The sequence below is a fragment of the Streptomyces sp. NPDC044063 genome, assembly GCF_056434285.1.
Genome location: NZ_JBWKFM010000001.1, coordinates 1 through 57,041, shown reverse-complemented (window position 1 = coordinate 57,041; position 57,041 = coordinate 1). Strand labels below are relative to the sequence as shown.

The 57,041-nt window shown below is 71.5% G+C and carries 49 protein-coding genes (1 of these 49 running past the window's edge); 21 read left to right on the top strand and 28 right to left on the bottom strand.

The window, feature by feature from the left end; all coding sequences use genetic code 11:
- Together AC07BS_RS00245 and AC07BS_RS00240 are read right to left on the bottom strand one after the other, a co-directional pair.
- Positions 1-291, bottom strand: partial view of a TrpB-like pyridoxal phosphate-dependent enzyme gene (locus tag AC07BS_RS00245; protein WP_478639170.1) — the beginning only. The gene continues 1,074 nt to the left of window position 1, outside the view; 291 of the gene's 1,365 nt are visible here — the first part of the coding sequence; its start codon is at positions 289-291; its stop codon lies beyond the left edge, outside the window.
- 48 nt (positions 292-339) lie between these two features.
- Positions 340-798, bottom strand: coding sequence for a YiiD C-terminal domain-containing protein (locus tag AC07BS_RS00240; RefSeq protein ID WP_478639172.1), 459 nt, complete (start codon positions 796-798; stop codon positions 340-342).
- Between the two features lie 376 nt (positions 799-1,174).
- Here AC07BS_RS00240 and AC07BS_RS00235 point away from each other — a divergent pair, with 376 nt between their 5' ends.
- Positions 1,175-2,833 (top strand): MFS transporter, encoded by a 1,659-nt coding sequence (locus tag AC07BS_RS00235; RefSeq protein WP_478928955.1) that lies wholly within the window; start codon positions 1,175-1,177, stop codon positions 2,831-2,833.
- A gap of 38 nt (positions 2,834-2,871) precedes the next feature.
- Here AC07BS_RS00235 and AC07BS_RS00230 read toward each other — a convergent pair whose 3' ends face one another.
- The gene (locus AC07BS_RS00230) at positions 2,872-3,270 is read right to left on the bottom strand and encodes a winged helix-turn-helix transcriptional regulator (protein ID WP_478639176.1); all 399 of its coding nucleotides are present in this window, start codon (positions 3,268-3,270) and stop codon (positions 2,872-2,874) included.
- 77 nt (positions 3,271-3,347) lie between these two features.
- On the opposite strand from AC07BS_RS00230, the gene AC07BS_RS00225 reads away from it, so the two are divergent.
- From AC07BS_RS00225 to AC07BS_RS00210, 4 genes are all read left to right on the top strand, one after another.
- On the top strand, positions 3,348-4,310 hold the full coding sequence (locus AC07BS_RS00225; protein ID WP_478928953.1) for an NADP-dependent oxidoreductase: 963 nt from the start codon (positions 3,348-3,350) through the stop codon (positions 4,308-4,310).
- A gap of 410 nt (positions 4,311-4,720) precedes the next feature.
- Positions 4,721-5,185: an NUDIX domain-containing protein gene (locus AC07BS_RS00220; protein ID WP_478639178.1), complete on the top strand. Its 465-nt coding sequence runs from the start codon at positions 4,721-4,723 to the stop codon at positions 5,183-5,185.
- Positions 5,182-5,523, top strand: a complete 342-nt coding sequence (locus tag AC07BS_RS00215; protein ID WP_478928951.1) for a hypothetical protein — start codon at positions 5,182-5,184, stop codon at positions 5,521-5,523. Before AC07BS_RS00220 ends, AC07BS_RS00215 begins: the two co-directional genes overlap by 4 nt.
- A complete protein-coding gene (locus AC07BS_RS00210) occupies positions 5,520-6,794 on the top strand; it encodes an MFS transporter (protein ID WP_478639182.1) in 1,275 nt (424 codons plus the stop codon). Before AC07BS_RS00215 ends, AC07BS_RS00210 begins: the two co-directional genes overlap by 4 nt.
- A gap of 26 nt (positions 6,795-6,820) precedes the next feature.
- Here AC07BS_RS00210 and AC07BS_RS00205 read toward each other — a convergent pair whose 3' ends face one another.
- Positions 6,821-7,351, bottom strand: coding sequence for a MepB family protein (locus AC07BS_RS00205; RefSeq protein WP_478639183.1), 531 nt, complete (start codon positions 7,349-7,351; stop codon positions 6,821-6,823).
- A 119-nt stretch (positions 7,352-7,470) separates the two neighbouring features.
- On the opposite strand from AC07BS_RS00205, the gene AC07BS_RS00200 reads away from it, so the two are divergent.
- Positions 7,471-8,259 (top strand): alpha/beta fold hydrolase, encoded by a 789-nt coding sequence (locus AC07BS_RS00200; protein ID WP_478639185.1) that lies wholly within the window; start codon positions 7,471-7,473, stop codon positions 8,257-8,259.
- 155 nt (positions 8,260-8,414) lie between these two features.
- Positions 8,415-10,466 carry a dynamin family protein gene (locus AC07BS_RS00195; protein ID WP_478639186.1) on the top strand — a complete coding sequence of 684 codons (2,052 nt, stop codon included), beginning with the start codon at positions 8,415-8,417 and terminating at the stop codon, positions 10,464-10,466.
- A gap of 61 nt (positions 10,467-10,527) precedes the next feature.
- Here the strand turns inward: AC07BS_RS00195 and rox are convergent, their stop codons facing one another.
- From rox to AC07BS_RS00170, 5 genes are all read right to left on the bottom strand, one after another.
- A complete protein-coding gene (gene rox, locus AC07BS_RS00190; RefSeq protein WP_478928948.1) occupies positions 10,528-11,958 on the bottom strand; it encodes a rifampin monooxygenase in 1,431 nt (476 codons plus the stop codon).
- A gap of 157 nt (positions 11,959-12,115) precedes the next feature.
- Positions 12,116-13,888 (bottom strand): glycoside hydrolase family 15 protein, encoded by a 1,773-nt coding sequence (locus tag AC07BS_RS00185; protein ID WP_478928946.1) that lies wholly within the window; start codon positions 13,886-13,888, stop codon positions 12,116-12,118.
- A 79-nt stretch (positions 13,889-13,967) separates the two neighbouring features.
- Positions 13,968-15,143, bottom strand: coding sequence for a macrolide family glycosyltransferase (locus AC07BS_RS00180; RefSeq protein WP_478928944.1), 1,176 nt, complete (start codon positions 15,141-15,143; stop codon positions 13,968-13,970).
- A gap of 219 nt (positions 15,144-15,362) precedes the next feature.
- Complete coding sequence (locus AC07BS_RS00175; protein WP_478639195.1) at positions 15,363-16,016, bottom strand: CatB-related O-acetyltransferase; 654 nt, start codon at positions 16,014-16,016, stop codon at positions 15,363-15,365.
- Positions 16,017-16,178: 162 nt separating this feature from the next.
- Positions 16,179-17,525: a YhgE/Pip domain-containing protein gene (locus AC07BS_RS00170; protein ID WP_478639197.1), complete on the bottom strand. Its 1,347-nt coding sequence runs from the start codon at positions 17,523-17,525 to the stop codon at positions 16,179-16,181.
- A gap of 139 nt (positions 17,526-17,664) precedes the next feature.
- On the opposite strand from AC07BS_RS00170, the gene AC07BS_RS00165 reads away from it, so the two are divergent.
- Positions 17,665-18,372, top strand: coding sequence for a MerR family transcriptional regulator (locus AC07BS_RS00165; protein WP_478639199.1), 708 nt, complete (start codon positions 17,665-17,667; stop codon positions 18,370-18,372).
- Positions 18,373-18,381: 9 nt separating this feature from the next.
- Here AC07BS_RS00165 and AC07BS_RS00160 read toward each other — a convergent pair whose 3' ends face one another.
- The 6 genes from AC07BS_RS00160 to AC07BS_RS00135 form a co-directional block, all read right to left on the bottom strand.
- Positions 18,382-19,665 carry a hypothetical protein gene (locus tag AC07BS_RS00160; RefSeq protein ID WP_478928941.1) on the bottom strand — a complete coding sequence of 428 codons (1,284 nt, stop codon included), beginning with the start codon at positions 19,663-19,665 and terminating at the stop codon, positions 18,382-18,384.
- 47 nt (positions 19,666-19,712) lie between these two features.
- Positions 19,713-23,336 carry a hypothetical protein gene (locus AC07BS_RS00155; RefSeq protein ID WP_478928939.1) on the bottom strand — a complete coding sequence of 1,208 codons (3,624 nt, stop codon included), beginning with the start codon at positions 23,334-23,336 and terminating at the stop codon, positions 19,713-19,715.
- Positions 23,329-25,683 (bottom strand): hypothetical protein, encoded by a 2,355-nt coding sequence (locus AC07BS_RS00150; protein ID WP_478928938.1) that lies wholly within the window; start codon positions 25,681-25,683, stop codon positions 23,329-23,331. Before AC07BS_RS00150 ends, AC07BS_RS00155 begins: the two co-directional genes overlap by 8 nt.
- Complete coding sequence (locus AC07BS_RS00145; RefSeq protein ID WP_478928936.1) at positions 25,680-31,055, bottom strand: DUF6603 domain-containing protein; 5,376 nt, start codon at positions 31,053-31,055, stop codon at positions 25,680-25,682. The genes AC07BS_RS00150 and AC07BS_RS00145 overlap by 4 nt, the downstream gene beginning before the upstream one ends.
- 13 nt (positions 31,056-31,068) lie before the next feature.
- Positions 31,069-32,250, bottom strand: a complete 1,182-nt coding sequence (locus tag AC07BS_RS00140; RefSeq protein WP_478928935.1) for a ComEC/Rec2 family competence protein — start codon at positions 32,248-32,250, stop codon at positions 31,069-31,071.
- A gap of 288 nt (positions 32,251-32,538) precedes the next feature.
- Entirely contained in the window at positions 32,539-33,276 is a 738-nt protein-coding gene (locus AC07BS_RS00135; RefSeq protein ID WP_478928933.1) for an SDR family oxidoreductase, read from the bottom strand.
- A gap of 409 nt (positions 33,277-33,685) precedes the next feature.
- On the opposite strand from AC07BS_RS00135, the gene AC07BS_RS00130 reads away from it, so the two are divergent.
- Complete coding sequence (locus AC07BS_RS00130; protein WP_478928931.1) at positions 33,686-34,369, top strand: hypothetical protein; 684 nt, start codon at positions 33,686-33,688, stop codon at positions 34,367-34,369.
- A gap of 28 nt (positions 34,370-34,397) precedes the next feature.
- Here AC07BS_RS00130 and AC07BS_RS00125 read toward each other — a convergent pair whose 3' ends face one another.
- On the bottom strand, positions 34,398-34,892 hold the full coding sequence (locus tag AC07BS_RS00125) for an N-acetyltransferase family protein (RefSeq protein ID WP_478928930.1): 495 nt from the start codon (positions 34,890-34,892) through the stop codon (positions 34,398-34,400).
- 149 nt (positions 34,893-35,041) lie between these two features.
- Here AC07BS_RS00125 and AC07BS_RS00120 point away from each other — a divergent pair, with 149 nt between their 5' ends.
- The gene (locus tag AC07BS_RS00120) at positions 35,042-35,500 is read left to right on the top strand and encodes a contact-dependent growth inhibition system immunity protein (protein WP_478928928.1); all 459 of its coding nucleotides are present in this window, start codon (positions 35,042-35,044) and stop codon (positions 35,498-35,500) included.
- 30 nt (positions 35,501-35,530) lie between these two features.
- Here the strand turns inward: AC07BS_RS00120 and AC07BS_RS00115 are convergent, their stop codons facing one another.
- From AC07BS_RS00115 to AC07BS_RS00095, 5 genes are all read right to left on the bottom strand, one after another.
- Positions 35,531-36,055 (bottom strand): hypothetical protein, encoded by a 525-nt coding sequence (locus AC07BS_RS00115; protein WP_478639218.1) that lies wholly within the window; start codon positions 36,053-36,055, stop codon positions 35,531-35,533.
- 112 nt (positions 36,056-36,167) lie between these two features.
- On the bottom strand, positions 36,168-36,467 hold the full coding sequence (locus AC07BS_RS00110) for a cupin domain-containing protein (protein ID WP_478639220.1): 300 nt from the start codon (positions 36,465-36,467) through the stop codon (positions 36,168-36,170).
- Between the two features lie 151 nt (positions 36,468-36,618).
- Complete coding sequence (locus tag AC07BS_RS00105) at positions 36,619-37,197, bottom strand: peptidase inhibitor family I36 protein (RefSeq protein ID WP_478928926.1); 579 nt, start codon at positions 37,195-37,197, stop codon at positions 36,619-36,621.
- Between the two features lie 198 nt (positions 37,198-37,395).
- On the bottom strand, positions 37,396-39,036 hold the full coding sequence (locus tag AC07BS_RS00100; protein ID WP_478928924.1) for a hemopexin repeat-containing protein: 1,641 nt from the start codon (positions 39,034-39,036) through the stop codon (positions 37,396-37,398).
- Positions 39,037-39,203: 167 nt separating this feature from the next.
- Positions 39,204-39,521, bottom strand: coding sequence for an ArsR/SmtB family transcription factor (locus AC07BS_RS00095; protein ID WP_478639226.1), 318 nt, complete (start codon positions 39,519-39,521; stop codon positions 39,204-39,206).
- Positions 39,522-39,650: 129 nt separating this feature from the next.
- On the opposite strand from AC07BS_RS00095, the gene AC07BS_RS00090 reads away from it, so the two are divergent.
- The 5 genes from AC07BS_RS00090 to AC07BS_RS00070 all read left to right on the top strand — a co-directional run bounded on the left by AC07BS_RS00090 (position 39,651) and on the right by AC07BS_RS00070 (position 45,098).
- Entirely contained in the window at positions 39,651-40,379 is a 729-nt protein-coding gene (locus tag AC07BS_RS00090; RefSeq protein ID WP_478928922.1) for an SDR family oxidoreductase, read from the top strand.
- A gap of 108 nt (positions 40,380-40,487) precedes the next feature.
- Positions 40,488-41,783, top strand: a complete 1,296-nt coding sequence (locus tag AC07BS_RS00085) for a wax ester/triacylglycerol synthase domain-containing protein (RefSeq protein ID WP_478928920.1) — start codon at positions 40,488-40,490, stop codon at positions 41,781-41,783.
- A 106-nt stretch (positions 41,784-41,889) separates the two neighbouring features.
- Entirely contained in the window at positions 41,890-42,888 is a 999-nt protein-coding gene (locus AC07BS_RS00080) for a GlxA family transcriptional regulator (RefSeq protein ID WP_478928918.1), read from the top strand.
- Between the two features lie 114 nt (positions 42,889-43,002).
- Positions 43,003-43,605 carry an isochorismatase family protein gene (locus AC07BS_RS00075; RefSeq protein WP_478928917.1) on the top strand — a complete coding sequence of 201 codons (603 nt, stop codon included), beginning with the start codon at positions 43,003-43,005 and terminating at the stop codon, positions 43,603-43,605.
- A gap of 140 nt (positions 43,606-43,745) precedes the next feature.
- Positions 43,746-45,098, top strand: a complete 1,353-nt coding sequence (locus tag AC07BS_RS00070) for a PP2C family protein-serine/threonine phosphatase (RefSeq protein ID WP_478639430.1) — start codon at positions 43,746-43,748, stop codon at positions 45,096-45,098.
- Between the two features lie 51 nt (positions 45,099-45,149).
- Here the strand turns inward: AC07BS_RS00070 and AC07BS_RS00065 are convergent, their stop codons facing one another.
- Positions 45,150-45,734: an HXXEE domain-containing protein gene (locus AC07BS_RS00065; protein ID WP_478639237.1), complete on the bottom strand. Its 585-nt coding sequence runs from the start codon at positions 45,732-45,734 to the stop codon at positions 45,150-45,152.
- Positions 45,735-45,805: 71 nt separating this feature from the next.
- Here AC07BS_RS00065 and AC07BS_RS00060 point away from each other — a divergent pair, with 71 nt between their 5' ends.
- A complete protein-coding gene (locus AC07BS_RS00060) occupies positions 45,806-46,387 on the top strand; it encodes a TetR/AcrR family transcriptional regulator (protein WP_478639238.1) in 582 nt (193 codons plus the stop codon).
- A gap of 421 nt (positions 46,388-46,808) precedes the next feature.
- Positions 46,809-47,798 carry a PI-PLC domain-containing protein gene (locus AC07BS_RS00055; RefSeq protein ID WP_478639240.1) on the top strand — a complete coding sequence of 330 codons (990 nt, stop codon included), beginning with the start codon at positions 46,809-46,811 and terminating at the stop codon, positions 47,796-47,798.
- Positions 47,799-47,876: 78 nt separating this feature from the next.
- Here the strand turns inward: AC07BS_RS00055 and AC07BS_RS00050 are convergent, their stop codons facing one another.
- Entirely contained in the window at positions 47,877-48,584 is a 708-nt protein-coding gene (locus tag AC07BS_RS00050; RefSeq protein WP_478639243.1) for a M24 family metallopeptidase, read from the bottom strand.
- 192 nt (positions 48,585-48,776) lie between these two features.
- Positions 48,777-48,959, bottom strand: coding sequence for a hypothetical protein (locus AC07BS_RS00045; protein WP_478639244.1), 183 nt, complete (start codon positions 48,957-48,959; stop codon positions 48,777-48,779).
- A 197-nt stretch (positions 48,960-49,156) separates the two neighbouring features.
- On the opposite strand from AC07BS_RS00045, the gene AC07BS_RS00040 reads away from it, so the two are divergent.
- Both AC07BS_RS00040 and AC07BS_RS00035 read left to right on the top strand, forming a co-directional pair.
- Positions 49,157-51,562, top strand: a complete 2,406-nt coding sequence (locus AC07BS_RS00040; protein ID WP_478928915.1) for an NACHT domain-containing protein — start codon at positions 49,157-49,159, stop codon at positions 51,560-51,562.
- Positions 51,563-51,747: 185 nt separating this feature from the next.
- Positions 51,748-52,239 (top strand): hypothetical protein, encoded by a 492-nt coding sequence (locus tag AC07BS_RS00035; RefSeq protein WP_478928913.1) that lies wholly within the window; start codon positions 51,748-51,750, stop codon positions 52,237-52,239.
- On the opposite strand, the gene AC07BS_RS00030 is transcribed toward AC07BS_RS00035, so the two are convergent.
- Entirely contained in the window at positions 52,172-52,741 is a 570-nt protein-coding gene (locus AC07BS_RS00030; RefSeq protein WP_478928911.1) for an NADPH-dependent FMN reductase, read from the bottom strand. The genes AC07BS_RS00035 and AC07BS_RS00030 overlap by 68 nt on opposite strands.
- A 20-nt stretch (positions 52,742-52,761) precedes the next feature.
- Entirely contained in the window at positions 52,762-53,625 is an 864-nt protein-coding gene (locus AC07BS_RS00025; protein ID WP_478930027.1) for an NmrA family NAD(P)-binding protein, read from the bottom strand.
- Between the two features lie 119 nt (positions 53,626-53,744).
- Here AC07BS_RS00025 and AC07BS_RS00020 point away from each other — a divergent pair, with 119 nt between their 5' ends.
- The gene (locus AC07BS_RS00020) at positions 53,745-54,377 is read left to right on the top strand and encodes a TetR/AcrR family transcriptional regulator (RefSeq protein WP_478639252.1); all 633 of its coding nucleotides are present in this window, start codon (positions 53,745-53,747) and stop codon (positions 54,375-54,377) included.
- Positions 54,378-54,399: 22 nt separating this feature from the next.
- Here the strand turns inward: AC07BS_RS00020 and AC07BS_RS00015 are convergent, their stop codons facing one another.
- The gene (locus AC07BS_RS00015) at positions 54,400-55,311 is read right to left on the bottom strand and encodes an MBL fold metallo-hydrolase (protein ID WP_478928909.1); all 912 of its coding nucleotides are present in this window, start codon (positions 55,309-55,311) and stop codon (positions 54,400-54,402) included.
- Positions 55,312-55,393: 82 nt separating this feature from the next.
- On the opposite strand from AC07BS_RS00015, the gene AC07BS_RS00010 reads away from it, so the two are divergent.
- Positions 55,394-56,242, top strand: coding sequence for a LysR family transcriptional regulator (locus tag AC07BS_RS00010; RefSeq protein ID WP_478639254.1), 849 nt, complete (start codon positions 55,394-55,396; stop codon positions 56,240-56,242).
- Positions 56,243-56,277: 35 nt separating this feature from the next.
- On the opposite strand, the gene AC07BS_RS00005 is transcribed toward AC07BS_RS00010, so the two are convergent.
- Positions 56,278-56,844: a hypothetical protein gene (locus AC07BS_RS00005; RefSeq protein WP_478639256.1), complete on the bottom strand. Its 567-nt coding sequence runs from the start codon at positions 56,842-56,844 to the stop codon at positions 56,278-56,280.
- Positions 56,845-57,041: the final 197 nt, after the last annotated feature.

Sequence of the window (57,041 nt, the reverse complement as noted above, 5' to 3'; positions counted from 1 at the left end):
CGCCGGGGTGTCCAGATGGCGTTCGAGGCCGTGCGCCCTGAACAGCGGGGTCGGGCGCCACAGTCCGTACGCCGAGCGGACCTCCTCGGGGATGGTGACCCACCGGTCGGGGGACATCTCCTGGGCGATCAGGGCCTTGGGCAGCAGCCGTTCCATGAACTCCTGGCCGACCGGTTCCCCGCTCGCCGGGTCGAGGTAGTCGTCCGGGGCCCGGGGGAGATCGGGGAGTACGTTGTACCAGCGCTTCGGGATCCTCGAGAGCGGAAGATCGTGGCGCTCCAGGGAATTCAAGGGGCTGTTTTTCCTCTCGCACGTCGTCATGGGTCGCATCCGACCGTGTCAGTCGGCGGGCTTCAGCCGGCAGTGGTAGGTGAATTCGGCCTCGGCGACTCCCTCTCCCCCACCGTCGTGGAGAAGGGACGTCACGGTGACCTCGAACCGTCCTCCCGCCGGGAGATTCCCGACCTCCGAGCGCAGCTTCCGCCAGGGGAATTCCGCCACCGCGCGGATTTCTCCACGGGCTTTCCTGCGATAGGAGATCCGCGAGTCCCGGAGCACGAAGACCGATGTGGCGATCCATTCCGCGAGCGCTCCCGCCAGGGAGGCTCCCGCGGCCGCCTCGGCGACGAGGAAGAGCGCGCCGGCGTGCAGGGTCCCGACGTGGTTGAGCACGTCGGTCGACTCCGTCAGAACGGCCACGGCACGGTCCTCGCCGATGTCGACGACCTCCGCCCCCACATATCTCTGGAACGGCACCAGCTCATTGACGAAGGACCGGATCTCCTCCAGGGAGAGCACAGGGGGCCGGGGGGACTCTAAAGGTGGCTGGGAGCTCAGAACCGTCTCCGATCGACACGCGGAACCGGACGGACATGCCGGGGGACCGGTGATCTCCCGGCGGGCTGAGTGGCGGTCACCACCGTCCCGAACCACGGTGATCCGAGTCAAGATCCCCCATCAAAATATGCTTGTATGATTTATTGCCTTCCTTTCCGCGATTTTACGCCGATTTTCTGATCACCCCATCGAGGGTGCGGCACGTCATGCATCATGGGACGGGCGCGCTCCTCGGCCCCGCTCACCGAAGTCGCGCGCGGCGCCACACGCGATGTCACGCGATGTCACGCGATGTCACGCGCAGAACCTTTGCCGCACGAGGAGAGCGAGAATTGCCATGCCGGCGAAGCCGTACCAGCGGCAGGAACGCACGGAAGCACCGGACCGGGACGGCACGGCCGTCCCCGAGGCGGACGGGGCGGGCGGGGCGGTCGGGGCGGACCCCCGGCGCTGGCGGATCCTGGCGGCCCTGGTCGTCAGCCTCGTGCTCGTCGTCCTCGACACGTCCATCGTCAGCGTCGCGCTGCGCACCCTGGCCCTGCCCGCCCCCGACGGCCTCGGCGCCTCCCAGAGCGCTCTGCAATGGACCGTCGACTCCTACACCCTGGTCTTCGCCACCCTGCTGATCACCGCGGGCCTCATCGCCGACCGCGTGGGGCGCAAGCGCGTACTGCTGGCCGGTCTCCTGCTCTTCGGCGTGTTCTCCGCCGCCTCCGCGTACTCCCACACAGCGGCCCAACTCATCGCCGCCCGGGGCGGCATGGGCGTCGGCGCGGCCCTCGTCGTCCCCGCCACCCTCGCCATCATCACCAACGTCTTCCCGCCGCGCGAACGACCGAAGGCGATAGGCCTGTGGGCCGCCTCGGCGGGGCTGGCCGTGGCCATCGGGCCCGTCACAGGCGGCCTGCTGCTGGAGCACTGCTGGTGGGGCTCGCTCTTCCTGATCAACGTGCCCATCGTCCTCGTGGGCGTCGTCGCCATCGCGCTGGTCGTCCCCGAGTCCGCCGACCCGGCCCGCAGGCCCTTCGACCCGGTCGGCATCCTGTTGTGCGTGGCCGGACTCGGGCTGCTCGTCCTCGGCATCATCAAGGGCGGCGAGACCGGCGACTGGGCCGCACCGCCCGTCTGGGCGAACGCGCTGGCCGGTCTCCTGCTGCTGGCCTGCTTCGTCGCCTGGGAGCGGCGCAGCGCGCACCCGGCCCTGGATCTGCGGTGCTTCCGTGACGCCCGATTCTCGGCCGCGGTCGCCGCCACGGCCGTGGTCTTCTTCGGCCTGCTGGGCTCCTCGTTCTACATGATCTTCTACCTCCAGAGTGTGCGCGGCTACACCGCCCTCCAGGCCGGATGCTGCCTCCTCCCCCTGGCCGTCGGGCAGATCGCCCTCTCCCCGCACAGCACGGTCCTGGCCCGCGGTCTGGGAACCCGAGCCGTGTGCACGGCGGGGCTCGTCCTGACCACGCTCACGTTCCTCGGCGTGAGCGTCCTCGACCAGGACTCCCCGCTGTGGGTGTGCGAGGCCCTCTTCTTCCTGATGGGCGGCGCCATGGGCTACGTGATGCCCGCCGCCACCGCCTCGGCCATGGCCACGCTTCCCCCGCAGCGGGCGGGAGCGGGCTCGGCCGTGCTCAACTCCCTCCGGCAGGTGGGCGGCGCCCTGGGGGTCGCCGTCCTGGGCTCCCTGCTCGCGTCCCACTACCACGACCGGATCGGCGACCACCTCGCCCCCGTACCCGCCGCGCTGCACCCCCTCGCCCAGGAATCCGTGGCCGGAGCCCTCACGGTCGCCGACCACCTCGGCCCCGCCGGCCCCGCCCTCGCGGGGCACGCGGTGGACTCCTTCATCGCGGCGATGCGCCTGACATCGTTGGTGGCGGCGGGGGTCATGCTCCTGGGGGCGGTAACCGTCTTCGTCGCCCTCCGCGGCCCACGCCCCCGCACGACGCCCGACACCACCACCGACATGGCGCGGAGCCCCGTGGATCACAGCCAGGTGTAGCGCGGGCCGGCGACGGCCCGGCAGCGCCCACGTTGTCGTCAGTCCGGGGTGTCGTACGTGACGCGGGCGGCCCGGACCTCGTCCATGTGGTCCTCCGCCCAGCTCTTGATCGCGGACATGACCGGCAGCAGCGAGCGGCCGAGCGGGGTCAGTTCGTAGTCGACGCGGACCGGGACGGCGGGGGTCACGGTCCGCGTCACCAGCCCGTCGCGTTCCAGATGGCGCAGGGTCTGCGTGAGCATCTTCTGGCTCACGCTGGCCAGCCTGCGGTGGAGGTCGCTGTAGCGCTGCGGCCCGTCGGCGAGCGCGTTGACGGCCAGGCTGACCCACTTGTCCGCGATGCGGTCCAGCAGTTGCCGGGCGGGGCATTCGGCGAGGTAGGCGTCGTAGGCGGCGCTCGCCTCCGCCCGGCGCTCGGCGGCGGTACGGGTGGGCATGGCTCTCCTTCCGGTGCCGTACGCACCTCGAAGTGCGCACTTCCCGGCGGAGAGTAGCAGTCCATACGGTGTGCGACATGATCTCCGGAGAGAAGACGATGCGGGCGGTGGTCGCCCGCGGTTACGGCGGACCCGAGGTGCTCGAACTGGTGACGGTCCCGCTGCCGGAGCCCGCCCCCGGACAGGTACGGATCCGCGTCGAGGCCGCGACCGTCAACCCCGTCGATCTGGTCACCCGTTCCGGCGTGCTCGTCGAAGCCGGGCTGATGACCGCCCGCGAGCACACGGGCATCGGATGGGATGTCGCGGGCGTGGTCGACCGGATCGGAGCGGGTGTGACGGCGTTCGCGCCGGGACAGCGCGTGATCGGACTGCGCGACCTGCTCGACGCGTCGCTGGGCGCCTACGCCGACCACCTGGTCCTGGACGCCACGGCGGTCGCGCCCGCACCGCCGGGCACCACCGCGGCGGCCGCGGCGACGCTGCCCTTGAACGGACTCACCGCCGTGCAGGCCCTCGATCTGCTCGGCCTCGCCGCGGGCGACACCGTACTGGTGACCGGGGCCACCGGAGCGGTCGGCGGCTTCGCCGTCGAACTGGCGTCGCGGCGCGGCCTGCGCGTCATCGCCCAGGCCGGCACCGCCGACGAGGAGTTCGTCCGAAGCATCGGCGCCGAACGGATCGTCGACCGCGATACGCCGGACCTCGCGGCCGATGTCCGCCGCCTGGCACCGGCCGGCGTCGACGGCGCGCTCGACACGGCGGGGCTCGGAATCCGCGCCCTGGCCGCGGTCCGCACCCGGGGCGCCTACGCCACGGTGGTCGGCGGTTCGGCTCCGGTGCCGTTGCGCGGCATCACGGTGCACCAGCACTGGATCAGTGCCGACGGAGCCGTCCTGGCCGAGCTCGCCGCCATGAATCTGACACTGCGGGTCGCCGACACCCTCCCGCTCGAACGCGCGGCCGAGGCGCACGACCGGCTCGCGGCGGGCGGGATACGCGGACGGCTGGTGCTGGTTCCCTCCGGAGCCCCGTCGTAGGTGACGAAACGTAACCCCTCTGCCCGTCTGCAAACCCCGAGCGCAGCCCGCGCGGACGTACCGCCGAGCAGACCGCCCGGTGATCGTTTCCGGCAGCAACGCAAGCTCTCGATCGGGTGACGGGCCACGGTCGAGTGAATCGCACAACCTCCCACGGACCCCCTGCCCAGCAACGCCGGGCCCGTTGACTCCACCTCGAATTTCCGCACGACACGACGTTCTTGGGAGGCCGTGACCACACCCGTCCGGGGGCCGTTTTTCCGATCACTCGTCCGACCCGCTCGTCAACGAGGAGGCAGAGTGCATCACCACGGGGATCGGTTCACAAATGCTACGGAGGTGCGTTTGCGATTCGAACACGGCCAACCGGGACCTGGCCACCGCGCTGCAACGGTCACGGGGAGGCGGGCATGACGCGGTCACCGCGCTACCGGCTCGTGGTCGACGTGATGGTGCTGATGGTCCGCGACGACGGACGGGTCCTGCTGCTGCGCCGGGCCGGACAGGTCCACGCCTCCGGGCTGCTGTGTCCGCCCGGCGGGCACCTGGAGAAGGACGAGCCCGTCACCGCCGGCGCCCTGCGCGAGGTCGCCGAAGAGGTCGGGGTCACGATCGCGCCGCCGGACCTGGAGTTCTGCCACGCCATCCACCACCGCGACCCCGAGGGCGAGGGCCGCATGGGGATGGTGTTCACCGCGCAGCGCTGGGCGGGCCACCCGTCCATCCGCGAGCCGGAGAAGTGCTCGCAGCTGCTGTGGGCGCATCCCGCCCGGCCGCCGGCGGACTGCGTGCCGTACACCGCCGCCGTCCTGGAGCGGTTCTGCGCCGGCGCCCTGCTGTCCGAGCACGGCTGGCCGACGGGAGGGGCGGCGTGAAGACCACCACCCACGTCAGGGCACCGGGCGAGCGGGCCGAAGGATCGCCCTCGGAACAGTTGCTGTTCGGCGGACCGCTCGTGTACGCGGCACGGTGGAACGACTACCGGTACGCGTACGTCGAGATGTCGTTGTCGGCGATGGCCCTGCGCCACGTCCTCGAGCACGGGGAACTCCGCGAGTCCGGCACCTTCGAGGAACTGCTGGCCCCATCGGCGGCGGGGGTGTTCCGCGAGCTGTACGAGATGCAGGCCCGGCAGTACCGGCACGCCGGGGTTCCGGGACCGCGGCGCCCGGCCGACGCGGCCGACCGGGTGAAGAACGGCGGCGAGCGGTGAGGGGCGTCCCGGCGGGAGGAAGCCTGTGGCGGCACGCGGACTTCGTACGCTACTGGTCCGCGTGCGCGGTGGACGTGGCGGGCAGCGGCGTCACGTCGGTCGCCCTGCCGCTCATCGCCGTCGTCTCCCTGCACGCCACCGTGTGGCAGGTGGCCCTGCTGTCGTTCGCCCAGCGACTGCCGCCGCTGCTGGTGGCCCTTCCCGCCGGGGCGCTCGCCGACCGGCACCGCAAACGCCCCCTGATGATCGGCTCGGTACTCGTCTGCGGCGCCGCGTTCACCGCCGTCCCCGTGGCGGACGCCGCCGGCTGTCTGTCCCTGGAGCTGCTGTACGCGGTGGGGCTGGTGACCTCGACGGCCGGCATCCTCGGGTCCACCCCTCGCATCAGCTACCTGCCGTCCCTGCTGCCCGGCGATCGGCTGCTGGAGGCGAACGCGAGGATCGGCGCCGTCGCGTCGCTGGCCGACAGCGCCGGGGCGCAGCTCGGCGGCGCGGTCGTCACCGTCCTGGGCGCTGCCCGTGCCGTCTGCTTCGATGTCGCCTCCTACCTGGCCTGTGCCCTCCTCCTCGGCAGCATCCGCACCCCCGAGCCGGCACCCGACCGGTCCGCGCGGGAAGGCTCGCTGCGCACCGAGATCGCGGAGGGGGTGCGGTACGTCGTCGGTCACCCGACGATCCGTCCGCTGTTGCTGACCGGCACCGCCTACACCGGGGTCTTCGCCCTCCTCACCACCCTGTGGGACGTGTACCTGCTGCGCGAACTCCACTGCGCGGCCACCGACTTGGGCACTCTGCTCAGCGTGGCGGCGCTCGGCGGGGTCGCCGGCGCGCTCACCGTCCGCCGGCTCGTGGACCGGTACGGACCCGCGCGCGTCATGCTCACGGCCCTGGCCGTCACCCCCTTCACCGAGTTACCGCTGCTGCTCGCGGGGCCGGGGCGCACCGGCCAGGTCGCCATCGCCGGGGGCTTGTTCGTCCAGCTGGCGTGCGCCGCCGCCCAGGGCTCCACCCAGCGCAGCATCCGCCAGGCCGTGTGCGAACCCGGCATGCAGGGCCGCATGCTCGCCACGGGCCAGTGGATCACCTTCGGCACCCGCCCGCTCGCCGCCCTCCTCGCCGGCGCCTCGGGGACATGCCTCGGCCTGTGGAACACCCTGGCCCTGGGCACCACGGCGCTCGCGCTCCCGTTCCTGCTGCTCCTGACCTCCTCGATCCGCGGCCTCCACCACGTCCCGGCCTCGCGTCCCCGTCCCGAAGGAGAACCGGCGTGACCATCGAGATGGGCGCTGCCAGGGGATCAGCGCTCCTGCCGGTGATAGAGACTCCTTGCGCGCGCCAGGTCCACCGTCCCGCCCTCACCGACAGGCAGGAAGTACTTCACCTGCCACGCCTGCGTGCTGCCGGCCTGGCGGTTCGTTGTCGTCACCCATGGCGGGTAGACGCGAAACCCCCGCTTCCCGCCGGAGCCGCCCTTGGACACGATGCCTCGCTCGCACAGCACATCGCGCGGGAACACGAACTGCCCGAACCCGTCACTGTCCCGGCTGCTGATGACGAAGAGATCGACGAGGTCGTCGGCGTCGAAAGGCCGGATCGGGCCCTCCGTGGATCTCTGCCACACGGTGACGAACTGGCCGACCTTGGTGGGAGTGGTCTTGGCCACGCGGAATCTGACCGACAGGCCGTCCAGCGTGAACTCATGCGCCACGTACTCGGCGCTCTCCGCCTCCGGCACCGGATCCGTGCAGGTGAATCCGCTCGGGTCGTACACCCGTTCCTTCGCCGCCAACAGGTCACCGTGAGCCGCCCACGGCTGATTCATCGCCATTCCCTCATCCTGCCATCCATCGAACCGTTTTGCGCGATCGCCTCATACGCACGTCTTGCACGATCGCCCAAATCCTGGGTACTGTCATACCCGTCAACCACTTCGACGGGGGAACACCGATGAACAACGTCACCGCCACGCGATCCGAACTGACCATCGACGGGCGCCGGTTGTCCTACCTGGACTTCGGCGGCACCGGTCGCCCGCTGGTCGCGCTCCACGGGCATCTGTCCGAGGGCGCCACGTTCGCCCACCTCGCCCAGGCGCTGGGTCCCGAGTGGCGGGTGATCGCTCCCGACCAGCGCGGCCAGGGCGAGTCCGACCGCACCGAGGACTACTCGCGCGACGGCTACCTCGCCGACCTCCAGGCCCTCCTGGACCATCTGGGGCTGGACCGCGTCGTCCTGCTCGGCCACTCCCTCGGCGCCATCAACGCCTACCAGTTCGCCGCCCGTCACCCCGAGCGCGTCACCGCCCTCGTCAACGCCGAAGGCCCCGCCGCTCTGGGCCTCGACGGCACGAACCCGTTCGGCTTCCTGCTCTCGCTCCCCTACGACGCGCCCACCCGTGACGAGCTCGTCGCCGGCCTCGGCCAGGCCGCGCCGTACTTCGCCGACCGGCTGCGGCAGAACCCCGACGGCGGCTGGCGGCTGCCCTTCCACCCCCAGGACATGTACCGGTCGGAGGACCAGGTGCACGGCGACCACTGGGCCGACTGGACGGCCACCACCTGCCCCGCCCTCCTGGTCCACGGCACCTCGGGCGTCATCCCGGCCGAGCAGGTCCGCGCCATGACCGACCGCCGCCCCCACACCACCACGGTCGGACTGGACGCCGACCACCTGCTCCCCACCACGGCACCGGAGGCCTTCGCCGAGGCGGTCCGAACCTTCCTGGCCGCCGTCTGACAGCGTCGGCGCCGCTGATGGTGGCACCGCATGCCCCGAGCGCCGGCGGCGCGCGCCCGGCGCGGTCAAGGTAACGGAACGGGGCCGAGAGCACGGAATCAGCCACGTCGTTCCTCGGCCAGGGCTATACCGGTGGCGTGACAGTGCCAAGGGATGTGGATGAAACGCGCGGCGAACTGCGCGACGTTCTCGACCGGTCCGAGGCGTGGCTGCGTGACGCGGCCACCCTCCCCGAGGTCCCGGTGGAGTGGCCGGAGGAATTAAGAGCGGAAGCCGCCACGGTCAAGCGGCTGAGGACACGCGCGGCCTCGACCCTGATCAACGTGGCGCTCCTGGGCGCCTTCTCGTCCGGCAAGAGCTTCCTGCTCAGCGGATTGCAGGGCGGTCTGGAACTCGTCGAGGTGCAGACCGCCGACGGGCAGACGGCGGACAAGTTCGTGGGCCTGCTGCCGTCCTCGCCGGTGCCGACCACGGCCTGTCCGGCCAGCGTGGTGCCGGTGGACGGCCGCCAGTCCACGCTGGACGCGTCCGGGACCGGCTATCTACGGGTGCGTTTCACCGACTCGGCCGACGGCGAGTGGGAGGACGTCGGGAACTCCCCGGCCCCCTCCGTGGTCGCGGCGTACGCCATGCAGGACGCGGACGTCACCAACCGGCTCAGGGAGCACCGGGGCCGCGAGGTCGCCGAGGTCGAGGTGCTCCTGGCGGACTCCCGGCTGCCGGCGAAGTTCTACGACCTGCCCGGCTACGGCTCCCCGAACCCCGTCCACGACCTGATCGTCAGGGCCGCGATGGCCGACGCGGACTGCTTCATGTACGTCTCGCACGCCAGCCGGACGCTCTCCGAGCGGGACCTCGACCTCATCCGCTTCCTCTACGAGCACTACCTGCTCTCCGGCAAGCGGGTCGTGTGGGTGGTCACCGCCATCGACTCGGCGTCGAACCTCGATCTGCACAACGTCGTCGAGTGGAAGGCCACCATCGCCCGCAACAACAGCTACCTCAAGGAGAACTTCACCCTCCCCGACGGCCAGCCGGACCGGGGGTTCATAGGCGAGGGCTTCCTCCCCGTCTCCCCGGCCCTGGAGGCACGCGCGGCCAAGCTCGAGGCCGAGGAGGCCGAGGTGCCCGCTCGGCGAAGCCGCGCGGAGAGCCGGATGGACACCCTGCGCCAGGCGATCGAGGACCTGATCCGCACGGGCACCGGTACCCGGCACATCGCCGCCGTGGCGGCCGAGGCACGTGTCATGCTCGTTCCCCGGCTGCGGGTGATCGAGGACCGGCTGCGGGCCGAACGGCTCGAGATCGACGGGCTGAAGGAACTGCTGGACGGCCAGCAGCAGCGGCTGGAGCTCCTGGACCGGGTCCTGCCACAGCTGCGCGAGCAGCTCGAGAAGAAGCTCCAGACCCGTGTCGGGCGGGCCGTCCGGCCGTTCGGCCGCCTGGCCGCCCATCTCCACGGCGCACTGGACTCCACGATCAGGCAGACCGACGTGAGCAAGCCGGCCAAGGCGAACCAGGTCCAGGTGACGAAGACCCAGGTGCTCCGGACGTGGATGGAGGCCCCGACCGGTCCGGCGACGCTGTGGACCGAGCAGTTCGAAGCGTTCAAACAGGACATGCTGCAGGCCGTCGAGCAGGCCTTCGGCGACAAGGACCTCGCGGGACGGCTTCCCGACTCGGTCTTCGACGTGAACGACCTCTCCCTCCCCCGGCGGGCACAACGCGGGACCAGCGCCCAGGACATCGTCCAGCGCGCCGCGGCACTGGTCGGCATCGTCACCCCCGTCGCCGCGGGCGGCACCTGGCTGTACGGTCTGGCGGCGGCCGGCACCGTCTTCCCGCCCGCCGGGTTCGTCGCGGGCGCGGCCGCGATGATCGTCATGGGGATCCAGTACCGCAAGAGGAGGATCAGCTCGCTCCAGGCCCTCCAGGAGGAGTGGATCGCCGCCATCGACACCGAGGTCACGGCGGTCAAGGAGCAGTTCGCCCTGTCCGCCTCCGTCCAGGGCACCGATGTGATCGATCACCTGAGCGACAACCTGGCCCAGTACCGGGAGCAGCTGGAGCACACGCGCGACTTCGTACGCCTGCGCATCGCCAACCCCGAGAACCAGGTCCGGCAGGACCTGATCGAACAGCTCGACCCCGTCCACGAGGAGGGCCGGGCCATCATCGAAGCCCTGCGGACCCTGGAGCAGGCCTGACACGTCAGAGGGCCGAGGCGCCCGCCGGTCCCCGCCAGGACGGGGGCCGGCGGGTCACCGCTCAGCCGGTGGCGGCGCCGAACCACCTGGGCAGGTGGTCGAGCAGATCCCGCTGCTCGTCGCCGACCCACACCACATGACCGTCCGGCCGCAGCAGAACCGCCGGCACGTCCAGCTCCTCGGCGGTGTCGACGACGTGGTCGATCCGGTCCGCCCAGCCCTCCACCGAGAGCAGGCCGCCGGTCCCGTCGAGCAGCAGGCCTCGGCCGTCGTGCATCAGCTCGTACAGGCGCCCCCGCTTCAGCCGTACGTCCCGCAGCCGCCGGCCGAGCAGGTCGTGGCCCTCGCCGACGTCGTAGCGGACCCCGACCGCGGTGATCATCCCGGTGACGTACTCGTTCACCTCCTCGAAGTCCATCAGCCTCGACAGCAGCCCCCGCAGCGCGACCACGCCCGGATCGGTGCCCAGCAGGGTCATCTGCGCGCGGGTGTTGTCCAGTACGGCGGCGGCCGCCGGGTGCCGCTCGGTGTGGTAGCTGTCCAGCAGCCCCTCCGGCGCCCAGCCGCGCACCTCGGCGGCCAGCTTCCAACCGAGGTTGAACGCGTCCTGGATGCCGAGGTTCATCCCCTGCCCGCCGGTCGGCGGGTGGATGTGCGCCGCGTCGCCGGCCAGCAGCACCCGGCCGACCCGGTACCGCTCGGCCAGCCGGGTGGCGTCACCGAAACGGGACAGCCAGCGCGGCGAGTGCACCCCGAAGTCGGTCCCCGCCCAGGTCCGCAGCTGCCGCTGGAAGTCGTCGAGGGTCGGCGCGGCCGCACGGTCCTCGGCCACTCCGTCGGCGGGCACGCCGATGCGGTACATCCCGTCCCCTAGGGGGATGGCACCGAACCGCAACTGGGTCTTGCGGACCTCCTCGACAACAGCGGCGATCTTCTCCGGCTCTTCGGTCACCCGCATGTCGCCCAGCAGCGTGTCGACCCTGGAGGGCTCGCCGGGGAAACCGACGCCGAGCAGCCGGCGCACCGTACTGCGGCCGCCGTCGCAGCCGACGACGTAGCGCGAGCGCAGAGGTGTGCCCGCGACCAGCTCGACGCTCACCCCCTCCTCGTCCTGGCTCAGCCCGGCCACTTCGTGGCCGCGCCGGATCTCCACCCCGAGTTCGAGGGCACGCTCGTGGAGCAGCCGCTCGGTGACCTGCTGCGCGACGGACAGGCTGTACGGGTGCGCCGTGTCCAGCCCGCCCGGATACGGCTTCATGATGCCGCCGAAGAAACCGCCGACCTGGAACTTCTCGCTGACCGCGAGGAACCGGTCCAGCAGACCGCGCTGGTCCATCATCTCGACGCTGCGCGTGTGCAGGCCGCGCCCGCGGGACTGCTCGCTCGGCTCCGTCAGCCGCTCCAGCACGACCACGTGCACACCGTGCAGCCGCAGTTCGCCTGCCAGCATCAAGCCGGTCGGCCCGCCGCCGACCACGATCACATCAATCATCAAAACCCCCGCTTCCGGCTCAGGACGGAGATTTTGCAGCGTATGGGGGGCCTTGCGGCAAGGCCCCCCATACGCTATAGCTTAAGAAGGGCAAGGAAAGGGAAATCTCCTTGCCCTTACGTGTGCCGCTCCACGTGTGCCGCCTCCACGTGTGCCGTCACTCGGCGAACCGCGCCGCGCACTCCAGCATCAGCGCGTGTACGAAGGCCTGCGGCAGGTTGCCGCGCAACTGCCGCTGGGCGACGTCGTACTCCTCCGAGTACAGCCCGGCCGGCCCGCAGGCGGCGCGGTTGCGCTCGAACCAGCGGAACGCCGCCACCTCCCTCCCCTGCTGGTGCTCGGCCAGCGCGGTGATGAACCCGCACAGCAGGAAGGCGCCCTCGGCCTCCGCCAGCGGCCGGTCGTCGTGCCGGAACCGGTAGGCGAAGTGGTCCTCGGTGAGGTCGTCGACGTAGGCGCGCAACGTGGCACGCGTCCGGGGGTCGTCGGCGGGTACGGCGCCCCGCAGAGGAGGCAGCAGCAGGGCGCCGTCCAGGCCGGTGTCCTCGGGGGAACGCTGCCAGCGGCCGGACGGGTGGAGGCACCGGGCGGCGGTGTCCGCCACCAGGCGGTCGGCCAGCGCGCTCCACTCGGCGGCCCGTCCGCCGGGTGCGCCGGCGGCGACGCCGCGCAGGCCGGCGGCGCACGCCAGCCGGCTGTGCGCCCATGCGCGCGGACGGAGCTCCCACACGCCGGCATCCGGTTCGTCGCGTCGCCGGGCCACGGCGTCCGCGGCGATGACGGCCGCCTGCCAGCCGTCGGCGTCCAGCCGGTCGTGGCGCGCGGCGGTGCCCAGCAGGAGCAGGGCCTCGCCGAACGCGTCGAGCTGGAACTGCCCGCTGACCTTGTTGCCGACGCGGTCGAATCCCCCGGGGTAGCCCGGCAGGTCGAGCTCGCGCTCGTCGGGGATCGTGCGCCCCTCCACGGTGTAGGCGGGCGCCATCCGGGGCCCGTCCTGGTGGAGTCGGGCCGTGACGAACCGCACCGCGTCGTCCAGCAGCGCCATGTCCCCGGCGGCGGCGACCGCTTGGCCCGCGTAGCACTGGTCACGGATCCACACGTAGCGGTAGTCGTAGTTGCGGCCTTCCTCGGCCCGCTCCGGCAGGCTCGTGGTCGCGGACGCCACCATGCCGCCCGACGCCGACGTCAGCCCGCGCAGGACCGCGTACGCCCGGCGGGCGTCGGTCCGGGCGACCGTGTCGTCGAGCGGGGGCACCGCGGCGTGCCAGGCCTCCTCGGTGGCCCGCCACATGGTCGCGGGGTCCGGGGGGTCGCCGGTGGGGCGCCGGTCGCCGATCTCCAGGACCAGGTCGTGGCAGGCCCCGGCCTCCACCGTCAGGTCCAGCGCCGGCCCGTCCCGCCCGGGACCCGGAGGGCGCGGGTCGGTGGGGCAGCCGGACCAGCGCACCGAGAGGTCGCCGACGCGGCCGGCCCACACGCCGTCGGCCTCGCGGGTGAGGTCACGCAGCGGGTACCGGCCGAAGGCGGCGCGGGGGTCGAGGACGACGGACATCCGGGCGGCGTTCTCCAGGGCCATGATCCGCCGCAGGAGCACCGCCCGGCGCGGGTCGCCGGGGAAGGCCAGCGCCTCGCGGCACTCGACGATGCCGTCGTCGGTGACCCAGCGGCTGTGCCAGATCAGCGTGCCGTCCTCGTAGTAGCCGCCCCACACGCAGCGGCCCACCGGCGTGACCACGTACGCGCCCTGCCCGCCGACCAGCGTCGAGAAGACCGCGTCCGAGTCCCACCGGGGAGCGCACATCCACGCGTACTCGCCGCGCGGCCCCACGATGACGCCGCGCTCCCCGTCGGCCAGCAGCGCGTACTGCCGCAGCGGCTGGGGCGCGAGGGCCCCGCCGCCGGGCTCCGCATCGGGTGCCGTCCTGGTCATCGCCGCCACCGGTCCTCACAGCGCCGCGGGAGCGCTGGTCAGACCATTATCCGCCGGTGGCGCCGCGTGAACCAGGTGATCAGGGGAGCATGTCCTCGATCAGGTCGGCGGCGCGGCGTGTGCCGCCCTCGGCCCGGGCGTCGGCGCTCAGCCGGGCCGAGCGGCGGGCGACCTCCGGGTCGCCGACCAGGTCGTGCAGGGCCGTCCTGAGGGCCTCGGCGGTGGCTTCCGCGGTGTCGATGCGGCGGGCCACGCCCAGTTCCACGAGGCGGTCGGCGTTCATGGGCTGCTCGGCGCCCTGCGGCACTGCGATCATCGGGACGCCCGCCATCAGTCCCTCACTGCAACCGCCCATGCCGGCGTGGGTGACGAAGGCGTCCGCCTGCCGAAGGATCGCCCGCTGCGGGACCCAGGAGTGCACCTCGACGTTCGGCGGGACGGCGCCGAGCTCCCTCGGGTCGGTGTACTTGCCGATCTGGAGGACGACGTGCCAGCCGGGCAGGTCGCCGTAGGCCGCCAGGCACCGGCGGTAGAACTCCGGCTGACGGGTGTACGCCGAGCCCAGGGAGATCAGCAGCACCTTCCCGGCGTCCGCCGGGCGGGTCCAGTCGTCGGCGCCCGCGCCCGCGTCGAAGCAGGGCCCGACAAAGGTGACCTCGTCGGTGGGTACCTTGTCGGCGTACGGCTGCATCGCCCTGGTGATCAGCGCCAGGGCCCGCGCGGGACGGCCGGAGAAAGCGTCGACGTCGGTGGTGGACGCCCCGCAGCCGGCGAGCCAGCGCGCGAACCTCGCCCGGTACGCGTCGGCGCCCGGCAGCTGACGCACGTATGCCGCGACGTCCTGGTCGTAGCCGTCCCAGCCCACGAACGTCGGGGACAGCTGGAGGAGGGGCCGGCCCTGCGATTCGGCGAGGGCGCGCGCGGCGTAGGCGGTGATGTCGTACAGGTACAGGTCCGCCGGGTCCTGGTCGTAGACGGCGCGCAGTCGCGGGAGTGCCTGGACGGCGTCGTCGAGGAAGAGGCCCATCGCGGCGATCGGGTCGTCGGGCCAGCGGTTGTCGGCGACCGGCAATCCGGAGGCGCACGGGACGAGTTCGGCGCCGGTGGGCGCGATCAGGTCGGCGACCGCGGGGTCGTTGGCGTAGGTCACGCGGTGGCCGCGGGCGACGAGCTCGCGGATGACCTCGAGGCTGGGCAGGATGTGGCTGACGGCGGGGATGCCGACCATCGCGATGTGGGCACGGCGACGGGACATGGACGCTCACTCATTTCAGATCTACGGCGAAAGTGGCAGGACACGACGGCCCGGCGCGCCGTCCGGCCTCTACGGGAGGCTCGGTCATGGGCGCGCGCGGGCTGCGCACAGAGCGGCACACGGGACGGTGCGGAGGACTGTGCGTGAGGAAGCCGGGGCAGTGCCCCGGCCGTGACGTCGTGTCAGCCGTAGATCTGGTAGAGGTGCATGTGTGCGACTCTAGACCGCCCCGGGGTTCTCGCGCATCGCGTTTTCCAGGTCGTCGATGCTGCCCGACATGATCGTCCGTATGTGGTCGGTGATCCGCTCCGCGGGCCAGTCCCACCAGGCCACGGCCAGCAGCCGGGCGATGTCCCGCTCGTCGTAGCGGGTGCGGATGAGACGGGCGGGGTTGCCGGCGACGATGCCGTAGTCGGGTACGTCGCGGGTGACCACGGCGCCGGTACCGATGATCGCGCCGTGGCCGATCCGTACGCCGGGCATCACCGTCGCGCCGTGGCCGAACCAGACGTCGTTGCCGACGACGGTGTCGCCTCGGTTCGGCAGGCCGGTGAGCAGGTCGAAGTGTTCGGCCCAGGAGCCGCCCATGGTGGGGAAGGGGAAGGTCGAGGGGCCGTCCATGCGGTGGTTGGCGCCGTTCATGATGAACCGCACCCCGGTGCCCAGCGCGCAGAACTTGCCGATGACCAGCTTCTCCGGCCCGTAGTGGTAGAGCACGTTGCGGGTCTCGAACGCGGTCGCGTCGTCCGGGTCGTCGTAGTAGGAGTACTCCCCCACCTCGATCAGGGGGGACTTCACCAGTGGCTTGAGCAGCACCACCCGGGGCTGCCCGGGCATCGGATGGAGAACCGTCGGGTCGGCGGGGACGGGCATGGCAGGTGCTTCCTCGTCTCGGTCGCGTGCGGGTGACCGCTCCATGATCAGGGAGCCGAGCCCGTCGAGGACACCGGTTTTCGCCGGAAAAGCCCCGCGCCCCGTCCGCTGGGCAGCGGACGGGGCGCGGGTGCCGGGTGATGGCCGACGCGGTTACCCGTGTCAGGCCTTCGCGGGCTCCGGAGCGGTCTCGCTCGCGTCGGAGTCCGAGTCGGCGTCGGTGGTGTCGGCGTCCGCGTCGGCGGCCGGCGGGGCGACGCGGTGGAGGCCCTTGAGGTCGTAGAGGCGGGTCATGCCGAAGCCGAAGGCGAGGGAGACGACCAGCGCGATGCCCATGGAGATCCAGGCGCGGGTCAGACCGGCGTCACCCTGGGCACCGTAGTAGAGGAGGGAGCGCATACCGCCGGTGATCGGCCGCAGCGGCTCGAACTCGGAGAGCACGCGGAAGAAGTCGGGCAGCGCCTGGAGCGGGACGGTGGCACCGGCGGACGGGACGGCCATGGCCACGAAGACGATGGCCGACAGCAGCATGCCGGGGATACCGAAGACGCAGAGCAGCGTCAGGGCGCTCACGCCGACGACCGCGATGGTGGCCACGGAGTAGAGCCACATCAGGCCCAGGTGGGAGGCGTCCATGCCGAGGATGCCGACGGTGGCCAGCTGGACGAGGGAGCCCATGAGGACGGAGAGGCCCAGCATGAGGACGATGCCGATGCCCAGCGTGCGCACCCGGCTGGTGTGCCGGAGGGGCTGACGCTGACGGATGGGGCCGAAGTCCGCGTGGAGGTAGCCGAGGAAGGTGTCGACCTGCGAGTTGATGGCGTTGGCGCCGAGCATGCCGCAGACGACCAGGACCAGCGCGTAGTAGAAGGCGCTCAGACCCATGGCGCTGTGGCTGCCGAGCGGGTGGCCGTCGGTGACCTGAACGGCCGCGGGGTCGGCGAGCATGAGCTGGGCGGCCGGGGGAAGCTTGGCGCCCTGGGCCTGGGTGCGCTTGAGGAGGTCCTTGCCGATCTGCGCGGAGGCGGCGTGGGCGGCCTTCTGGGTCGCCTGGCTGGCCATGGAGGAGCCGATGCTGCCGGCCGACTGGTTGGTCAGCACGGTCAGGGTCGGCCGGGCCGGCTGCTTCTGCTGCGGGCTGGTCAGCCCCATCACCGAGGCGGTGAAGTCCTTCGGCACGACCAGCGCGCCGAAGAGCTTGCCCTGGCCGAGCCGCTTGTCGGCCTCGGCGCGGCTGAGGACCTGCCAGTCGAAGCTGTGGTTGCTCTCGGCGTTCTTCTTGATGCCGGAGACGACCTGGTCACCGAGGTTGACGCGCTTGCCGCCCGCCTCGGCGCCGCTGTCGCTGTTGACCAGGGCGACCGGAAGGTCGCGCAGATTGCCCTTGGGATTGACGTTGCCACCCACATAGAGCAGGGCGAACAACATGGAGACCACGGCGAGAATGAGTCCTGATCCGAGCCACAGCTTCGGGCTGCGGAGCGCGGAGGAGGGCTGAGGGGAAGGCATGACCGCTCCGGATGATCACATAGAGTAACTAGATATTTAAGGTATCCAGCACTAGATAGTGGCAGTATCTTCTTAGGGTGTCCAGTCGACGTCGATCCGGCATGGACGCCCTGGGCCGCACCATCAGCGAGGACGCCTCATGAAGATCTCGGAACTCAGCCGCAGGACCGGCGTGCCGGTCGCCAGCATCAAGTACTTCCGGCGCGAGGGCCTCCTCCCCGCCGGCAGGGCGACGGCCGCCACCCTGGCCGAGTACGGGGAGGAGCACGTCCAGCGCCTGCGGCTGATCAAGGCGCTCACCACCCTGGGCGGGCTGTCCATCGCCGGCACCCGCGACGTCCTGACCGCCGTCGACCAGGCCCACAGCACCGACGACACCCTCAAGGCCATCAGCTACGCCCTGCCGGTCCCCGTCACCTCGGTCTCGGCCGGGGACGCCGAGCGGGACGCACAGGCCGAATCCGAGGCCGCCGCCGACGTGGCGAGCCTGATCGCCACCATGGACTGGCAGGTCCCCGACACCTCCCCGCACGTCCTGGGCCTCACCACGGCCCTGCGCGAACTCAGACGGCTCGACGCCGACTACCAGCCGGAGCGCCTCGTCGCCTACGCGGAGCTGGCCCGCTCCATCGCCCGCCTGGACCTCGAGCGCGCGGCGGCCTTCGCCGACTCCCCCACCCTGGCCGAACAGGCCGTCATCGTCCTCGCCCTCTCCGGCCCCATGCTCGAACTGCTCCGGCGACTCGCCCAGGAGGACCAGGTGCGCCGGCGCACGACGGACGGCGGGGGTGCGGGGGAACGCCGTGAGGGCGACCACACGGAAGGTGGCCGCCCTCAGGGCGATTGATCACGTCCGCTAGAGAGGGATGAGACGGAACTCGTACCCGGAGTGAAGTGCGCCCGGGCTTCCGAAGTCAGCCTGGACGTTGCGGTGGTCGCCGCCGTCGTTGTACACGAAGACGTTCGCTTCGCGGCCGTCGTCGTGCATGGTGTTCCAGATCTGGAACTTGGTCTTCCCGTTGAGGAAGTTCCTCAGCGTGGACAGGTCTCCCTGGCCGAACGTGTACGCGTTGAACGTGATGCCGTCGGTACCGCTCGTCGTGAACTTCTTCTGGCCGTTGTACGAGACGTCGATGTCCTGGGTCGCCTGGAGGAACCCGTTCACGGTGAGTGCCTGCTTCGCGATGAGACCCTTGTTCACCGTCAGGCCCTGCAGATCGCTGGAACCGCCGACCGTGAGTGCCTGCTTGGCGTCGACGTCCTGGTGCACCGTGAGCCCCTGGAGGTCGGTCGAGCCGCCGACCGTCAGTGCCTGCTTGGCGTCGATGTCCCCGTGCGCCGTCAGCCCCTGGACATCCGTGGCGCCCGTGACCGTGACCGGGCCGTCCACCTCCAGCCCCGTCAGCTTCGGGTTCCTCACCGTGACCGTGGTCGTCTGGTAGTGCGTGGTCCCGCCGGTGACGTACGAGAGCTGGAAGGTCGTGTCGCGGTCGATCGTCGCGGTGTACTCGCGCTTGTCTGCCGAGTGCGTATTGCCCCCGTACGCGACCTTGTAGTCGAGCGTGGACGGGCCGTTCCACGTAAGGCGGACCGAGCCGCCGGCATCCACCTCCAGCTTGTCCGCCGTGAAGTCGGAGACCGCCATCACCGGGATCTTCGGGGCCGGGAACTTCTTGATCTTCAGCTTCTTGAAGCGCGGGCTGTCGGGCCACGTGTCCGTGTTCGTCGTGGCGACCTCGCGGACCTCGATCCGGGCCGTGCCGGGGTGTGAGCTGATCTTCAGGTTCTCCAGCGTGATGGTGATGCCGGAGACGTCGACGGCCACGTCGGCCTTGTTCGGCTTGGCCACGAAGTGGGCGTAGTCGCCCGGCGGCAGGAGGGTCTGCGTCCCCGGCTGGATGCGCTGCACCGTCCAGTCGGGAGCCTGTCCGTCGCCCGCGTCGGCCTCGACCAGGCTCTGCGCGAGGTCGCCCTCGGGCAGGGAGAAGACGATCTCGCGGCAGTAGACGGTCTCGCCACCGCCGTTCGAGACCACGATGTGCAGCGCCGTGGCGGGGTCGTCGCTGCCGGTCGTCGCGTACAGCGGGAACGGTTCGCTGATGAGGGCGTAGTCCAGCAGGGGGGCGTCCGGCTCGCTCACGGAGTCGGCTCCTTTCACGATGGGGTTCAGGTGCTGGTGGCGCGAAGTCACTTGGTGTCGAAGCCGCCGGTCAGCCGCAGGAAGCCGGTGCGTACGGTCGGGCCGTCCTCGTCCAGCCGGGCCTTCTGGTCGATCTGCACGATCGCCTCGTGGGCCCACCGCGGTGCGGGGCCGGCGCCGGCGGGCGCGTCCGGCACGACGAGCTCGGCCCAGTCCCAGGTGCCCTGCGGTGCGGTGGGGTGCGGCATGGCGAGGGCGTTGACGAAGCCGGCCGACCCGTCGCCCGGTCCGCCCACGTCCTTGGCCGGCACCTTCCGTGTCGTGGTCAGCACGGGGCTGAGCCGCAGCGCCACCCGCATCGCGGCCATGGCCGTGCGGGTGAAGCGCGTCGGAAGCTGGAGTTCCGTCACCGGCAGGATGTCCGTGGTCGCGTGGACCGTGGCCTGCGGGTCGAGCAGCAGCGTGAGGTGCGTCAGCTGCGTGGAGTCCGCCCGCAGCCGGGGCCAGGTGGTGTCGGCGATCTCCGCCACGTAGTCGGTGCTCGTGTCCGGCTTGGCCACGGAGTAGAACGTCCCGTAGTCGGCCTCGGAGAAGTAGCCGATCAGACCGTCGCCCTTCTGCCCGGCGTTGCCGAGCCGGACCGGCCACCGGTAGTCGAGGTGGGCCATCTCGGGAGGCGTCGCCTGCCCGTCGGGACGCGTGCCCCACGCGGCCTGCGTCTTCCAGTCCAGCGCGTACTGCCAGCCCGCGTCGGCGACGGGCAGGCCCTCCAGCTCGAAGCCGAGCCGCGCGCGGACCAGGGCGAGCGGGCGCCCGAGGAGCGCGCCGAGCACCTCGTCGCCGTACGGGTTGCCCGGGTCGATGCCGGCGAGCGCGTGGTCGACGGTGGCCAGCAGGTCCGCGAAGGCGTCCGGGCCCTTCGCGGTCAGCTCGCGGGCGAACGCGTGGAGCTGCGGGCGGGTCGCGCGCAGGTCGTCGATCGTACGCACCTGGGAATCCGGCAGGGGGCCCCAGGCCAGCACGGTCGTCACATCGCCCGAGCCGCCCTCGCGGAGTTCGAGGCGCAGTTCGCCCAGCGGTTCACCGGTGGGCGCGTAGCACAGCAGCGAGCGGTCGACGTAGTTGGGGACGATCCACGCGCCCACGGGTGTGGTGTTCGCGGTCAGGTCGACGAGCCGGGCGTCGTCGTGCTCGTCGACGAAGTCGAACCGCAGCCGCGCCGGCTGGAGCAGGCGCGGCGGCAGCTGGACGAACCGGCCCGGGTTCTTGGTGTCGACGTATGTGTCGTCGGTGTGGAGGCTGTCGCCCACCTTCGGAAGGAAGTTCTGCGCGTCACCGGGCAGCAGGACGTCGAGGTTCTGGCCGAATTCGTCGACGATGCTCAGCCGGCCCAGCTCGAACTGCCCGGCCCGGATCTGGGTGAAGCCGGAATCCTGCCAGCCCTTGAACGGCTCGGGCAGCCTGCCCGGGTTGGGCAGGTGACGGAACGCGTCACCGACGAGCTCGCCGATCCGGCCGGGCGGGCTCACGCCGGGGGCCGGGTCGCGCAGGGCGAAGGCGTCCGTGAGCCCGTCCAGCCGCTGGGAGAGCAGGTCCAGGTCCTTGATCTGCGCCGCCGCCGTGGTGAGCGCCTCGGCCGTCGCCGCGTCGGGGTGGTCGGCGGCGTGCCGTTCGAGTCCACCGCTCAGGGTGTGCTGCGGCAGCGGGACGAGGAAGCGGCGGCCGGTCACCTCGATGGCGTCGGCGGCGGGCGAGCCCTTCTTCCAGTGGTAGGTGCTGCCGTCGAACGTCCAGTTCGGGTCGTCCAGGTCGCCGTAGGGAACCTGCCAGTGGTCGACCCGCCACTGGAACAGCAGCGGCTTCCAGGGCTGCCGCCAGGGGGCCGGGGCGATGTCGGGGGTGTACGCGCCCGCGTTCTTCGGGTCGAGCACGCACGCGAACTCGATCAGCAGGGCCGTCACGACCGACGGCAGTCCGCTCGTGCGGAGCGAGGTGAAGGGGTTCGCCCGTCCGTCGTCGACGATCTGCGACGGCATGCGGCAGACGAGGGCACCGTCGTTGCCGGCCAGCGGCTTGTGCGGGGTGTGGCTCCTGGCCCCGGCCAGTACCACCGTCGGGTCGGTGACCTGGTAGAACGGCGGCAGTGCCTCCTGGCGGAGCTCGTAGCCGTCGGGCAGCGGGTGGCCGGCGACGCAGTCGGTGATGGCCTTCCGCTTCGTGTTCCGCAGGTCGTCCTGGGCGGCGGCCACGTGGGCGGCGAGGCCGTCCGGGTTCGCCGGGTCGATCTCGGCACGCAGCCGCTCGCGGCTGTACTGGGGCGGGATGAGCGGCAGGCTGTGCATCCACCACAGCGCGTACAGGCGTTTCTGGAGCGCGAAGAGTTCCCGTTCCGCCTGGTCGTAAGCGCTCTGGTGGCTGTTGAGCTCCGCCAGCCACGCCTCGTGCTCGGGCGTCACGCCGGACCATGTGACCGACGCCGGGTCGCCGGAGGGGTTGCCCTTGCCGGAGGTGTCGGCGAGCCGCCACACGTAACCGCCCGGCAGCTGCTGGAACCAGCCCTTGTGCAGGGCCTGGGCCACGGCGACGTCGCCGTCGGGCTCGTCGAGGGTGTGCAGCAGGCCCTTGGCGAGGACGTGCAGGAGAGCGGGATCGGTGGTGTGGTCGACGGCGTTGCCGGAGCCGGCGGGCAGGGCCGCGCGGGCCTTGGCGATCAGCGCGGCGTGCGCCTCGTCCGCGCTGCTGCCGACGGCGACCCGGTCGCTGACGTCCGTCTTCTCCGGGCGGTCCGAGTCCGGGGCCGCGCCGTCGCGGTCCCACCGCACCTGGAGGGCTCGCCCGCAGTAGGTGGTGCTGCCGGGCGTCCAGCCCTTCGGCAGGTCGGCGACCGTCCAGCCGAGGCCGGCCAGGGCGGAGTCGACCGTCGCCCCCGCCGCGTCGAGACGGCGGCGCAGCTCCTCCTGCGCCGGGTCCGAGTACCAGCCGACGACCTGGTAGTTCACGGTCGCGGAGTCGACACCGGTCAGCGGGTCGTGCAGCGAGAAGACGTCCTCGTGGTACGGCTGGTAGACGTGGAAGGTCATGATGCCGGGGCCGACCGCGGTGAGGAACAGCTCCTTGCGCGAGGCGTCGGTGGGCTCGCTCCACGCCGTTCCGTCGGCGCCGATGGCCTGCTTCCTGCCGATCTGCGTCGTGATGATCGTGGAGCGGTACGGCGTGGTCGCCGGGTCCCCGGCGTTCGCCCTGACGGGGTGCATGAAGCGCGACGTGCCCTGCTTGGGGTCGAGGAAGTCGCTCTCCACGACCCAGCCGGTGGTCAGGTCGTCCCTGCCCTGGACCTGCCGGACCACGAGCCAGCGGTTGGGCACGAGCGGGAACTCCGTACGTCCGCCCGCGGTGCGCGCGGCGCCCTGGCGCAGGGCCTCCGGCAGTTCCCAGCGCACGTAGACGCCGTCGTACTGCTTGTACTCGTCGTCCTTCTCGTGCTCCTTGGTGGCGTTCCACTGGTCCTCGTTGGTGAACGGGGACACCTCGGGGCTGAGGCTGTGGCGCAGCAGGTTGAAGTCGGGCCGCCAGCGGCGGAAGCCCTGGCCGTCGCGTTCGCGCAGTTTCTCGTTGACCACCAGGGCGTCCACGTTCACCGGGACGATGAGGGTGTCGTCGCGGTCAGCCATTGGGGTGGTCTCCTGTCGTGGTGGGGTTCTGCTCGTCGGCAGCGGTGGTGAAGGTACGGCGCTGCGCGGCGTTGATCATCTGGATGGCGAACTCGGCGGGGGTCAGCGGCCGGTCCGTGATGCCCAGGGCGCTTCCCAGACCGTCGGCGAGTGCGGTCACGTTCAGCACGGTGTCGCCGGGGGCTCGCAGGTAGTCGGTGAACTTCTTGGGCGACACCGGGAACGGATACCGCTGCGGGTCCAGCTCCTTGCCGAGGTCGTCGCCGGAGAGGGCGCGCAGCCGGATGATGCCGTCCTTGATCGGGTCGGTCTCGTCGTCCTGGTTCGGTTCGTCGATGCCGAAGTGGACGCCCTGTTGCGGCTCGGCGAGCTCGACGCGGCCCGGGACGCCTTCGACGAGGACGAGCAGGACGTCGTCGGCGAGCGCCTCGCGGCGCAGCACCGGCAGGGTCTTCTCGCCGTCGGTGGCCGTGGGGTTCGCGTACGGGCGGACCTCCAGCGCGGGCCAGCCGCTGACGAGCTGGGAGCGCAGCAGCAGACCCGTGACCGGCGCGGCGAACGGAGGCAGCGGGGCTTGTCCCCGGGGCCCGAGGACCAGCTCGTCCGAGGTGAGGTCGAAGGAGTGGGACAGTCCCACGCTCAGGGCGCCGTCGAGCAGTGTCGCGGTCCAGTCGGGGTCGACGTAGAAGAAGCGCAGGCTCTCGGCGGGCAGCATGCGCGTGTCGGGCACGAGGTGGGCGAACGGCACACCTGCCAGGTTGCGCAGGTCGAGCAGCCGGTTCCGGACGAGGGCGAGGTCGTCGTCGGCCGGATCCACCAGCGGCGCGTCGGCCGCGGTGAGCTTCGCGTGGAGGTCCGCGTCGGCGCGCAGACGCTCCACGGTGAGCCCGGCGGTGACGGGGAGTGCGGTCGCGGCCGGTACGGGGGTGACGGCGGGGCGTCGTACGGGGGCGGGGGCGCCGTCGGCCGGCGAGGCGGGGGCCGGCGCGGTCAGAACCTCCCCCAGGTGGCCGGCGAGACCGTTCGTCACCAGGTGCTCGACGCGCGCCCGTGCCCCGGTGGTGGCCGTCGCACGGGTCTTCTTCTCCGCCGCCCGCTGCACCTTGCCGCGCAGGCGCAGCAGCGCCGCGCCGAACTGGTGATCAGCCAGGGCGACGCCCCGCCCGGCGGTGAACGCGGTGGCGAGGCTGACGTCGAAGACCCCGTACTGGTCCAGGTGGATCAGGGCCTCCGCCGCGCACCGGCGTCGCTCGCGATCAGTCTGCGGCTCGGCCGGCTGGGGGGTGAACGGGCCCCGGTACCAGCCGAAGGTGGAGCGGCCGGACTCCGTGCGGCACGAGAGGGGCAGGTAGCCCTTGCCGAGACGGTCGGCGACCTCCTGCTGGTCGGAGCCGGACAGCGGACGATCGGGCAGCGGCACGCGCAGCAGCAGCGCCGAGCCGTCCGGGCCCTCGGTGTCGACGAAGTGCTCGGTCAGCGCGGCGAAGCCGGGGGCGTGGTCGGGGATCGTCTCGAACGCCCACGACCAGAGCGAGATGAGCCGTACGGCCTGCTCGGGGCCCTCCGTCTCCTTGGCTCCACCGGGCAGGTACGGCGCCCAGCCCTCCAGGGACACGAGGTGGGCGACGTAGCGGCCGCCGGCGGCGCGGGGCAGCCGGTTGCCGACGACGACCGCGTAGTCGCCGACCTGGATCAGGTCGTCGGTCAGCGTCACGCCCTGGTGCTGCTCGTCGACCCGGCGGACGTGGGAAAGGAAGGGCAGTTCGGCCTGGGTGGGGGCGACGGCCCGGAAGACGGTCCGGGGCACCAGCACGGTGCGGCACACCGTCTGCTTGTCGGCATCGGTGATCGGGTCCGCGTGCTGGTCGAACGGGGGCAGGAGGACGCCGTCCTCGGTGCCGGTCAGCTGAGCCACCGTCCGCGCTTCGGTCTGTCCGAGGCAGTGCGGGTCGGTCACGGGCAGATCGCCCTCGCCGAGGACGAGGAGGGCCAGCCACGGCAGGCGGGTGCCGTCGTTCGCCGTCGTCTCGTCCCGTTCCCACGGCAGGGTGGCCCGGTCGAGGGTGACGTGCGGCAGCACGTCGTCGTAGAGGCCGGTGGCGCCCGGCGTCGGGTACGCGCCGTGGATCCACTCCGGCTGCACGGTGAAGCGCGGCGCGCGGACCTCCACCTGCTGGGTCACCGGGGTGCCCAGGTAGTCGTCCGTGTCGACCCGCTTGCCGTCCTTGGTGAGGGACTGGTGCGCGGTGAGGACGTACCGCCCCGCGGTGAGCGCGGGCACCAGCGAGTCGACGAACTGGACGTTCAGCGACGGGTCGGGGTCCGGGGTGTACTCGGGGTGGCTCATGCCGCACCGCCTTCGGTGACTCGGGTGACGCTGGGGGCCGCCGGGGTGTCGGTGACGGTCGGCGGCACGGTGACGGCGAGCGCCACCGGGTCGTCCTTGAGGGGGACGGTGTCGGGGAGCGGGACCGGCGGGTTCGAGGCGACGTCCACGACCCGGATCTCCCGCGACTGTGACCGGGCGACATAGAGCCGGTCGCCCGCGGCGGACAGCGCGAGCGCGATCGGCCGCGCGCCCACCCACACGGGTTCGGCGGCTTCCCGCGGCCGGTCGCCGCTCGTGTCGAAGACGGAGACCGTGCCGGTCACGGCGTTCGCCACGTACAGCCGCCCGCCGTCGGCCGAGGCGACCAGGGCGCTGGGTCCGGTGCCCGTGCGCAGGGTGGCGGCGACGGCCTTGGTGGTGACGTCGATGACCGTCACCGTCGACGTGGCTTCGTTGAGCGCGTACAACCAGCGGCCCTTGGGGTCCACCCCGAGGCGGGTGGGGTGGGGGCCCGCGGGCAGGTCGTCGCCCGGGCTGGACGTGGGGTATTTCCCGTTGGTGACGTCGACCTGGGTGACGACGTTCAGCTCGGGCTTGGCGACGTACACGATCTGCCGCGTGGCGTCCCACCTGGCCGCGGGGACGACGTCGCCGATGGCGGCCTGGAGACCGAAGTCCCACTTCTTGACCGGTACGTCCGGTCGCATGTCGAGCACGAGCAGCTGCTGCGACTGCGTGGCGGTGACGTACGCCCACGCGTTGTCGGGCGAGACCGCCGCTCCCCGCGTCTGCTGGTAGCCCCAGATGCGGTCGTGGAACAGGGACTCGGTCTTTCCCGGCGGGTTCGCGGAGATGTCGCGCACGTCGATGTTCTGGTCGTTGTCGACAGCGCACAGCCGGTGGCCGCCCGGGCTGACGGCGAAGTGGAACGGCGCGGAAGCCGTCTGCGCGAACTCCAGCGCGACGGGCTCGTACGGGGTCAGGCTCTGCGCGTCGACGGGCGTGACGGTCGCTCCCTCGCCCAGTACGTACAGCCGCTCGCTGGCGGTCGGCTTGCCCGGCACCGGGGGTGCGGGCTGCGCGGTCACGTCGCCGGCCACCAGTCCGTCGGTGGCGGTGAGCCGCTCGTTGGTGCCGGGGCTCACGTCCAGGTAGTCCATGGCGGCGAAGAGCCGGTCGCGGGACTGGTCGACCAGCGCGCCGGTCCGGCCGCCGGTGATGGCACCGAGGTTCGCGCGGAGCTCCGGAGCCGGCGCGGCGGCGGCGGCGAGCTCCACGGCGACGGGCTGTGCGGCCCCGGCCGGGGTGGCGATGGCCGACTCGACGACGGCCCGCACCGTGGTCGGCTTCACCAGCGGCAGCTTGCCATTCGGCGTCCGGTCGTCGTGTGCGATCGTCCCGGCCTTGACCGGCCCCGGCGTGCTGCCCTCCGTGGGCGCCGGAAGCCGCAGGTCGACGCCCGTCAGCTGGTCGTCGACGCGCTGCTTGCTGCCGGTGGTCAGCTTGCCGTCGTACGGGCCCCACAGCGCGGCGGGCAGGCTCGCCACGTTCGGTGCGGCGCCCCACAGGCTCAGGTCCTGGGCGACGGACTCCTTGGTGAGCGAGAGGGTGAGCGTCGAGTCCAGCTTCTCGCCGCCGTCCCACAGCGGGCGGATGTCGACGTCCGATCCCGTGATCGGGTGCTGCTTGTCCTCGCCGAGGTACAGCGTGCCGATCGGTACGGCCGTGCGCACCGCGAAGGAGAAGGCGCCGGTGCCGACGGTCCACAGCCCCGGCTCGTCCTTGGACTCCACCGGCATGAGCCCGTCCACGGGCACCAGCCGGACGGCGTCCTCGGCGGCGGGCAGCTGCTTGACCACATCGGACCAGGGCGCGGCCTTGTCGTCCCTCGCGCTGCCGTCACCGAAACCGATGGTGAAGGAGATGAACCAGAGGTGGACGGTGACCTCGCCGCCCGTCGGCGGGCCCCACAGGTGCAGGGACGCGCCGACCTCGACACTGATCGTCTCGCGCACCAGCCACAGGTCGAGCACGAAGCTCACGCCGATGCTCACGTCGATCTCGGCGTCGAAGTGGAAGGGAGCCCACTCGATCAGGATGTTGGCGTGTGCCGTCAGCCAGGCGTGCAGGTCGCCGGAACGGTAGTTCACGTCCAGCGCACCGCCGGCCATGATCGCGCCGGGGGTGAGGGCGAAGTACGAGCCGCCGCTGATGGTCAGCTCGGAGGAGACGGGCCAGTTGAAGCCGAGTCTGGGCACCCTGGGGTAGTGCTTGGGCAACGACTTCTCGAACTCCGGGTGGTAGCCGCCCAGGGTCAGGACGAAGTCGCCCACGTTGGCGCCGTCGAACCACGTGTACAGCGCGAAGCCGCCGGTCAGGACGCAGTCCTCGGACAGCAGGAACGATCCGGGAGCGAGCTGCGCGGTCAGCTTCAGTACGCCTTCGCTGGACCGGTACTTGGCGGACAGCCCCAGCCGCACCCGGGCGTACGCGGGCAGAGACGGCTCCTTGGGGAACCGTGCCTCCGCCGTGCCGAGCACCGCGACGGCGAAGTCGTCTCCGACCTCCAGGACCAGCAGCGCCTTGCCGTCGATGAACTCGAAGATCCGGAAGTCCAGCCCGGCGGCGAACCACACCTGCCCGGCCGCCGGACGCACCCATGCGTCCTTGCCGCCTCCCATCAGCGTGTCCAGGATCCGGAGCGGATCGGTGGTCGTCAGGTCCTTCAGGAAGGGGAAGTCCAGCACCTGGTCGCCGTCGGGCAGCCGCAGGTCGGTGTTGAGTCCGAACCCGGTCGAGATCCCGGTGATCTGGACCGGGGGCGGCCCGCCGAACTCGCCGTTCACCTTGCCGAAGAGGAAGAACGACGGCTGGTCGGGGTGCGCGGTGGGGCGTGCGTACGCGCCCAGGGCGGTGAGGCCGAACTCCTCGGCCTTGACGGCGAGCGCGCCCTCGACCAGCGGGTCGTAGGCCTCGTTCGCCTTGACCACCAGCGCGCCCTCGACGGCCAGCGGCGGGCGGGAGTAGCCGACGCTCAGCCCGTCCAGCCGGACGTGCGGGACCGTCGGGTGGGCGAGCTCGACGCCCAGCCCGAGGCCGTCGACGCCGATGGTGAGGCCGGCCATGCCGAGGGAGGCGTCGAAGAGCACCCAGACGGTGCCGTCGGCGAAGCCGGCGCCGACGCGGCGCACGGTGAGCGGGCCGACGGAGCGCTGGACGCCGATCCAGGCGACGAGCGGGAGGCCGCCGCCGCTGTCGCTCTTGAGGGGGCCGCTCCCGCTGCCCTCGGTGCTCGCCGTGAGGGCCTTGCCGCCGCTGCGGCCCGCGCCGCGCACGGCGAGCGACGTCGTCCCGGTCCGGCCCGGCAGCTTGAGGTCCACGGTGAAGGCCATGCCCTCGGCCAGCCCGTCGGCGGGCAGCTGGGGCAGGGTGCCGTCGGCGGCGGTCAGCGCCTTGTTGAGCTGGGTGACGCGGTCGGCGGTGAGGGTCTCGGAGGCGACGAGGGCGCCCAGCCCCCGCAGCCCGATGTCCTCCGCGTCGGGGATCTGCCCCTGGAGCAGGGGCACTTGGGAGAGCCGGGCGTCCAGGCCCAGCCCCACGCGGACGGCCCAGGCGCGGGTGCCGCCGGTGGGCTGGTCCGAGACGACGACCAGCGAACCGCCGCTCTTCTCCTTGGCGGCGAGCACGATGGCCTTGCGGGCCGTGGTGTAGCCGACGGTGATCTCGTTCAGGGTGCCGAGGGCGGCCAGCACCTGGTCCGCGGACGGGTCGGAGATGCCGAGGAGGCCGGCGAGATCCGCGAAGGTGACGCCCTTGGAGTCCGTGCAGCTCGCGGTGAACTCGGCCTGCTGGACGTCCCGGACGGTGAAGGTCAGCTCGCGCCCCGGGGACACCTCCAGGGCGAGGCTGCCCTCGTACCGCTGGTCGTAGCCCGGCTGCCCGTCGGTGCGCTTGGTGAGCTCCACCGTGACGTCGAGGTCCGCCCCCACCGCTCCGAGGGGGAACGTGGCCTTCGCGTGCAGCCCGAACTTCTTGGCGGCGCTGTCGTACGTGACCTTCAGCTGCTCGACGGTCACGTCCTTCAGGACGGGCGGCGGCTGGATCCCGAACGCGGCGAAGGCGTCGCCCAGCCCGAGGTGGGAGGCGTCCAGCTCGAACTGCCAGCCGGCCCCGGTCGCCCAGGTCCCGTGCACGTCCACGGTCGCCTCGCCCAGCTTCCAGGTGGCGGACGCGTCGGCCGTCGTCGTGTCCCCCGCGCGGGCGAGGCTCAGGGTGACCTCGGACAGGGCGATGTCGTCGGTGACGTGCCAGACGTCCTCGACGTCCAGGTCGATGCCGTAGCCCCAGGCGGGGCCCCGGCCCAGTTCCGCGCAGACGTCGAGGCGCGTGACCTTGAGGTCCTGGGGTACGGGGACGCCCGGGAAGCGGTCGGCGAGCAGGGCCCCGACCGGCAGCGGGCCGACCAGAGACCCGCTGAGGGACTTCTCGGGCAGGCTCAGCCCGACGTCCACCGCGATGTCCTTGGCGAGGGTGACGCGCCCGCCGAGCACCACGGCCGCCGCGCAGCTCTTGCCCAGCGGGTCCGCGACGGTGAAGTCGGCGTGCAGGTCGTCCAGCGCGATGACGCCGGGCAGCGGCTCCCAGGTGCGGCCGAGAGCGAGCCGCATGCCGGCGGCGAGCCAGCGTACGGTCGGGGCGCCGCCGCCCTCCGGCTCGTCGAGCGCGAAGTTGAGGGAGAGCCGGGTCAGGCCGAAGGAAGCGCCCTGGGCCACGTCGGCCGGGATCAGGTCGAAGCCGCCGTCGGGCAGGTTCGCCCAGGGGCGCAGGGCGTCCGGACCGGACAGGGGTACGGCGTCGAACTCGCCCGCGAGCCGCCAGCTCTGCCCGTCGTTCGCCGGCGGGTACCCCCAGACGTACGGCCGCACGGCCGCCGTCCTGTCCGGGAACAGCAGCTCCACGCCGCAGCCGACGGCCGGCTGGGGGCCCGCGTCGCCGCCGGGCTCGATCCCGAAGACCAGGTGCTCGGGTCCGAGGCCGATCCTGTCCAGCGCCGCGGGGATCGACGCGAGGTCGGCGGGCAGTGGCGCGCCGCCGGGCAGAAGGGTGACGTCGACGCGGACGCCCGCGACGTTCTGCCCGCTGTCGTCGGGCAGGAAGACGACGTGGGCGGCGGAGGCGGCCTGGCCCTGCAACGTGACCTGGCCGGCCACCCGCAGGTCCCCGGTGTCGACGGACGTCACGTCCTGGACGTCGAGCACGGCGTCGGGCAGGAAGCGGGCGAACAGGTCGTGCGCGGGATCGAGTTGGAGGAAGGCGGAGTCGACGCGGAGGTGTCGGTCGCCGCGCGCCCGCTCCAGGGCGGCGCGCAGATCTGCGATGGTCAAGGGCATGGTCTGGTTCCTCCTACTCGTACCAGATGTCGAAGGAACCGGGCGCTGCGTCGTCCAGCCGCAGGTGCCAGTCGACGCCGCGCCAGCCGGTCGCCGCGCCGGTCGTGTTCGGCACGGCCATCGAGCTGAAGAGGGAGTCCGTCGCCGGTATGTGCACGAAGGGGCCGCGGGGGCCGCCGGTGTCGTCCTGCACGACATACCCCCAGTTCGCCGGGGTCTTCGCCGCCGGATCCGGAATACCGTGGGCGGTGCGCACAGTCCGCCAGTGGGGCAGGAGGCGGTTGATGATGTTGCTGCGCGTGCACGTCGCGGTCTGGCCGCCGAACGCCTTGGGGCCGGTGCTGACGAAGAGGCCGTCGGGGGTGGTGTGGTCGAGCCAGGCGTTGTCCGTGGACGACACGCTGCCGTGGTGTCCGATCTTGAGCCAGAGATTGTTCTCCCGCTCGCACAGACGGTCCGGAGTGCTCACGAGATAGCGCTCGTTGAGCCTGACGGCATCGGCCATGAGCAGGACCTTCTGGCGCTTGCCCTTCGCGTCCGGCTCACCGCGGACGACGGTCACCAGACTGGAGGCGTTGGCGATGGCCGCCTTCTTGCCGCTCTCGAACTTGTCCCAGTCATTGGGGCCCTCCGGCCCGAGCACGCCGCCGAGCATGTACACGTTGGCACCCACACCGGTGCCCGGCAGGATGGGCTGAGGCGACGAGGGCATGTTCTCCTGCTCCGGCTCGCTCAGCACCTGCTGACCACTCGGCCCGCCGAGTGTGTCCCAGTGGTGGAACAGGGTCCATAAGAAGTCGCCGCCGCGCTCGCCATAGTCACTTGGGTGGAGCGCGTACTTCACCTGTTTGATCGTGTATTTGAGCTGTGGCGGGTTCAGATCCGACAGCAGGACGTGTTCCAGCAGGTTGAAGTGGTCCTCGTCGGGGTGGGTGACGACCAGGCAGTCCAGGGTGTAGGGGTTGGCCATGCGGCTGAGGTAGTGATCGAGCTTGGCCCGCAGCCGGCTGACCATCTGGTCCTTGGCGGATCCCGTCACCGTCGAGGGGAGAGGGTTGAGGGGGGCGAGCGGCTCGGTCGAACCGCAGTCGATGAGCACGGCGTGCGTGCCCACGTTCTTGTTTTTCCGGTCGTAGAACCAGAGCAACGTGCAGTCACCCTGACCGACATTGAAGAAAACGACCTCGACCGGCATGTACCTCTCCGCGCCACGGGAACCAGGACGTCCCGGTCGCCTCTTCGCACTTCAAGGCCGGGACAAGGGAGAATCATGGCCCGCGTCGAAGACCTGTCCGTGCGCGCGTACACCTTTCCGGACAGGCAATGTTTGATCATGATCACGCCACCCGAGGCCGAATGCGTACGTGCCGCCGACGACGCCCCCGTGCGGCCTCTGCGCCACGATTCGGCTACGCGGAGCGAAGGCCGTGCGGCGGGCCGTGCGCCCGCCGCCGGGAATCTGTCCGAAAGATCGACCAGGCGCTCAACCCTGCGCGGCGGGCCGGACGACGATGTCGTTGACATCCACGGCGGCCGGCTGCCCGATCGCGTAGGCGATGGCCTCGCCGATCGCCTCCGGCGGGATCGCGAACCGCTCCTTGGCCGAGTTGAGCTCCGCGCGCACCCGCTCGTTGGAGACGGCGTCGACGAAACCGGTCCGTACGAAGCCGGGCGAGACGACGGTGACCCGCAGGTTCCCACCGGCCTCCTGCCGCAGCCCCTCGGAGAGAGTGCGCACCGCGTTCTTGGTCGCCGCGTACACGGCCTGGTTGGGCACGACGCGCAGGCCGGCGGTGGAGACGACGTTGACGAAGTGGCCGTGTCCCTGCTCGCGGAAGACCGGCAGGGCGGCCGCGATGCCGTAGAGCACGCCCTTGAGGTTGACGTCCACCATCGCCTCCCATTCGTCGACGCGCAGATCGTCGAGCGGGGAGACGGGGCCGATGCCGGCATTGCCGACCAGCACGTCGAGGCGTCCGAACCGCTCACGGGCGAGGTCCACGAGCGTGGTGAGGTCCGCGCGGCGGGTCACGTCCGTGGCCGAGCACACGGCGGCACCGCCGTTCGCCTCGATCCGGGTCACGAGATCCCGCAGGAGGTCGGCACGCCGTGCGCCGAGCACCACCTGGGCTCCCTGCCTGGCCAGCAGCAGGGCGGTGGCCTCACCGATCCCGCTGCTGGCACCGGTGATGGCCACGACTTTGCCGTCGATTCCCGACATGAGCTGCCTCCGCGTTCCGAGGTGCCGTACTGGTCGGGCACCGCAACGCGGACCACGCTAGAGAGTTCGAGTACACATCAAGCAAAGGCGCTCACGGCGCGCGAGGGCGGCGGCGACCCGGGATGGGCCGCCCACCGCCCCGACCGGCGGCTCACGCGTGTCCTGGACGCCGCATCGGCGACCATGCCGTATCCCGAGGAGGCCTCCCGCCGGATCTGGGAGGGCCACGACCCGGCCCCGTTCGACCTCCCCTGATGGGGTGAAATGCGGCCTTGGCCGGTTCCCGTGAGCCAGGGCGGGAGCGGAGAGTGTTCCCTGGGGGTGGGAGATGACTCGGTCGTTGTTCGGACGCCTGTGGAGGCCCGCGGTCGCCGCCGCCGTGTGCGTGGCGTGGGCGGGGGTGACGGGCGTGACATCCCCCGCCCCGGCTGCTCCGGCGGGGAAGGCCTCGGCCGCGCTGGCCACGTACGTGAATCTGCATCAGTGCGGGTACTACAACTCCACCGACCGGGACATCCTCACCAGCGTCGTCGGCCTCTCGGCCACCAGCTACAGCGCCGGCACCAACGCCTCGACCTCGGCGGACCACGCTCCCGCGTGCGGCCCGGGCACCGACAGCTATCCGCTCAGCACCTTCCACTCGGGAGTGAAGGCCCTGGGCCTCCTCGGGGGCAGGTACCTCAATCTGCATCAGTGCGGGTACTACAGCTCCACCGACCGGGACATCTTCACCAGCGTGGTCGGCCTGTCGGCCACCAGCTACAGCGCCGGCACGAGGGTCTCGGCGTCGGCGGACCGCACTCCGTCGTGCGGCCCGGGCAGCGACAGCTATCCGTACAGCGCCTTCCACTCAGGCGTGAAGACCTTGGACCTGCTCCAGGGGAGATACCTGAACCTGCACCAGTGCACGTACTACAGCTCCACCGACCGGGACATCTTCACCAGCGTGGTGGGTCTGGCCGCGACCAGCTACAGCGCGGGCACGAACATCTCGAACACGCCGGACCGCACCCTGAAGTGCGGCCCCGGAAGCGACAGCTACCCGCTGAGCACCTTCACCTCGGGTGTGCTCAGCATCGACCTCGCCGGATAGCCGCCACTCCCCGCGGGAGTCGCCACGTCTACCGACCGTGGAGGCGGCGGTACATCACGTGCAGCCCGACGAGGCCGTGCTCGGGGTGGTCGAAGGCCTCCTGTACGGTGCCGACCACCTCGAACCCCAGCGACTTCCACAGGCGCACCGCCGGGTCGTTGGTCTCCACGACCGCGTTGAACTGGATCCCGCGGAACCCCTCCGCGCGGCACCAGTCGACGACGTACTCGCCGAGTGCCCGACCGATGCCCTTGCCCCGGTGCGCCGGGGCGACCAGGAACGAGGCCGTGCCGATGTGGGAGCCGCGGCCGGGCCGGTTCGGCCCCATCTTCGCCGAACCCACGATCTCGCCGCCCTCGACGGCGACCACGGTGCGCCCGGGCGGCTGCTCCATCCACCACGGCCGCGCCTCCTCGAGAGTCTGTCCCTCAGGAAACGCGTATGTCGTGCCCTCGGCCATGACCACCTTGTAGAAGCGGTAAATGGCCGGCCAGTCCTCGTCGGAGGCGATGCGGATCTCCATTCGCCGCAGGATACGCGCCGCCACGGAAGGTTTCCGCGCACAGCCGGGTGCCTGCCGGCAAACCCCTTGTCACGCCTCCACACGCTGCTGGCCGCAGGCCGTGGTAGCGTCGCTCCCTTCACCGGTGAGCCGGAAGAAGTACCCCGCAGGTGACCGTGAAAGACCTGACCCAGCAGAAGCCCATGGATCACCTTCTGCACCTCGACCGCGCTATCGACGAGTTGGACCCGCCCCGCTGGGCGCCTCCCGACCCTGACGCGACCCGTTTGGTCCGCAGGGTGCACGAGTTGCGGCGTGTTCCTCTGGGCGAACTCGGTCCGGCGGATCTGCGCACGCTGATCTCCCAGCGGGTGGCACTGCCGTACGTCCTTCCGCTCGCGGTGCGCCTGCTGCTCGATGAGCCACTGCTCGACGCGTACTTCTACGAGGGCGACCTGCTGCTGGCCACCGTCGATGTACCCGCCTCCGCCTGGTCGCTGCTGCCGGACCTCGGCGCGCGGCTGCGCACCGTGGTCATGGCGCTGCCGGAGGCGGCGGTCACCGGTCTGCCCCGCGGCGCCGCCGAGGAGCTCGCCGGCTTCGTCTCGAGGACCGCGTCGCTTCGGTGACCGGACGCCGGCGCGGTGACGCCGGATCGCTCAGGCCTTGATCAGCTGGTTGTAGGGCTCGCCCTCCGGCGTGAAGATCAGGGTGAAGTCCTTGCCCACCTCGGTGGCGACCTCGCGCAGGCGGGCCAGGACCTCGGCCTCGGAAGGCAGGTCAAGACCGAGGGCTGCCGCCGCACGCTCCCGGTCGGCTATCAGGTCGGGCATGTCCTCCAGGTGGTCGGCGGCCAGCTCCGCGCTCTCCTCCGCGGTGAACGCGCGGCAGTCGCGCCACCAAGGCGCGACCAGGAGGAGCCGCAACAGCTCCGGCAGGCCGACCGCGACCAGCGCCGCGCCGCCTTCGGAGTCCGCGTACAGGACTGGGCGTTCCTCACCGCCCTCGCCGCAGAAGAAGTACGTACCCCCGGCCCCGTCACCCGCGAAGCCCTCCAGCGCCGCGCCGGACGCGAGGTGGACCTCCTCGACGTGGTCTCCCCCGTCGAGGTCGAAGTCGCCCGGCCAGGCCAGGAAGTCGGCGGCGTCGTCGTGCTCGGCGATGGCTGTGATCAGTGAGTGCATACGTCGCACGTTAGCGGCCGGGTACGACAGTCCCGCGCCCGTCCTGCAGATCGCCGGAGCACGGCAAACAGATTCTGCCGTTCCGGGCGTGGGAGACCGAACTCCACGGCCCCTAAAACCTTTCGATGATGACGAGCGTCCCCCGGCTGCCGGAACGCACCGCATGCTCCACTCCCGCCTCGACGAGGTACATCTCCCCCGCGCGGACATCGGCCTCGATTCCGCCGGCCAGCAGCCGCAGGGTGCCGTCCATCACCAACAGCGCTTCCGCCGTTTCGTGGGTTTCCGGTTCCAGGGGGCGGCCGTCCATGCGCAGCACCTTCACCCCCGTACTCCCGACCTGTCCGAGCAGGTGCGAGCTCCAGGCGTCCGGCAGTTCCGCGGCCGTGTTCCGTATGTCGACGACGTTCATGGCATACCTCCTGGCGGGCCGTCCCGCCGGAGGGCTGAGGGAGCCACCGGGAACGTCCGCGGTCGTGATCAAGGGATGCGATGACGTTATGACATGGCGGCGCGCCGCTGGTCGACCGTTGGGTAAAACCTCGCGCCGCGGTCCGGTCCCGTCAGCAGATTCTCACCGACTGCACGTCGGTCCAGTCCCCCGTGGCGTCGCTGCTGTAGGCGCCCGGCGTCGTGTAGATCAGCTGCCCGACGATGTCGTACATGCGGGCTCGCGTCCCCTGGCTCTGGTTGTTGATCCAGGAGCCCTTGCCGGAGAAGGGGTCGGTGTACGTCGTGCACCGGTACCACTCGGTGTGGGTGCCCTGGAAATACTCCATGCTGTACTCGCAGAAATAGCCCGCGTACACGACGCCGTCCCGGCACGGGTCAGCGAGAGGACGCGTTCCCCGGCCGGCCGCGAAATCACGCGGGCGGCTTTCTCCGGGAAGTGCCACGGCGACTCGCCCCCCATCGAATCCGATCTCGTTGGCCGACACCTGCTTCCCGCCCACGGCGTGCAGGTACCGGTCGACCTCCGACTGCAACGCGGTGGCCTGCCCGGAGGAGAGTCCTGCCGCTCGCACCTGATCCGCGAAGGGCCGCTCCGGGGAACTCGCCTGCGCCGCCCCCGGGACGGCGGCCAGGAGCAGACCCCCGGCGCACAGCGCTGTGATCCGCCTGGCGAAACCGGTGCCGAACATCCGCATCATGCCTCCCGTGAACGGAATCGGACGAGAACGCAGAGGTTGTGAACCCTGCGGGAACTCACCGACACCTCAGGGAGGACATCTGTCTCGAAGAATGCCCGGATCGCCCGAAAGGGCCTTCTTGACATCGCCCGACGGCGGCCGAGAGCTGCACCCGGCCGCCGTATCGGGGTCATCCGTGCGGGAGCCCGATCAGGGCAGGCCCGGCCAGTACGGATTGACCGGCAGCGGATAGCCGGGATCGACCTTGTCCGTCGCGATGTCGTAGCGCACATACTCCGCGCCGCGGAAGAAGAAGGCCTTCCCGTTGTTCCACACCACACCACCGGTGAGATCCGCGGGCCACAGTCCGGGCCAGTACGGCGAGATCGGCAGCGGATAGCCCGGATCGACCTTGTCCGTCGCGATGTCGTAGCGCACATACTCCGACCCGCGGAAGAAGTACGCCTTCCCGTTGTTCCACACCACGCCCGCGTCGACGCCGTCCGCCCAGAGCCCGGGCCAGTACGGCGAGATCGGCAGCGGATAGCCGGGATCGACCCTGTCCGTCGCGATGTCGTAGCGGACGTACTCCCCTCCCCGGAAGAAGTACGCCTTTCCGTTCGGCCATACGACGCCGACGTCCACGCGGTCCGAGAACAGTCCGGGCCAGCTCGGAGAGATCGGCACCGGGTAGCCGGGGTCGACCTTGTCGCCCTCGACGTCGTAGCGGTAGTACTCCCCGGCGACGAAGAGATAGGCCTTGCCGTTGTTCCACAGCACCGGAGCGGTGACCACGCGTTCGGAGACGTCCTCGGCGAAGTATTCATGGTTGTCCGCGTTGCGGATCGCGTCCGCCGGCTTGGTGATCGCCAGATTCCGGGCCGCGGCCTGACCGTAGACGACGTCGTCGACGCTGGAGACCGCATGACACAGCTCGTGCACGAGCGTGCCGAACTTGGAATCCGTGCCTGTCGCGTTCGCGCTCCAGAAATGGGAACAGAGCCAGATCTTCCGGGTGTTCTTGTAGGTGTACGCGTACCAGCTCGCGTCGCAGCCCGTACCCGTCAGGTCGTACGTCAGCGCCTCGCCCGCGATCACCGCGCCGATATCGGTGAAGTGCTGACTGACGACGGCGTAGCGCGCGGCGTCGTAGGCACCGAACCACTCGGTGGACACCGTATTGGCGGCCCCGTTCGTCCAGGCCAGTTGATGCCTCGCCTTTTCCGTGAAGGCACCGGCGTTCTCGTGAGCGGCCCGGACGTCCTGCTGTTGCGCGGCCGTTCCTCCCACCAGGACAGGCGCCATGACGCCTGCCTTGGCGACGGTTACGGCGGTCCTCAGCGCTTGCGGGGGCCCGAGTTCGCGTCGCACGGCCTCCGCGATGGTGTGGCGCGGTTCCCCGTCGCCGACCACGTCGAACGTCGCGGAGAGCGGATCGAGGTCGAAGCCTTGGTGGTCGGGGCGCAGCCGTACCACCGGTGCGCCGGGTCCCTGCGGGATGGCGTCGTGAATCCGCGCGTCGAGCGTCACGGTGTAGGTCCCCGGCTCGGTGATGGGGAAGGCCGTGGTCAGATCGACGTCCTGCGTCACGACCTCGCCCGCGCGAACCGTTCGGTAGGAGGCTTCCTCAGGCTCTCCGCGTTTGACGAACCGTCCGTCGTAGGGGATGCGGAGCCCGTCGCGGCGGACCTCGAAGTACTGGAACACCTCCGGACCTTCCAGGGGTGTGTCCCAGACGAGCAGTCGAGCGTCCTGATCGCTGACATTGGTCAGCTCGAACGTCACCAGGATCGGTTCACCGAGCCGGTATTGCGGCTCGGTTCTGAGGGAGATGCGAAAGTTGTCCTTCATCGAGGTACCTCCGGCGACCGGACGACCTGGATATCCATCGAGTGAGGAGAGAGGCCTCGTGCTCCGTGGGCCTCAGGACGGGCAGACCTCGCGTCCCATGGTCGCGCCGGCAGCGCTCCCCCGGCCCGGCGAGTAGGCCGACCGGGTGAAGACCGGCCCGCCCGCGGTCAGGGCGACGTCGGCGGTGTGGCGGCCAGGACGGCGTCGAGGAGGCCGGGGAAGCGGGCGTCGAGGTCGTCCCGGCGCAGGGTGACGGCCTTGTAGCGGCCCTGCTTGTGTTCGCGGGTGATGCCGGCCTCGCGCAGGGCGCGCCAGTGGTGGGTGGCGGTGGCCTTGGTGACGTCCAGGGGGAGGCTGCCGCAGGTGCGCTCACCCTCGGAGGCGGCCAGTTCGCGCACGATGCCCAGGCGGACGGGGTTGCCCAGGGCGGCGAGGACGTTCTCGACGTGGAGCTGGTCGCGGTGGGGGTGGTGGGCGACGTGCATTCTTCGACTGTACGACAGGTCACGTACTGGACGGGCGGCCACCCGCTCGCTCCCGTTTGTCCGTTTTCGTCGTTTGATTGTATGGTCTTTCTCGTACAGTCGAACAGACCATGATCGGAGAGCGATCCCATGAGCACCACCCCGCCGGGACGAGCCGACGCGCCGGTCGCCGTCGTCACCGCCGCGAGCTCGGGCATCGGGCGCGGGATCGCGACGGAGCTGGCCCGGCGCGGCTACCGGCTCTCCCTGCTGAGCCGGGGCGAGAGCGTGCGCGACCTCGCCGAGGAACTGGGCGGCGCCGTCGCCACCACCGGCTCCCTCACCTCCCTCGAAGACCTCGAACGCCTCGTCGGCGGGACCATGGACGCCTACGGGCGGATCGACGCGGTCGTCAACGGCTGCGGACACGCGGCCAACGACGAACTGCTCAAGGTCACCGATGCGATGTGGCATGACGGCCTGGACATGATCCTGCTGTCCGTGGCCCGTATGGCCCGCCTCGTCACCCCGCACATGCTCGCGCGCGGCACGGGCGCCTTCGTGAACGTCTCCTCCTACACCGCGTTCGAGCCCATGGGGATGATCCCGGTGAACTCGGCCCTCCGCGCCGCCCTGTCCTCGTTCACCAAGCTCTACGCCGACCAGCACGCCGCCCACGGCCTGCGCATGAACGCCGTCCTGCCGGGGTTCGTCGACTCCTACCCGGAGACCGAGGAGTTCCTCTCCCGCGTCCCCGCCGGGCGCTACGCCACCACCGCCGAGATCGGCAAGCTCGCCGCCTTCCTCGTCTCCGACGACGCCGCCTACATCAACGGCGAGTCCCTCCGCATCGACGGCGGCGCGGCCCGCTCCCTATGAGCCGCCCGCCCCATCCCCGCCCCCGGCGGCCCGACTTCACATGGTTCTCTTTCACCTTCGACACGAGATGTCCGCTCATATCCCCATCAGCCGAAGTAGCGTGTCTTCATGAAGGCGGTGCGCCTGGGCGCGCTCGACTGTGCCTACCTTTCCTTCGGTCACACGCGTCCCGCCGGGTCACGGGACACCGGATTCCTGCTCCTGATGTCGGGAACGCCTCCCACGCCGGCCGAACTCACCGCGTACGTACGCCATCGAGCGGAACGCATCCCCGCCCTCCGCATGCGCCTCGGCACGGTCCGCCCGTCGCTGAGCCGCCCGTACTGGCTGTACGACGACTCCTTCGATGCCGCTCGCCACGTCCACGAACACCGGCCGGCTGCCAGGGCCCCTGACGCCCTCGGACTCGCGGACCTGGCCGCGGCGCTCGTGGACGCGCCGCGCAATGACGTGAGCGCTCCCCCGTGGTCGCTGCGCCTCCTGCACGGCACACCTGGCCCTGGAGATCGCCGGCAGGCGGGCTTCGCCCTGCTCTTCACCCACCATCACGCGGCCTTCGACGGACCGGGAGCGGTGGACGTCCTCCACAGGCTGCTCACCCCTCGCGACCCCGGGCCGCGACGCTCGCTGCTCCCCGGGGCGCCCCCGCACCCCATCGGGGCGGCCGTACGAGGCCTACGAGGAGCGGCCTCACTGGCAGCGGGCTTCGCGCGACCCGCCCCCGACGTTCCTCTCCTCCGGTCACCTGCACACGAGCCCAGCGGCATCTCCTGGTGCCACACCCCCCTGAGCGCGCTGCTGGACGTCGCCACGAGGTACGGCTGCACGGTCAACGACGTCCATCTGGCCGCCCTCACCCTGGCCTTCCGCGACTGCCTCGCCGAGCGCGGCGCCCCGCCGCCGCCCACCATGATGGCGCTGGTCCCCATGGCCGTGCCGCCACCCGCCGACCACCTCGGGATCGGCAACTTCACCGCCTGCGCCCGCGTCCCCCTGCCGGTCCGGGTCACGGACCCGCGCGCGTGCCTGCGACGCGTCCACCAGGCCGTCCGGCGGGCCAAGCGGGCCCGGCAGCGCGAAGGCGGCGCCCTGCTGGTGCGGGCGAGCGGCGTACTGCCGGCGCCATGGACACGCTGGCTGGTGTCCGTACCCCTGGCGCCCCGGTCCACGAACATCGTGGCGACCAACCTGGGCACGGTGTCGCGGAGGCTGTCCTGCCCGGGCGGGAACGTCGAGGCGCTGCTCCCCCTGCCCCAGCGTCCTTCCTGCGGAGGTCCGAGCACGGGCATCGTCAGTTACGGCGCGACGACCACGGTCTCGTTCATGGCCGCGCGGCGTACCGGCGTCCACCACGCGCTGCCGGAGCACTATCTACGGGCCCTGGAGGCTCTGGGCGCGACATAGGCGGGACCGTCACATCCGAACATCCCGATGTCCCGATGTCCCGATGTCCGGATGTGACAGAAGACCGTCATTGCGGTCGGGTCCGGTCGAGGCAGATCATGAGGACATGCCCGAGACGAGCCACCGTGTAGTGATCGCGGTCTTCCCCGATGTCGACCTGCTCGACGTGACGGGGCCGGCCGAGGTCTTCGCGCTGGCCAACCGGGAGTCCGGCGGCCGCGCCCGCTACCGCGTCCGGCTGGCCGGGCCCGGGCCGGCGGGTGAGGCGGTGGCGACCTCCGCGGGAGTGCGCGTGGTCACCGACGTGGGATTCGACCAGGTCGGGGCCGCGGTGGACACCCTCCTCGTTCCCGGAGCGGTGGACGTGCGCGACGACGGGCCGCGCGCCCGGATCGATCGCCGGGTCGTGGACTGGATCGCGGCCACGGCACCGCACGCGCGGCGGATCGCCTCCGTGTGCGTGGGCGCCCACCTGCTGGCCGCCGCCGGACTGCTGGACGGGAGGATGGCGACCACCCACTGGTCGACGGCCGCCCAGCTGGCCGCCGACCACCCCGAGGTCGCCGTCGATCCGGACCCGATCTTCATCCGTTCCGGACGGGTGTGGACCGGGGCGGGCATCAGCTCCTGCCTGGACCTGGCCCTCGCGCTCGTCGCCGAGGACCACGGCGAGGAACTCGCACTCGCCGTCGCCCGCCAGCTGGTGGTCTACCTCAAACGCCAGGGCGGGCAGAGCCAGTTCAGCGTGCCGATCAGCCGGCCGCCGACGTCCCGCAGGGACATCGACGAGCTGCGCCTGTACATGGCGGGCCACCTCGACGAGGACCTGTCGGCGGCCGCCCTGGCACAGCGCATGTGCCTGAGCGAACGGCATTTCGCCCGCGTCTTCACCCAGGAGACGGGCACCACACCGGCCGCGTACGTGGAAGCCCTGCGCGTGGAGGCGGCCCGCCGACTGCTGGAGACGAGCGACGAGCCGCTGGAGCGGATCGCGACGACTACGGGCCTGCGTTCGGTGGAGACCCTGCACAGGGCCTTCAGGCGGCAGCTCGCCACCAGCCCGGGCGCGTACCGCCGACGCTTCCGCACCACCACCACGGCCTGACCCGCCGGCGCCCTCGAGCCCCGTCGGGCTCCATCGGCGTGTGTCAGCACGTCACTTCACACCCCATTCGCACCCCATTCGCACCCGTTCATACCTATCGAGAGGAAATTCCCCATGCCCGCTTCGAAGACCCTGCGTGATGTGATCGGCCTGAGCGACCAGCTCCCCCGGCTGGCCGACACCGCACTGATCATGATCGACTTCCAGAACACCTACCACACCGGCGTCATGGCCCTGGAGGGCGCCGGCGAGGCCCTGCTCGCGGGCAAGCGCCTGCTGGAGGCGGCCCGCGCGCTGGGCACCCCCGTCGTCCACGTCCTCAACGACGGCGGCCCGGACACCCCGTACGACATCCGCGCCGACATCGGCTCCCTCCACCGGGACGTCGCGCCCGCCGACGGCGAACCGGTGGTGGTCAAGCAGTTCCCCAACGCCTTCCACGCCACCGAACTGGAGCGGACGCTACGCGATCTGGGCGCGGGCCCCGACCTGGTGCTGGCCGGGTTCATGACCCATATGTGCGTCACCTTCACCGCGCAGGGCGCCTTCAACCTCGGCTACCGCCCCACCGTCGTCGCCGAGGCCACCGCCACCCGCTCCCTGACCGGCCCCGACGGCACGGCCATGCCCGCCGCCACCCTCCACGCCGCCGCGCTCACGACCATCGGCGACCTCTTCGGGACCGTCGCCCCTCGCGTCGACGACCTGCTGTCCTGAGCACGCGGCCGACCGGACATCGGCGGAAGAGCCCTCGGAAAGGTGACCGCGTGGCGCCGCGACCACCGTGTTCGATCGCGATGCCCTAGCGTGGCCCGGACGAGGGCCGCCGCGGGCGGTGGCGCGCAGCGAGGGTGACGGTGCCGGTGGGCGAGGACGAGCGACGACAGGACGCGTGGCCCGGGCTGCCCGGACCGTCCCTGGACGCGGACCTGGAGGACATCGCCGAACAGGTCCGGCAGCTCGGCCGCGCCCAGGGCCGGATGCGGGCGCTGCTGGACGCGGTCCTGGCCGTCAGCCGCGAACTGGACCTGCCCGTCGTGCTCCGGCGCATCGTGACCGCCGCGATGGAGCTGGTGGACGCCCGCTACGGCGCCCTGGGCGTGCTCAACGAGGACGGCACCGGACTCGAGGAGTTCGTCCCGCTGGGGCTGGACGACCGGGAACGGGAGGCCCTGGCCGGGGTGGAGCTCCCGCACGGCCGGGGCCTGCTCGGCCACCTCATCGAACACCCCGAACCGCTGCGGGTCGACGACCTCCCGCACCACCCGGGCTCCGCGGGCTTCCCCGGGGGCCACCCTCCGATGCGGACCCTGCTCGGCGTCGCCATCAGCGTCCGCGGGCATGTCTACGGCAACATCTACCTGTGCGACCGCCGCGACGGCAAACCGTTCGACGACCAGGACGAGGCCGTCGTGGTCGCCCTGGCCGGCGCCGCCGGCGTCGCCATCGAGAACGCCCGCCTGTACGACCAGGTGCGCTCCGGAGCCGAACAGTTCCAGCGGCTGCTCCTCCCCCGGCTGCCCGACGTGGCCCCCTTCACCGCGGCCGCCGTCTACCAGCCCGCCACCGCTCCCGGACACCACCTCGGCGGCGACTGGTACGACACGCTGCTGCTCCCCGACGGCGCCTGCGCCGCGGTCGTCGGGGACGTGGTGGGGCACGACCTGAAGGCCGCGGCGGCCATGGCGCAGACCCGCAACATGCTGCGGGCCCTGCTGTACGACCGGTGCGCCCCGCCCAGTTCGGTCCTCGCGCGCCTCGACGACACCCTCCAGGCGATCGCCGAGTCGCCGCCGGTCACGACGGTGTGCCTCGCCCGCATCGAGCCCGCTCCCGGCGGGTGGTCCCTCCACTGGTCGACCGCCGGGCATCTGCCGCCCCTCGTCGTCGCCCCGGACGGCCGCGCACGGTTCGTGCACGGTGAACCCGGCCTGCCGCTCGGCGTCGACGCGGCCCAGCCCCGTCCCGACCATGTCCATCCGCTGTCACCGGGGAGCACGGTGATCCTCTGTACGGACGGGCTGGTCGAGCACCCCCGGCACTCCCTCGACACCGGCATGGACGCGCTCGCCGCCCTCGCCGCGGCCCACGCCGGGCTCCCGGTCGACCAGCTGTGCCACGTACTGGCCGACAAGCGTCCCAGCGACGGCCACGACGACCTGGCGATCCTCGCCGTACGCGCTCCGGACCACCCACCGCGGGACGCCTGACGTCGCACAGGCCGCGGACGGCCGTCACGGGGTGCGTACGCGCGGCGGGCGTCAGCGTGCCGCCGGCCCTGGAGAGGTGAGCCGTCGGGCCATGGTGTGCACCACGCCCGTCGCCGCGGGGAGCAGGGCGAGTCCCAGGACCGGGGACGCGGCCGGCAGGCCCGCGCGACGCAGGCGGGTCAGGGCCCAGACGCTGTAGGGGATGACGACGGTCGGGGACGTCGCGACACCGGGCGTGTAGCCCCGGTAGGCACCGGACTGGAGCATGTGCACCACGCCGTGGAGGCCGAAGCCGGTGAGGGCCGTACGGAAGAAGGGGCTCCGGCCCCGGGTGCGGGCGCCGTCCGCGGCGGCCGCCGCGACCAGCAGGGCCATCAGCCCGATCGCCGTGTTCACGTGGGGCTGGGTGACCTCCATCCGGGACCAGACCCTGTCCGGGACGCGAGGGAAACGGGCCTTCAGACGCGGGACGGCGGCGCGGGACCACGGGGCCATGGTGAGGATCTCCTCGAGGTCGTTGGCCGCCCAGGCGGCCAGCAAACCCCAGTAGACGGCCGCGGGTACAGCGTCTTCGCCGACGGCCGTCGCCGTCGTCGCCGCCGAGCCCGGCGGCCTCCTGCGTGGTGCGCGAACCATGAGCCCTCCTCCGAGAAATGCAACGCAACGTTGCGTTGCGTTCTAGACTCAGTCTCATGGGAGAAGGCGTCATGAGCAACCATCAGAAGCGAGGAGCGGCGGCCCGTGGACCGCGAGCCGCCGAACGCATCCACGAGGCGACCCTGGAGCTGCTCACCGAGCGCGGCTACCACGGGCTGACCGTCGAGGCCGTCGCCGAGCGGGCCGGGGTCAACAAGACGACGATCTACCGGTGGTGGCCGTCCAAGGCACCGCTGCTCCGCGCGGCACTGCTCCACTCGCGGGTGCTCGACGTGGAGATCCCCGACACCGGCAGCCTGCGCGGCGACCTCGTCGCCCTGGCCGAGCAGATGGTGCGCCTGGTCGGCGGGAAGCGCACCGGCGCGGTCGCCCGCGCCATGCTCAGCGGTGACGGCCGGGGCGAGCTGGGCCTCGTCGCACGGGACTTCTTCGCCGACCGTCTCGACCGCGAGCGACCGCTGTTCGAACGCGCCGTCGCCCGCGGCGAGCTCCCCGCCGGCACGGACCCGATGCTGCTCGTCGACCTCGTCGCGGGGGCCGTGTGGATGCGGATCCTGCTGCGGCAACTGCCGGTCGAGAAGGGGGTCGTGGAGTCATTGGTGGACGCGGTACTGCCCCCGACGGCCCGATGAACATCGGGCATCGGGCCCCCGTCAGTCATGACACAAGAGCAAGCTCAGGTCGCTGGGTTCCGTGGAGGCTTCGAACTGCTCCCTCAGCGCGTCGTACGCCCGGTACGCGACGTCCATGACCTGCAGATCGAGAAGGATCATTCTTCCGCACCTCTTCCTGGTCTCTTCAGCAATAGCACCCGGGGCCGGTAACGGGCAGGCGCGCGACGGCGGCCTGGGTGTCGTCGCCCTGCCCGCCGGTGCCGGATTGGTGCGCCGCGCGGGCAACGGCCCTCGCGAATGAAACCCGTGCGGTATACAACTGGCCAGGAATGCCCTTGGTACATACCTCATGTGGCGGAAGCATTCCGTGTGTTGGCAGACCTTCCACGATCCGGGAGTACCGCGATACCACCGACTTACGTATGAAGGAGTACCTTTCTTGACCACTCACCTTCGACATGGCGCTGGCCCGCGGAGGGTCCTGGCGCTGCTGGCGGCACTGTGCGGGATCATCGGTGTCACCGCGCTCGGCACGACCCCGGCGACGGCAGCCGATCAGCGTCACGCGATCTACGCCATCGCGCACCGGGTGGACACCCTGGACGGCGTGGACGCCGCGCTCAACCACGGCGCGAACGCCATCGAGATCGACGTCTGTGCCTGGTGGAACCCGAACGAATGGCGCGCCTATCACGACTGTTCCTCGGCCGGTGACAACCGCTACGGCCCCAGCTTCGACGGCATGATCGACCGTATTCTCTCCAACGCCAAGGCAGGGCGCCGGCTGGCGTTGGTCTGGCTGGACATCAAGGACCCGAACTACTGCGGAGAAGCACCGAACCGCGCGTGCAGCGTCGCCGGGCTGCGTGACAAGGCGCAGCGGCTGACGTCCGCCGGAATCCAGGTGCTCTACGGCTTCTACGAGTACCACGGCGGCAACACCCCGGACGTCGGCGGCAGGGGCTGGAAGAGCCTGGAGGGCAAGCTCGGCCCGCTGGAGGGCATCACGACGACCGGGACCCGCGATCAGGTCCGGAACGCCTTCAACCGGTCCGGTTCCGGATTCCCGAACGGTCGCCGGGCGATGGACTACGGCGACAGCGACATCACCAAGGGGTTCGGCAACTGCACCGAGGCCACTTACAACACGTGCGCGGAACTGAAGAAGGGTGCCGCGGACCGTGCCGCCGGGCAGCTGGCGGCCACGCTGTCCTGGACGACCACCTACAACGACCCGTGGTACGTCGACAAACTGCTGGGCGACGCGCGCGTGGACGGCATCATCGCGGGCTACGGCGCCTTCACCGGCGTACGCGAGTACGACAACAGCTGGCAGTGCGCCAACGCCATCAACCTCGTCCGTGACTGGGTGAACCGCCACAGCGGCACCCACCGCATGGCCAACAGCGGTGACCGCCTGTTCAGGTAGGCCACTCGGGTCGTCGGTCGGGATCCCGGCCGACGACCCTTCCCGGAAAAATGTGGCGTTCCCCCACTCCTCCGGCGCTCAGGCCAGGTCGAGGAGCTGCTCGTAGAAGCCGCCGAAGCGGCGCTGCTCGTCGACGAGGTGCAGCTCCAGGATCCAGTGGCAGACCCGGCCCGAGCGGTCGGTGCGGCGCAGCGGGCTGTCGTTGTCGGGCGTGATGTAGGAGTGGGCCTTCGCGCCCTCGTTGGTCTCGTGCGGGAACTCGCCGACGAGGTGGCCCGCGTGCCAGATGCCGATGCTCCAGCCGGCCTCGGCGGCCAGACGCTCGACCTCGGCGTACAGCTGCTTGCCCGTGATCTCCGGGTCGGCCTCGAACGCGGCGCGCCCGGCGGCGAAGATGCGGGGGAGGTCGCGGACGAGCCGGTGCTTCTCCGGGTCGTCGCCGAAGACGTACGTGCGGCCGAAGTCCGCCTCGTACTCCTCGAAGATCGGGCCGAAGTCGGCGAAGGCGATGTCCTGTTCGCCGATGATGCGGTCCGGCGGGTTCTCCTGGTACGGGGCGAGGGTGTTGGGGCCGGAGCGGACGATGCGCTTGTGCCAGTGCTTGGTGGTGCCGAACATCTCGTTCGCCAGGTCCCGGATGCGGTCGCTCACCTCCCGCTCCCCCACACCGGGGGTCACCAGCCCGCGCGCCTCGACCTCGGCGAACAGCGCGATCGCCTTCTCCTGCGCGGCCTCCAGGCCCCTGACGCGGTGGGCCTCGTCGTGCGCGGGCGGCTTTGCTGCCATGTTCGTCTCCCCCATTTCTCTGCATCGGCCATGCATTCGCCAGCTTAGCCACCCACCCGGTCGCGAATCTGCGTGTCGATCACCACACCGTTCCCCGCGGGCACGAGGGAATAGCGGGTCAAGTTTCCGTGAAACCCGGTGGACGCGGCCGGTCGCGCGGCATCATTCCCGGCCATGGGAGAGCGACCGCCGTCACGTCCGGCTCCACGGGGCCCGCAGCACGTCCGCCAGCGCGCGGATCACCGTGGAGAGCGCCCGCAGGAGGTGTGCGCGCTCACGCGGGGCGCTGCCCTTCAGCGTCATGTACGCGACCGAGATCACCGTGACGGCCACGACGGCCAGACAGGCCACCAGCGCCCATTCCGTGCTGAGCATGTGTCGACTCCCTTGCTCGAGGGTCCTGTTCCCGGCCGGTGCGGCCGGGCTCACAGCCATGGAACCCGGACCGCCGAGCGGCGTCACGCGGTCGTGAAGTGTTCGGCGAAGCGGAACAAAGCCGCAGGTCACGGGCGCGTGGACGGGCGCGTGAAACGAAGAATCCGGAGCGGTGGACGGCCGGAGGGAGAGACTCCGTGACAGAGGGAACGAGGCCGGAGCCGGGACCGGCCCCCGCACAGCAACTGCTGAGCGACGAACTCCGGCGGTTGCTGGCCACATCGAGGCTCGATCAGAGCGGGGCGAGGGTCGCGGCCAACAAGCTGCTCAAAGGCTGGGGCGTGCGGCAACTGGCCGACTCCAGCGTCAGCGAGCGCTTCTCGGGCCTGCCGGGGACCAACTTCGCCCAGCTGTGGGCCCTGGTGGGGGCGATGCTCGTCGAACGAGGCGACCTGACGACGACCGAGGTCGCGTCGGAGGGCAGAGCACGACGCCCGTGGGAGGGAACAACGGACACGGCACCCGAGAAACGAGGGACCGGAGAGGCCGCCGCCCACTACGACTACTGGCACGTCCTGTGGCGGCACACCCGCAACGCCCCGGCACCCGGCCACAACCCGCTCCTCCTCCCGTACCTCCACGCCGCCGTGAAGGCCGCCGGGGAGCACCCCTACCCGGGGCTGCTCGGCACCCCGGACACGCCGTCGAACACGTCACTGGCCGACGACTACGTCCCCCAGCAGGTGGCCGACTGGGGCGGGCCCGATGCCGAACCGTCCGCAGCCGGGGACCGGACTTCCGCCGCAGCCCTCTTCACGGCGCCGGAGCCTGTCCGTCTGCTCGTCGGCGGCCCGGGGTGCGGCAAATCGACGCTGCTGCGCGTCCACGTGACCGGCGCGGCCGGCGAGCTGTCGGAACGCCGGAACCGGCGAGCCGGCCGGATGGTCCCGGTCCTGGTGCGCGCCTCCCAGCTCACGGAACGGACCAGAGCGACGACCTTCCCCGATGCCCTGGCCAAGGCCGCCGGCGAGGCCCTCGCCCGACAGCTGTCGCCCGGCACCCTGACCGAGGAATTCTTCCGCAAGCAGCCCTTCCCCAAGGGCGGCGGCTGGCTCGTCCTCGTCGACGGCCTCGACGAGGTCCCCCACGCGGCCGCGCGCACCGCGCTGCTGCGCACCCTGGCCGAGGCGGCGGCCGAGTGGCCGTACCACTTCGTCGTCACCACCCGTCCCCTGGCCCGGGACGAACTCGACGCCTCGGTGGCACGCACGGCCCGCTTCGAGCTGCTGCCCTTCACCGCCGAGGACCTGCGTGGTTATGTGCGGGCCCGCCTCGCCGGAATGGCCGGGCCCGACGACCCGGACCGGCACACCGCGCGGTTCGAGGCCCTGCTCGCCGACGCGGGGCTGCGGGACCTGGCCCGTACCCCGCTCATCGCCGCCATGCTGTGCCGGCTCTACAGGGACGATCCGGACGAGCCGTTCCCCGAGGGCCGTGCCGCCGTCTACCGGTCCTTCGTCGATCAGCTCTACGAATTCAACACCCACAAGCAGGTCAAGGAGACGCACCGACGCGCCATCGAGGCCCTGACGCTCCCCTTCCAGCACGTGCCCGATCAGCGGGCCGTCACCGCGGCGGCGGAGAAGGCACGCGACGATCTGCCGCGGCTCATCGGCCACCTCGCCCTCCATTGGTTGTCCGGCCGATCCGCCACGCTCGCCAAGGCCATCGCCGAGCACGAGCACGGCCGTCCTCCCGCCCGTGTGAAACCCGCCGAGTGGAACCGGTTCCTCACCGATCTCCTGGTGGCCACCGGCCTGCTGGTCGTCCAGGGCACCAAGATCGTCTTCCCGCACCGGACGTTCATGGAGTACCACGCCGCCCGCTGGGCCACCGAGACGGCGCGCGACCGCAGGGCCGCGGTCCGGTACTTCGTGACCAGCCGCTGGGTCAGGCCTCCGACGTGGCCGTTCAGCCGGTCCGTCTGGAGCATGTCGATCGTGAAGATCTCCACGCGCCATGTGCTCGGCCTCGGCGTCAACCGGAATCTGACCCGCGCCGACATGTCGTTCGCCGGCTTCGTCCTCGACCTCGTCAAGGAACACGACACCCGCCTGGACCGCAAGCTCCTCCGCGTGGCCAGGAAGGGCGGTGTGGAAGGCGGCACCTTCATCGCCGTGCAGAAGACCCTCGGCACCCACATCCCCTCCGGCACCGCCGAAGCCGCCGTCGCCACCCTCGCCCGCGTGGCGTCCAGCACGCGCAAGGTCCCCGGCGAACAACGCGTCCTCGCCGCCGAGACGCTGTCCCGCGTCGGTGACCGGCGAGGCATCGAGGCCTTCGCCGCGATGGCCGAGGCCCCGGAGCGGCTCGACACCCTCGACCAGTGGCACACACCCCCGAGGTTGCAGCAGATCGACTTCGTCGCCATGGTGCCACCCACCCAGTCCGAGCTCGACGAGATGCGCCGGCGCAGCCGCCGCGACACCATGAACAAACTCGACTACGTGGCCCACGACCCCACCCTCGACGAAGCCGTACGACGGGAGGCGGCCCGGGTGCGGTCGGCGTTCGTACGGATCGTCGGGGAGAAGGCCCCGTGAGATCCGGTCGCCGAAGCCCCTCGCGATGGCGGTACTGTGCTGCCGCGCCAACGACACCCGACCGGGGAGACCCCGTGACGTCAGAGCCGCCGGCGGCCGAGTGCCCCGGACCGAGGGTTCCGCCCTCGTACCCGCCGAGGACCCCACCGCCGCCGAAACGCCCCATCACCCCGGACGAACGGCCGATGGACACCTCCCCGGCTCTTGCCGGGACCCCGCTCCGGGCGGTCCGGGGCCGGCCGATGATGGCCAACCGGCGCGGCGTCAACTGGCCGCTCGACACCGGCCGGTGGACGCCGGACGCCACCCGGCGCCGCGTTCTCGCACAGCTCCGGGAGTGGGGCCACACCGTCGACGAGGCGGCGATGGGCGACACCGTAGCCTTCCTCGCCCGGCAGGCCGCCGCCGGGGGAACGTGCCGCGTCAGCCTCCACATGGCCCCCCAGGAAGGCCGGCTGCTCCTGGTGTTCCTCAGCCATCAACGGAGCCCCGCCCCCGCCGGCCGGGCCGATCAGGCCGTGCTCCGTGACCTCGCCGCGCACGACGGCGTGAACAGCTGCGGCGCCGACACCACGTCCGACGGCCGCACCCTGTGGGCGCTGCTCGACCTCACACCGCGCCGCCGGCCTCCGGGACCCGCCCGTGGGGCTCCGCCAGCAGTGCGAGCACCGTGCTGAGCCGCTCCCGCACCGCTTCGTCGGTGATGACGCCGTCCTCGCCGACCGTCCCACGGTCCACGGGGATGCGGGTGCAGGCCTGCTCCACGATGGCGGCGCCCGTATAGCCCAGCACCGTGCGGAGTGTGGCCTCCGCGCCCTGGCCCCGGCCGGGTGCGGCCGCGTTGACCCAGGCCACGGGCTTGTCGCAGATCTCGGTGCCGCCGACCGTCCAGTCCAGCAGGTTCTTGAACGACCCCGGCAGCGTGCCCGCGTACTCCGGGGTGCATACCAGGACGGCGGCCGCCCCGGCGATCGCGGCGCGCAGCCCGGCCACCGCGGCCGGCAGCGGGTCGGTGTCGTCGTCGGGGTTGAAGTGCGGGAGCGCGGCCAGGCCGTCGTAGAGGACGGTGCGCACATGGGTGGCGGGAGCGATGGCCTGGGCGGTGCGCAGCACGGACTCGTTGGAGGAGCCGGCCCTCAGGCTTCCGGAGAGCAGCAGGATCGTCGGCGGCGTAGACATCCGCTCAACCTATCGCCCCGTCACCGCGCGGCCCGGGTCAGCTCCCGTTGGGCGACGGTCCGGAAGTCGTGCGGCGGTCGCCCGGTGAGGCGCTGGACGGTGTCGGTGATCCGGTCCTCGGCCCCCTCGGCGATGGCGAGGTCCAGTCCGGCGAGCATCGCGGCGAACTCCTCCGGCATGGAGGCGGTCAGGCGGTCCCGCAGCTGTTCGTACGTCAGGGGCCGGTAGGCCACGGGCCGACCGGTGAGCTCGGTGAGGACGGCGGCGATGTCGTCGTGGCCGAGCGTCTCCGGTCCGGTCAGGACCAGGTCGGTGTTCGGGGCACGGTCGTCGGTCAGGGCGTGGACGGCGACGGCGGCGATGTCGTCGGCGTCGACGAATCCGACCCGGCCGCTGCCGGTCGCGGTCAGGATCGTGCCGTGCTCGCGGATGCTCCGGGCGTGGGGGTGCGTGCCGGTGAAGTTCTGCATGAACCAGGAGGGCCGCAGCACCGCCCACTGGTCGAACAGACCGGGCAGGGCCTGGTGGACCTCCCCCACGGCCGGTCCCCCGGAGGGGACGGCCGAGGAGCTGAGGAGCACGGCGCGGCGCACGCCGGCGGCGCGGGCCCGGTGGAGGAAGGGCAGCACGACCGCGGCCGGGTCCGGATCACCGACCGGCGGGACGAGATAGACGCGGTCCGCTCCGGCGAGGGCGTCGGTGAAGGTCGTGGGGTCGTACCAGTCGAAGCGGACCGGTAGCGCGCCGGGGATGGCGGCGGCGATCGCGGCGGGGCGTCGGGCGGCGGCCTTGACGCGGTGGCCGGCGGAGAGCAGCCCTGCGGCGGTGCGGCTGCCGGTGGTGCCGGTGGCTCCGATGACCAGGGTGGTGCCGGTGGCGGTCATCCGGCGCTGCTCCCGGGTGTTCTCGGGCATGGAGGTCTCCGTCCCATACAATGCGGACCGACGGTCCGCTTGATTGAACGATACGGACCGCCGGTCCGGATCGCAAACAGGAGGTACCCGTGCCCGAGCGCAAGCCACGCAAGGACGCGACCCGTAACCGGGAGGCCGTCTTCGCCGCCGCCGACGCCCTCTTCACCGAGTGCCGCAGCCCCGAGGACGTCACCATGGCCGACATCGCGGCAGCGGCGGGCGTCGGCAAGGGCACACTCTTCCGGGCCTTCGGGGATCGCACCGCGCTGATCCGCGCGCTGTACGAGGCGCGGCTCGAACCGCTCGAGAAGGCCGTCGAAGCGGGACCGCCGCCGCTGGGCCCCGGCACACCGCCGCTGGTACGCGTACCGGCCCTGCTCGACGCCCTCCTGTGCTTCAAGCTCGACAACCGCCACCTCGCGCTGGCCCTGGAGGGGACCGGCGCCGACAGCCCCTACCGAACCGACCACTACGAACGCTGGCACACGCTGTTGCGGGACCTGCTGGAGCGGATCCCGGAGCGGACCGGCTCCGGCTCCGGCTCCGCCGACTTCACCGCCCACGCGCTGCTCGCCGCCACCCGGGCCGATCTGATCGGCTACCTGGCCGGCGAGAAGGCCGTGCCCCGCGAGGCGCTCCGGGAGCGGCTGGCGGACTTCACCGCCTCGGTCCTCGGCACGCCCACGCGACCGGGCCCGCCGGGACGGGCCGCGGAGCGCTGACAGCGGCCCGGGCGCGGCGGAGTCATGCGGCGTGCCCGGCGTGTTCGGCGTGTTCGGAGCACAGGCACGCGACACCCCGCTCGATCCACTCGCGCCCGGCCCACTCCGGATGCCGCTCGATCAGCAGTGCCCGGACCTCGTCGACGATCTCGCGCCCACCCGTCGCCGAGTCCCGCCGCCGCCAGGTCTCGTCGCGCAGCTCGCGCAGGTAGTCACGGACGTCGGCGAGCAGCCGCGGACCGCCGAGGTCGCCGTGACCGGGCACCACCACCCGGGGGCCGGTGGCCGCCAGCCGTTCCATGACGGCCAGCCAGCGCACGCCGGAGACGTCCGTGTCGTGCGGCGGGAACCAGGGGAAGATGGCGAACTGCCCGGCCTCCGCGAGGTCTCCGGTGAACAGCACGCCGGCGTCCGGCACCTCGACCACCTGGTCGCCCGTGGTGTGACCCCGGCCGGTGGGCCGCAGCCGTACCGTGCGGCCGCCGAGGTCCAGGTCGTACCCGCCGTCGTAGACCACATCGAGGGTGGGCGGCCGGACCCCGTCGAGCCGGTCGGCGACCGGTCCGCCGAGACCCCGGAACATCTCCAGACAGCCCGGCCCCTTCCTCCTCAGGTCGTCCGCCTGGGCACGGTTGACCAGATACGTGGCCCGTCCGGCGAACGCGTGCGCGCCAAAGGCGTGCTCGGGGTGGAAGTGCGTCGTGGTCAGGTACAACCGACGGCCCTTCGCCACCTCGGACGCGAGGGCGAGGACGTGTTCGGCGTTGGAGGTTCCCATGCCCGTCTCGACGACGAGCACGGCCCGCGCGCCGCCGACGATGCCGATGTTGGGGACCAGCTGGACCCGGTGGTTCGGGATGACCAGCAGGTCGGGGGCTATCTCCTGAGCACCGGAAACCTGTACGGCGGGATCGGGGAGCGGTTCGTCCGTCATGCTCCGATTCCAGCGCCCCGTCATCTCGGCCGTCCAGGACCGACCGGGTCACGTCGATGCCGTACGGGTATCGTCGCCGGTCATGGAGCTACGCACGCTGCGCTATTTCGTGGCCGTCGCCGAGGAACTCCACTTCGGACGGGCCGCCGCCCGGCTGCACATGAGCCAGCCCCCGCTGAGCCGGGCGATCAAGCGGCTGGAGACCGAGGTCGGTGCCGCCCTGTTGGTCCGGTCCGCCGCCGGCGTCACGCTCACCCCCGCCGGGGCGACGCTGCTCGGCGAGGCGCGCACCCTGCTCGGCCGGGCCGACCGGGTGCGCGAGCGCGTGGCCGCGGCGGCGGGCGGAGCGACCATCACCGTCGGCATCCTGGGCGGCGCCACCGACCGGGGTGCCCTCCGGCTGGCCGCCGCGTACCGAAGGCGGCACCCGGGCGTCGAGGTCCGCGTCCGCGAGACCGGTCTGACCGATCCGACCTGCGGTCTGCGCGCCGGCCTGGTCGACATCGCCCTGACCCGCGCGCCGTTCGACGGGAGCGGCCTGACGGTGCACGAGCTGCGGGCCGACCCGGTGGGCGCGCTGCTCCGCGCCGACGATCCGCTGGCCCGCCGCGATCATCTGGAGCTGGCCGACCTGGCCGACCGGCACTGGTTCCGGTTCCCGGACGGCACCGACCCGGCCTGGCGGACGTACTGGAACGGCGGCGAGTCCCGCGAGGGTCCGGTGGTGCGCGCCGTCCAGGAGTGCGTGCAGGCCGTGCTCTGGAACGGCACGGTCGGGATGACCCCGCTCGGGCACGACCTGCCCGAGGAGCTGGTCGTGGTGCCCCTGACCGACATGGCGCCGAGCCGGGTGGTGGTCGCGGCCAACGAGAACGATACGAACCCGCTGGTCCGGTCGTTCGTCCGGATCGCGACGGCCGCGTACCGTTGAGGAGTTGAGGAACCGGCACGAGCCGGCCACGCTCGTCAGACGGCCGGCATCGCCGATTCCCGGGTCGCGTAGATGTCCCGGAGCCGGCTGGACAGGGCTTCGTAGGCGGCGTTGGCCCGGGCGCCCAGGGCGGTGGTGTCGACCGACTCGTCGAGCATGACGCTCGCCGCGGCCATCGTCAGGGCCTTCTCCGCGGTGTCGGCCAGCGCCCGGACGTCGTCCGCCAGGATGAAACCGATCTGGGACCGCAGGGCGTCGAGAGCGCTGTCCGCCTCGGCGGACGCGTCCAGCATCGGCTGGCGGTAGGCGTCCGGCGCCGCCGCCGGGTCCTCCCGCAGACGCGCCCGGTAGTGCCTCCGGGCCGACCCGAACGCGTGGAGGGCCGTCATGGCGTTGCGCAGCAGGGTGTTCACCTCGACGAGCTGGGCCAGCTCGAACGTCTCACGGCGCTCCGCGACCACCTTGTACCGGTCGGCGGTCCTGGCCTGCGCCTCCCGCCTGCTCTGGGAGCGGTTGTTGATGAACCCCATCGTCACGACCGTGCCCTGACCGATCAGGATCGACACGACGGTCGTGAACCATCCCCAGCCCCCCGAAACCATGCCAGCAGTCTAGAAATCCGGTGCGGGAGCGGAGAAGCGCCGCCCCCGACCTTCCGGGGCACGGGGTGGTGCGCGGTGGGGGGGGGGGGGGGGGGGGGGGGGGGCCCCCCCCCCCCCTCCCCGGGGGGGGGGTGGGGGGGGCGAGGGGGATGTGAATCTTGGAGGGTAATTTCCGGGGGGTCGCAGGGCGTTCCCGG

Excerpts from the sequence above, each read along its gene's own strand:
- AC07BS_RS00030 (WP_478928911.1), bottom strand. The coding sequence starts at position 52,741 with ATGTCTACGCCGCCGACGATCCTGCTGCTCTCCGGAAGCCTGAGGGCC.
- AC07BS_RS00045 (WP_478639244.1), bottom strand. The coding sequence starts at position 48,959 with ATGCTCAGCACGGAATGGGCGCTGGTGGCCTGTCTGGCCGTCGTGGCC.
- AC07BS_RS00105 (WP_478928926.1), bottom strand. The coding sequence starts at position 37,197 with ATGTTCGGCACCGGTTTCGCCAGGCGGATCACAGCGCTGTGCGCCGGG.
- AC07BS_RS00065 (WP_478639237.1), bottom strand. The coding sequence starts at position 45,734 with ATGGTTCGCGCACCACGCAGGAGGCCGCCGGGCTCGGCGGCGACGACG.
- AC07BS_RS00035 (WP_478928913.1), top strand. The coding sequence starts at position 51,748 with ATGGACACCTCCCCGGCTCTTGCCGGGACCCCGCTCCGGGCGGTCCGG.
- AC07BS_RS00015 (WP_478928909.1), bottom strand. The coding sequence starts at position 55,311 with ATGACGGACGAACCGCTCCCCGATCCCGCCGTACAGGTTTCCGGTGCT.
- AC07BS_RS00205 (WP_478639183.1), bottom strand. The coding sequence starts at position 7,351 with ATGGCGATGAATCAGCCGTGGGCGGCTCACGGTGACCTGTTGGCGGCG.
- AC07BS_RS00135 (WP_478928933.1), bottom strand. The coding sequence starts at position 33,276 with ATGTCGGGAATCGACGGCAAAGTCGTGGCCATCACCGGTGCCAGCAGC.
- AC07BS_RS00220 (WP_478639178.1), top strand. The coding sequence starts at position 4,721 with ATGACGCGGTCACCGCGCTACCGGCTCGTGGTCGACGTGATGGTGCTG.
- AC07BS_RS00025 (WP_478930027.1), bottom strand. The coding sequence starts at position 53,625 with ATGACCGCCACCGGCACCACCCTGGTCATCGGAGCCACCGGCACCACC.
- AC07BS_RS00125 (WP_478928930.1), bottom strand. The coding sequence starts at position 34,892 with ATGGAGATCCGCATCGCCTCCGACGAGGACTGGCCGGCCATTTACCGC.
- AC07BS_RS00150 (WP_478928938.1), bottom strand. The coding sequence starts at position 25,683 with ATGAGCCACCCCGAGTACACCCCGGACCCCGACCCGTCGCTGAACGTC.
- AC07BS_RS00175 (WP_478639195.1), bottom strand. The coding sequence starts at position 16,016 with ATGCCCGTCCCCGCCGACCCGACGGTTCTCCATCCGATGCCCGGGCAG.
- AC07BS_RS00140 (WP_478928935.1), bottom strand. The coding sequence starts at position 32,250 with ATGCCGGTCGAGGTCGTTTTCTTCAATGTCGGTCAGGGTGACTGCACG.
- AC07BS_RS00180 (WP_478928944.1), bottom strand. The coding sequence starts at position 15,143 with ATGTCCCGTCGCCGTGCCCACATCGCGATGGTCGGCATCCCCGCCGTC.
- AC07BS_RS00075 (WP_478928917.1), top strand. The coding sequence starts at position 43,003 with ATGCCCGCTTCGAAGACCCTGCGTGATGTGATCGGCCTGAGCGACCAG.
- AC07BS_RS00235 (WP_478928955.1), top strand. The coding sequence starts at position 1,175 with ATGCCGGCGAAGCCGTACCAGCGGCAGGAACGCACGGAAGCACCGGAC.
- AC07BS_RS00170 (WP_478639197.1), bottom strand. The coding sequence starts at position 17,525 with ATGCCTTCCCCTCAGCCCTCCTCCGCGCTCCGCAGCCCGAAGCTGTGG.
- AC07BS_RS00110 (WP_478639220.1), bottom strand. The coding sequence starts at position 36,467 with ATGAACGTCGTCGACATACGGAACACGGCCGCGGAACTGCCGGACGCC.
- AC07BS_RS00100 (WP_478928924.1), bottom strand. The coding sequence starts at position 39,036 with ATGAAGGACAACTTTCGCATCTCCCTCAGAACCGAGCCGCAATACCGG.
- AC07BS_RS00230 (WP_478639176.1), bottom strand. The coding sequence starts at position 3,270 with ATGCCCACCCGTACCGCCGCCGAGCGCCGGGCGGAGGCGAGCGCCGCC.
- AC07BS_RS00145 (WP_478928936.1), bottom strand. The coding sequence starts at position 31,055 with ATGCCCTTGACCATCGCAGATCTGCGCGCCGCCCTGGAGCGGGCGCGC.
- AC07BS_RS00050 (WP_478639243.1), bottom strand. The coding sequence starts at position 48,584 with ATGGCAGCAAAGCCGCCCGCGCACGACGAGGCCCACCGCGTCAGGGGC.
- AC07BS_RS00005 (WP_478639256.1), bottom strand. The coding sequence starts at position 56,844 with ATGGTTTCGGGGGGCTGGGGATGGTTCACGACCGTCGTGTCGATCCTG.
- AC07BS_RS00060 (WP_478639238.1), top strand. The coding sequence starts at position 45,806 with ATGAGCAACCATCAGAAGCGAGGAGCGGCGGCCCGTGGACCGCGAGCC.
- AC07BS_RS00090 (WP_478928922.1), top strand. The coding sequence starts at position 39,651 with ATGAGCACCACCCCGCCGGGACGAGCCGACGCGCCGGTCGCCGTCGTC.
- AC07BS_RS00095 (WP_478639226.1), bottom strand. The coding sequence starts at position 39,521 with ATGCACGTCGCCCACCACCCCCACCGCGACCAGCTCCACGTCGAGAAC.
- rox (WP_478928948.1), bottom strand. The coding sequence starts at position 11,958 with ATGATTGATGTGATCGTGGTCGGCGGCGGGCCGACCGGCTTGATGCTG.
- AC07BS_RS00085 (WP_478928920.1), top strand. The coding sequence starts at position 40,488 with ATGAAGGCGGTGCGCCTGGGCGCGCTCGACTGTGCCTACCTTTCCTTC.
- AC07BS_RS00155 (WP_478928939.1), bottom strand. The coding sequence starts at position 23,336 with ATGGCTGACCGCGACGACACCCTCATCGTCCCGGTGAACGTGGACGCC.
- AC07BS_RS00165 (WP_478639199.1), top strand. The coding sequence starts at position 17,665 with ATGAAGATCTCGGAACTCAGCCGCAGGACCGGCGTGCCGGTCGCCAGC.
- AC07BS_RS00225 (WP_478928953.1), top strand. The coding sequence starts at position 3,348 with ATGATCTCCGGAGAGAAGACGATGCGGGCGGTGGTCGCCCGCGGTTAC.
- AC07BS_RS00080 (WP_478928918.1), top strand. The coding sequence starts at position 41,890 with ATGCCCGAGACGAGCCACCGTGTAGTGATCGCGGTCTTCCCCGATGTC.
- AC07BS_RS00185 (WP_478928946.1), bottom strand. The coding sequence starts at position 13,888 with ATGACCAGGACGGCACCCGATGCGGAGCCCGGCGGCGGGGCCCTCGCG.
- AC07BS_RS00200 (WP_478639185.1), top strand. The coding sequence starts at position 7,471 with ATGAACAACGTCACCGCCACGCGATCCGAACTGACCATCGACGGGCGC.
- AC07BS_RS00115 (WP_478639218.1), bottom strand. The coding sequence starts at position 36,055 with ATGCACTCACTGATCACAGCCATCGCCGAGCACGACGACGCCGCCGAC.
- AC07BS_RS00010 (WP_478639254.1), top strand. The coding sequence starts at position 55,394 with ATGGAGCTACGCACGCTGCGCTATTTCGTGGCCGTCGCCGAGGAACTC.